Source organism: Nocardioides daphniae (assembly GCF_004777465.1).
Taxonomy (GTDB): Bacteria; Actinomycetota; Actinomycetes; order Propionibacteriales; family Nocardioidaceae; genus Nocardioides; species Nocardioides daphniae.
The window spans coordinates 499,850-555,558 of record NZ_CP038462.1; the positions used below are offsets into that span (position 1 = coordinate 499,850).

At 70.9% G+C, this 55,709-nt stretch carries 54 protein-coding genes, 1 tRNA gene and 2 pseudogenes (2 of these 57 running past the window's edge); 33 read left to right on the forward strand and 24 right to left on the reverse strand.

Going from position 1 to position 55,709, the window contains the following annotated elements:
• Positions 1-1,085: the 3' portion of an NAD(P)/FAD-dependent oxidoreductase gene (locus E2C04_RS02425; RefSeq protein ID WP_135831396.1), read on the forward strand. Its footprint begins 385 nt before the window's first position; only the last 1,085 of its 1,470 coding nucleotides appear in the window; its start codon lies beyond the left edge, outside the window; the stop codon is at positions 1,083-1,085.
• A gap of 51 nt (positions 1,086-1,136) precedes the next feature.
• Complete coding sequence (locus tag E2C04_RS02430) at positions 1,137-1,484, forward strand: cupin domain-containing protein (protein ID WP_135831397.1); 348 nt, start codon at positions 1,137-1,139, stop codon at positions 1,482-1,484.
• A 15-nt stretch (positions 1,485-1,499) separates the two neighbouring features.
• Here the strand turns inward: E2C04_RS02430 and E2C04_RS02435 are convergent, their stop codons facing one another.
• Positions 1,500-2,144, reverse strand: a complete 645-nt coding sequence (locus tag E2C04_RS02435) for a PaaI family thioesterase (protein WP_135831398.1) — start codon at positions 2,142-2,144, stop codon at positions 1,500-1,502.
• A 154-nt stretch (positions 2,145-2,298) separates the two neighbouring features.
• Between E2C04_RS02435 and E2C04_RS02440 the strand changes: the two genes are divergently transcribed.
• From E2C04_RS02440 to ppnP, 4 genes are all read left to right on the forward strand, one after another.
• Positions 2,299-2,826, forward strand: coding sequence for a GNAT family N-acetyltransferase (locus E2C04_RS02440; RefSeq protein ID WP_170213480.1), 528 nt, complete (start codon positions 2,299-2,301; stop codon positions 2,824-2,826).
• Positions 2,827-2,910: 84 nt separating this feature from the next.
• Positions 2,911-5,736 (forward strand): FAD/NAD(P)-binding protein, encoded by a 2,826-nt coding sequence (locus E2C04_RS02445; RefSeq protein WP_202977863.1) that lies wholly within the window; start codon positions 2,911-2,913, stop codon positions 5,734-5,736.
• A gap of 139 nt (positions 5,737-5,875) precedes the next feature.
• Positions 5,876-6,418, forward strand: a complete 543-nt coding sequence (locus tag E2C04_RS02450) for a hypothetical protein (protein ID WP_135831399.1) — start codon at positions 5,876-5,878, stop codon at positions 6,416-6,418.
• Positions 6,419-6,432: 14 nt separating this feature from the next.
• A complete protein-coding gene (gene ppnP, locus E2C04_RS02455) occupies positions 6,433-6,741 on the forward strand; it encodes a pyrimidine/purine nucleoside phosphorylase (RefSeq protein WP_135831400.1) in 309 nt (102 codons plus the stop codon).
• Positions 6,742-6,810: 69 nt separating this feature from the next.
• Here ppnP and E2C04_RS02460 read toward each other — a convergent pair.
• Positions 6,811-6,883: transfer RNA gene (locus tag E2C04_RS02460), tRNA-Lys, on the reverse strand.
• 219 nt (positions 6,884-7,102) lie between these two features.
• Between E2C04_RS02460 and E2C04_RS02465 the strand changes: the two genes are divergently transcribed.
• Positions 7,103-7,978, forward strand: coding sequence for a PDDEXK family nuclease (locus E2C04_RS02465; protein WP_202977864.1), 876 nt, complete (start codon positions 7,103-7,105; stop codon positions 7,976-7,978).
• Between the two features lie 300 nt (positions 7,979-8,278).
• Here the strand turns inward: E2C04_RS02465 and E2C04_RS02470 are convergent, their stop codons facing one another.
• The 9 genes and pseudogenes from E2C04_RS02470 to E2C04_RS02500 all read right to left on the reverse strand — a co-directional run bounded on the left by E2C04_RS02470 (position 8,279) and on the right by E2C04_RS02500 (position 15,253).
• Entirely contained in the window at positions 8,279-8,599 is a 321-nt protein-coding gene (locus E2C04_RS02470) for a hypothetical protein (protein WP_135831401.1), read from the reverse strand.
• A 166-nt stretch (positions 8,600-8,765) separates the two neighbouring features.
• The gene (locus E2C04_RS02475; RefSeq protein ID WP_135831402.1) at positions 8,766-9,548 is read right to left on the reverse strand and encodes a DUF7669 domain-containing protein; all 783 of its coding nucleotides are present in this window, start codon (positions 9,546-9,548) and stop codon (positions 8,766-8,768) included.
• A gap of 176 nt (positions 9,549-9,724) precedes the next feature.
• The gene (locus E2C04_RS02480) at positions 9,725-10,699 is read right to left on the reverse strand and encodes an EcsC family protein (protein WP_135831403.1); all 975 of its coding nucleotides are present in this window, start codon (positions 10,697-10,699) and stop codon (positions 9,725-9,727) included.
• 132 nt (positions 10,700-10,831) lie between these two features.
• Positions 10,832-11,467, reverse strand: coding sequence for a gamma-glutamyltransferase (locus E2C04_RS20640; RefSeq protein WP_170213481.1), 636 nt, complete (start codon positions 11,465-11,467; stop codon positions 10,832-10,834).
• The gene (locus E2C04_RS20645; RefSeq protein WP_170213482.1) at positions 11,401-12,165 is read right to left on the reverse strand and encodes a gamma-glutamyltransferase; all 765 of its coding nucleotides are present in this window, start codon (positions 12,163-12,165) and stop codon (positions 11,401-11,403) included. Before E2C04_RS20645 ends, E2C04_RS20640 begins: the two co-directional genes overlap by 67 nt.
• A gap of 100 nt (positions 12,166-12,265) precedes the next feature.
• A pseudogene (locus E2C04_RS20650) lies at positions 12,266-12,688 on the reverse strand (gamma-glutamyltransferase); the annotation flags it as partial.
• Between the two features lie 107 nt (positions 12,689-12,795).
• Positions 12,796-13,869: a hypothetical protein gene (locus E2C04_RS02490; protein WP_135831404.1), complete on the reverse strand. Its 1,074-nt coding sequence runs from the start codon at positions 13,867-13,869 to the stop codon at positions 12,796-12,798.
• On the reverse strand, positions 13,866-14,957 hold the full coding sequence (locus tag E2C04_RS02495; protein ID WP_135831405.1) for a WXG100 family type VII secretion target: 1,092 nt from the start codon (positions 14,955-14,957) through the stop codon (positions 13,866-13,868). The genes E2C04_RS02490 and E2C04_RS02495 overlap by 4 nt, the downstream gene beginning before the upstream one ends.
• A 5-nt stretch (positions 14,958-14,962) precedes the next feature.
• A complete protein-coding gene (locus E2C04_RS02500; RefSeq protein WP_135831406.1) occupies positions 14,963-15,253 on the reverse strand; it encodes a hypothetical protein in 291 nt (96 codons plus the stop codon).
• Between the two features lie 170 nt (positions 15,254-15,423).
• On the opposite strand from E2C04_RS02500, the gene E2C04_RS02505 reads away from it, so the two are divergent.
• Positions 15,424-16,347, forward strand: a complete 924-nt coding sequence (locus tag E2C04_RS02505) for an SPFH domain-containing protein (RefSeq protein ID WP_158630564.1) — start codon at positions 15,424-15,426, stop codon at positions 16,345-16,347.
• 108 nt (positions 16,348-16,455) lie between these two features.
• Here E2C04_RS02505 and E2C04_RS17575 read toward each other — a convergent pair whose 3' ends face one another.
• The gene (locus tag E2C04_RS17575) at positions 16,456-18,717 is read right to left on the reverse strand and encodes a hypothetical protein (RefSeq protein ID WP_158630565.1); all 2,262 of its coding nucleotides are present in this window, start codon (positions 18,715-18,717) and stop codon (positions 16,456-16,458) included.
• Between the two features lie 400 nt (positions 18,718-19,117).
• On the opposite strand from E2C04_RS17575, the pseudogene E2C04_RS19145 reads away from it, so the two are divergent.
• The 14 genes and pseudogenes from E2C04_RS19145 to pstB all read left to right on the forward strand — a co-directional run bounded on the left by E2C04_RS19145 (position 19,118) and on the right by pstB (position 30,517).
• Positions 19,118-19,320, forward strand: a pseudogene (locus E2C04_RS19145) (cold-shock protein).
• Positions 19,321-19,613: 293 nt separating this feature from the next.
• Entirely contained in the window at positions 19,614-19,775 is a 162-nt protein-coding gene (locus E2C04_RS19150; protein ID WP_188420702.1) for a hypothetical protein, read from the forward strand.
• Between the two features lie 109 nt (positions 19,776-19,884).
• Positions 19,885-20,166 (forward strand): metal-sensitive transcriptional regulator, encoded by a 282-nt coding sequence (locus E2C04_RS02520; protein WP_135831409.1) that lies wholly within the window; start codon positions 19,885-19,887, stop codon positions 20,164-20,166.
• 80 nt (positions 20,167-20,246) lie between these two features.
• Complete coding sequence (locus E2C04_RS02525; protein WP_135831410.1) at positions 20,247-20,450, forward strand: heavy-metal-associated domain-containing protein; 204 nt, start codon at positions 20,247-20,249, stop codon at positions 20,448-20,450.
• A gap of 14 nt (positions 20,451-20,464) precedes the next feature.
• On the forward strand, positions 20,465-20,644 hold the full coding sequence (locus E2C04_RS02530) for a hypothetical protein (protein ID WP_135831411.1): 180 nt from the start codon (positions 20,465-20,467) through the stop codon (positions 20,642-20,644).
• Positions 20,634-22,853, forward strand: a complete 2,220-nt coding sequence (locus E2C04_RS02535) for a heavy metal translocating P-type ATPase (protein WP_135831412.1) — start codon at positions 20,634-20,636, stop codon at positions 22,851-22,853. The genes E2C04_RS02530 and E2C04_RS02535 overlap by 11 nt, the downstream gene beginning before the upstream one ends.
• 60 nt (positions 22,854-22,913) lie before the next feature.
• Positions 22,914-23,201, forward strand: a complete 288-nt coding sequence (locus E2C04_RS21775) for an ATP-binding cassette domain-containing protein (RefSeq protein WP_420873090.1) — start codon at positions 22,914-22,916, stop codon at positions 23,199-23,201.
• Complete coding sequence (locus tag E2C04_RS02540) at positions 23,198-23,806, forward strand: ATP-binding protein DrrA1-3 family domain-containing protein (RefSeq protein WP_420873091.1); 609 nt, start codon at positions 23,198-23,200, stop codon at positions 23,804-23,806. The genes E2C04_RS21775 and E2C04_RS02540 overlap by 4 nt, the downstream gene beginning before the upstream one ends.
• Entirely contained in the window at positions 23,803-25,416 is a 1,614-nt protein-coding gene (locus E2C04_RS02545) for an ABC transporter permease (protein WP_135831413.1), read from the forward strand. Before E2C04_RS02540 ends, E2C04_RS02545 begins: the two co-directional genes overlap by 4 nt.
• A 13-nt stretch (positions 25,417-25,429) precedes the next feature.
• Positions 25,430-26,344 (forward strand): NUDIX hydrolase, encoded by a 915-nt coding sequence (locus tag E2C04_RS02550; RefSeq protein WP_229721344.1) that lies wholly within the window; start codon positions 25,430-25,432, stop codon positions 26,342-26,344.
• Positions 26,345-26,461: 117 nt separating this feature from the next.
• Positions 26,462-27,553 (forward strand): phosphate ABC transporter substrate-binding protein PstS, encoded by a 1,092-nt coding sequence (pstS, locus tag E2C04_RS02555; protein WP_135831414.1) that lies wholly within the window; start codon positions 26,462-26,464, stop codon positions 27,551-27,553.
• A 97-nt stretch (positions 27,554-27,650) separates the two neighbouring features.
• Positions 27,651-28,601 (forward strand): phosphate ABC transporter permease subunit PstC, encoded by a 951-nt coding sequence (pstC, locus tag E2C04_RS02560; protein WP_229721343.1) that lies wholly within the window; start codon positions 27,651-27,653, stop codon positions 28,599-28,601.
• A gap of 1 nt (position 28,602) precedes the next feature.
• Positions 28,603-29,715: a phosphate ABC transporter permease PstA gene (gene pstA / locus E2C04_RS02565; RefSeq protein ID WP_135831415.1), complete on the forward strand. Its 1,113-nt coding sequence runs from the start codon at positions 28,603-28,605 to the stop codon at positions 29,713-29,715.
• Between the two features lie 22 nt (positions 29,716-29,737).
• Positions 29,738-30,517 (forward strand): phosphate ABC transporter ATP-binding protein PstB, encoded by a 780-nt coding sequence (pstB, locus tag E2C04_RS02570; RefSeq protein ID WP_135831416.1) that lies wholly within the window; start codon positions 29,738-29,740, stop codon positions 30,515-30,517.
• Positions 30,518-30,609: 92 nt separating this feature from the next.
• Here pstB and E2C04_RS02575 read toward each other — a convergent pair whose 3' ends face one another.
• The 5 genes from E2C04_RS02575 to dtd all read right to left on the reverse strand — a co-directional run bounded on the left by E2C04_RS02575 (position 30,610) and on the right by dtd (position 40,322).
• A complete protein-coding gene (locus E2C04_RS02575) occupies positions 30,610-35,757 on the reverse strand; it encodes an Ig-like domain repeat protein (RefSeq protein ID WP_135831417.1) in 5,148 nt (1,715 codons plus the stop codon).
• 207 nt (positions 35,758-35,964) lie between these two features.
• Positions 35,965-36,960 carry an inorganic phosphate transporter gene (locus E2C04_RS02580; RefSeq protein WP_135831418.1) on the reverse strand — a complete coding sequence of 332 codons (996 nt, stop codon included), beginning with the start codon at positions 36,958-36,960 and terminating at the stop codon, positions 35,965-35,967.
• A 4-nt stretch (positions 36,961-36,964) separates the two neighbouring features.
• Complete coding sequence (locus tag E2C04_RS02585; protein WP_135831419.1) at positions 36,965-37,582, reverse strand: DUF47 domain-containing protein; 618 nt, start codon at positions 37,580-37,582, stop codon at positions 36,965-36,967.
• Between the two features lie 76 nt (positions 37,583-37,658).
• Entirely contained in the window at positions 37,659-39,764 is a 2,106-nt protein-coding gene (locus tag E2C04_RS02590; protein WP_202977954.1) for an RNA degradosome polyphosphate kinase, read from the reverse strand.
• Positions 39,765-39,896: 132 nt separating this feature from the next.
• Complete coding sequence (gene dtd / locus E2C04_RS02595; RefSeq protein ID WP_135831421.1) at positions 39,897-40,322, reverse strand: D-aminoacyl-tRNA deacylase; 426 nt, start codon at positions 40,320-40,322, stop codon at positions 39,897-39,899.
• Positions 40,323-40,400: 78 nt separating this feature from the next.
• Between dtd and E2C04_RS02600 the strand changes: the two genes are divergently transcribed.
• Positions 40,401-41,231, forward strand: a complete 831-nt coding sequence (locus E2C04_RS02600; RefSeq protein ID WP_135831422.1) for a beta-keto acid cleavage family enzyme — start codon at positions 40,401-40,403, stop codon at positions 41,229-41,231.
• 47 nt (positions 41,232-41,278) lie between these two features.
• On the forward strand, positions 41,279-42,151 hold the full coding sequence (locus E2C04_RS02605; RefSeq protein WP_135831423.1) for a glycosyltransferase family 87 protein: 873 nt from the start codon (positions 41,279-41,281) through the stop codon (positions 42,149-42,151).
• On the opposite strand, the gene E2C04_RS02610 is transcribed toward E2C04_RS02605, so the two are convergent.
• On the reverse strand, positions 42,145-42,507 hold the full coding sequence (locus E2C04_RS02610; protein WP_135831424.1) for a DsrE family protein: 363 nt from the start codon (positions 42,505-42,507) through the stop codon (positions 42,145-42,147). The two genes, E2C04_RS02605 and E2C04_RS02610, sit on opposite strands and share 7 nt — an antisense overlap.
• A 23-nt stretch (positions 42,508-42,530) precedes the next feature.
• On the opposite strand from E2C04_RS02610, the gene E2C04_RS02615 reads away from it, so the two are divergent.
• The 3 genes from E2C04_RS02615 to ygfZ are packed head-to-tail and all read left to right on the forward strand — an operon-like array spanning position 42,531 to position 44,477.
• A complete protein-coding gene (locus E2C04_RS02615) occupies positions 42,531-43,025 on the forward strand; it encodes a heme-binding beta-barrel domain-containing protein (RefSeq protein ID WP_135831425.1) in 495 nt (164 codons plus the stop codon).
• A gap of 11 nt (positions 43,026-43,036) precedes the next feature.
• Positions 43,037-43,492, forward strand: coding sequence for a Fur family transcriptional regulator (locus E2C04_RS02620; protein WP_229721342.1), 456 nt, complete (start codon positions 43,037-43,039; stop codon positions 43,490-43,492).
• Positions 43,493-43,523: 31 nt separating this feature from the next.
• A complete protein-coding gene (ygfZ, locus tag E2C04_RS02625) occupies positions 43,524-44,477 on the forward strand; it encodes a CAF17-like 4Fe-4S cluster assembly/insertion protein YgfZ (protein ID WP_135831426.1) in 954 nt (317 codons plus the stop codon).
• Positions 44,478-44,502: 25 nt separating this feature from the next.
• On the opposite strand, the gene mshD is transcribed toward ygfZ, so the two are convergent.
• Both mshD and E2C04_RS02635 read right to left on the reverse strand, forming a co-directional pair.
• The gene (gene mshD, locus E2C04_RS02630) at positions 44,503-45,327 is read right to left on the reverse strand and encodes a mycothiol synthase (protein WP_135831427.1); all 825 of its coding nucleotides are present in this window, start codon (positions 45,325-45,327) and stop codon (positions 44,503-44,505) included.
• A gap of 36 nt (positions 45,328-45,363) precedes the next feature.
• Positions 45,364-46,107, reverse strand: a complete 744-nt coding sequence (locus tag E2C04_RS02635) for a response regulator transcription factor (protein WP_135831428.1) — start codon at positions 46,105-46,107, stop codon at positions 45,364-45,366.
• An 87-nt stretch (positions 46,108-46,194) separates the two neighbouring features.
• Here E2C04_RS02635 and E2C04_RS02640 point away from each other — a divergent pair, with 87 nt between their 5' ends.
• On the forward strand, positions 46,195-46,464 hold the full coding sequence (locus tag E2C04_RS02640; protein WP_135831429.1) for a MoaD/ThiS family protein: 270 nt from the start codon (positions 46,195-46,197) through the stop codon (positions 46,462-46,464).
• Positions 46,465-46,516: 52 nt separating this feature from the next.
• Here the strand turns inward: E2C04_RS02640 and E2C04_RS02645 are convergent, their stop codons facing one another.
• Both E2C04_RS02645 and E2C04_RS02650 read right to left on the reverse strand, forming a co-directional pair.
• Positions 46,517-47,974, reverse strand: coding sequence for a signal peptidase I (locus E2C04_RS02645; protein ID WP_135831430.1), 1,458 nt, complete (start codon positions 47,972-47,974; stop codon positions 46,517-46,519).
• 111 nt (positions 47,975-48,085) lie between these two features.
• Positions 48,086-48,697 carry a hypothetical protein gene (locus tag E2C04_RS02650; RefSeq protein WP_135831431.1) on the reverse strand — a complete coding sequence of 204 codons (612 nt, stop codon included), beginning with the start codon at positions 48,695-48,697 and terminating at the stop codon, positions 48,086-48,088.
• Between the two features lie 253 nt (positions 48,698-48,950).
• Here E2C04_RS02650 and E2C04_RS02655 point away from each other — a divergent pair, with 253 nt between their 5' ends.
• The 4 genes from E2C04_RS02655 (at position 48,951) to E2C04_RS02670 (ending at position 51,424) form a co-directional block, all read left to right on the forward strand.
• Positions 48,951-49,463: a thioredoxin family protein gene (locus E2C04_RS02655; protein ID WP_135831432.1), complete on the forward strand. Its 513-nt coding sequence runs from the start codon at positions 48,951-48,953 to the stop codon at positions 49,461-49,463.
• A gap of 281 nt (positions 49,464-49,744) precedes the next feature.
• Positions 49,745-50,200, forward strand: a complete 456-nt coding sequence (locus E2C04_RS02660; protein ID WP_135831433.1) for a DUF4395 domain-containing protein — start codon at positions 49,745-49,747, stop codon at positions 50,198-50,200.
• A gap of 79 nt (positions 50,201-50,279) precedes the next feature.
• Positions 50,280-51,128, forward strand: coding sequence for a sulfurtransferase (locus tag E2C04_RS02665; RefSeq protein WP_135831434.1), 849 nt, complete (start codon positions 50,280-50,282; stop codon positions 51,126-51,128).
• Entirely contained in the window at positions 51,128-51,424 is a 297-nt protein-coding gene (locus tag E2C04_RS02670; RefSeq protein WP_135831435.1) for a DUF1416 domain-containing protein, read from the forward strand. Before E2C04_RS02665 ends, E2C04_RS02670 begins: the two co-directional genes overlap by 1 nt.
• Positions 51,425-51,504: 80 nt before the next feature.
• Here E2C04_RS02670 and E2C04_RS02675 read toward each other — a convergent pair whose 3' ends face one another.
• A complete protein-coding gene (locus E2C04_RS02675; protein ID WP_135831436.1) occupies positions 51,505-52,746 on the reverse strand; it encodes an HNH endonuclease signature motif containing protein in 1,242 nt (413 codons plus the stop codon).
• 371 nt (positions 52,747-53,117) lie between these two features.
• Between E2C04_RS02675 and E2C04_RS02680 the strand changes: the two genes are divergently transcribed.
• Positions 53,118-54,404 (forward strand): O-acetylhomoserine aminocarboxypropyltransferase/cysteine synthase family protein, encoded by a 1,287-nt coding sequence (locus tag E2C04_RS02680; RefSeq protein WP_135831437.1) that lies wholly within the window; start codon positions 53,118-53,120, stop codon positions 54,402-54,404.
• A 75-nt stretch (positions 54,405-54,479) separates the two neighbouring features.
• Here E2C04_RS02680 and E2C04_RS02685 read toward each other — a convergent pair whose 3' ends face one another.
• Positions 54,480-55,709: the 3' portion of a sensor histidine kinase gene (locus tag E2C04_RS02685; protein ID WP_135831438.1), read on the reverse strand. Its footprint extends 258 nt past the window's final position; only the last 1,230 of its 1,488 coding nucleotides appear in the window; its start codon lies off the right edge, out of view; its stop codon occupies positions 54,480-54,482.

Genomic DNA, 55,709 nt, shown 5'->3' on the forward strand with positions numbered 1-55,709 from the left:
CCACCCACGCCCCGGGCATGAAGAGCATCGACGACGCCCTCGAGCTGCGTGGCCGCATCTTCGGTGCCTTCGAGATGGCCGAGCTGGGTGCCAGCAAGGGCGACAACGTCGACCACCACCTGACCTTCGTCGTCGTGGGCGCCGGCCCGACCGGTGTGGAGATGGCCGGCCAGATCGCCGAGCTCGCGCACCGCACGCTCAAGCACGACTTCCGCGCGATCAACTCGCGCTCCGCCCGCGTCGTCCTCGTCGACGCCGCGGCGCAGGTGCTGCCGCCCTTCGGCGCCAAGCTCGGCGAGAAGACCAAGAAGGAGCTCGAGAACCTCGGCGTCGAGGTGATCCTCGGCGCCATGGTCACCGACGTCGACGAACGCGGCCTCACCATCGCCTTCAAGGACGGCCGCACCGAGCGCATCGACTCCGTGGCCAAGATCTGGGCCGCCGGCGTGCAGGCCTCCTCGCTCACCAAGACCCTCTCGGAGCAGACCGGCGCACCGCTCGACCGTGCCGGCCGCATCGCGGTCAACCCCGACCTCACGCTCCCGGGCCACCCCGAGGTCTTCGTGGTCGGCGACATGATCAGCCTCGACAACCTGCCCGGTGTCGCGCAGGTCGCGATCCAGGGCGCGAAGTATGCCGCCAAGGAGATCGACGGACGCCTGAAGGGCAAGGCGCCGCAGGGTCCCTTCAAGTACTTCGACAAGGGCTCAATGGCGATCATCAGCCGCTTCCGGGCGGTCGCGATGATCGGCAAGCTGCGTCTCAGCGGCCTCATCGCCTGGCTGATGTGGCTCTTCATCCACCTGCTCTACATCACCGGCTTCAAGGGCCGCATCACCGCGCTGCTGCACTGGGCGATCTCGTTCATCGGCCGGGGTCGCTCCGAGCGCACCACGACCGTGCAGCAGATCTTCGCGCGTCAGGCGTTGCAGCGGCTCGAGGGCGGCGCGGCCGACCTGGTCTCCGAACCGGGGGAGTACGACGCCAACCGGCTCGAGGAGGACCGTCGCGCCGAGCTCGAGCAGCAGGCGGCCGAAGAGGCCCGCCTCACCGACGCCAACGAGCGGGGCGCCAAGACCCGCTGAGCCGGCGAGGGTGCATGCTGGGGGCAGGACCGCACGATCCCAGGAGGCCTCATGAACGGCACGTCCCTGACCACGCTCGTCGACGAGCTCCTCGCCGCCGCGGGTGAGGCGAAGGCCGGCCGCAGCGCGCGGACCCTGCACGGGGGGCGCGAGCACGAGCTGCGCCAGACCGTCATCGCGCTGAGCGGCGGCAAGAGCCTCGGCGAGCACGACAGCCCGGGCGAGGCGACGCTGCAGGTGCTGCGCGGCCGCGTACGCCTGCACGCCGGCGGCGAGACCTGGGAGGGCGCGGCGGGCGACCACCTGGTGCTGCCGCTGGTCCGCCACGACCTGGAGGCCGTGGAGGACTCGGCGGTCCTGCTCACCGTCGCCGTGCTGGGGCACGCCGACGACGAGTGAGCAGGCCGACGTACGTCAGTCGTGCTGGTGCAGCTTGGCCGCCTCCTCGGGCGGCAGGTCGCGCACCCAGCGCGGCAGGATGAAGAGGCCCTCGGCCTCCGCGCAGACGCCCTGCTCGGAGGTGATGGTGCCGGCGGTCCAGGTCTTGACGCCCTCGGTGCGGTCGTACCAGGCCTCGATCCGCAGCGGCGTGTTGAGCTTGGTGGGCAGCTTGTAGTTGATGCTCAGGTTGGCGGTCAGGCCCGGGCGGCCGCTACGGACCGCGATCTCGCCGAGCGCCTGGTCGAGCAGCATCGCGATGACGCCGCCGTGCATGTGTCCGGGCGGCCCCTCGTAGAGCGCGCCGGGGGTGAAGTCGGCCCACAGCCGGTTGCCGTCGTCGGAGTAGGTGAAGTGCAGCGGCATCGCGGCGGCGTTGCGCAGTCCGACGACCGTGTTGCCCCAGCCGGCCACGCCCATGGGGCCGGTGCAGTGCTCGCCGTGGGTGCCGGGGATCTGGTCGGCGGCCAGGCGGGCGGTGATGGCCTCGATCTCTGCCTGCGCGGCGGCGATCGCCTCGGCTCCGGCGTTGGTGCGGAGCGTGGCGTCGGCCAGGTCCCGGACGCTCTGGGTGAAGGTGGTGTAGAGCTCGGGGGAGACGCTCTGGGGGGAGTCAGACATGGGCTCGATTCTAGGTCGCGGCACGCCTGGGCCCTGCCTCCGCGAGCTCCACTGCAAGCGAGATCACACGCGTACGCCGTTGCTGCACGCTCCTGTCACACCCGGGCCGGTATTCGGGTGGAGTCCTGTCGGTGGCCGGTGGTCTCATGAGGACATGGCTCCCGTTGAACTCGTCGCTCCCGACCCGCGTCTGCACCGTTCGTGGACGGAGGTGGTCGCGGAGTTCGGCGGCGTCGGCGCCACGATGCACGGGTCGGGCTGGCTCTTCGAGAGCTTCGAGGACGTCTCGCTCGCCCGGCTCGAGCGGCTCGTCGAGCAGCTGCGACGCGACGGGGAGGGCCTGCCGTGGACGGGCGGGGTGGTGAGGTGCGACTACCTGTGGATCGTCGAGGGCGACGAGCTGGTCGGCTTCCTGGCGCTGCGGCACTCGCTGACCGACGCGCTGCGTCGCGACGGCGGCCACATCGGCTACGCCGTACGTCCGTCCCGCCGCGGCGAGGGGATCGCGACCCGGGCGTTGGGGCTGGCGCTGGAGCGGTCCGCTGCCCTGGGGCTCGACCGGGTCCTGCTCACCTGCGACGACGACAACGAGGCGTCGTGGCGCACGATGCTCAGCCACGGCGCGGTGCTGGAGGACGTGGTCGACGGCAAGCGGCGCTACTGGATTGCGACCGGGCGGTGAGGGGGCGCGCGGCGCGGGGATTGTCGATCCATGAAGTCGAGTAATAAGATCGACTAAAAGTTTTCCGGTTCGAGGAGTGGATCTGTGACATCTCGTGACGTCGCGCACTGCAGTCGCCCCAAGATCGTCGTGGTCGGGGCCGGCGCGGCGGGCACGCTCGCTGCGATCCACCTGTTGCGCACCGCCGGTCGTCGCTCCACCGGGATCGACATCGTGCTGGTCGACCCGGCCGACCGCTGGGGTCGTGGGACCGCTTTCGGCACCCCCGACAGCGCCCATCTGCTCAACGTCGTCGCCGCCGGCATGAGTGCGCTCCCGGAGGACCCCGGCCACTTCGTCGCCTGGCTCGACCGGGAGCTGCCCGAGGCGGTCGACCCCCACTCGTTCCAGCCGCGCCGCAACCTTGCGCTCTACCTCGACGACACCCTCGCCGACGCGCGCGCCTCGGCCCCGCTGGCCGGGCTGCACCACGTCCGCGCCTCGGCCACCGAGGTGCGCCGCACCGCCTCCGGGGTCGCCGTGCGCACTGACGACGGCCGCGAGATCGAGGGCCAGGCCCTCGTCGTCGGCACCGGCCTGCCGACCGTCGGCCACGCCTGGGCGCCGCAGGCGCTGAAGGACAGCCCCTTCTTCGTGCCGGACCCGTGGGCGCCGGGCGCGCTCGACGTCGTACGCCGTGACCGCACCGGCCCCTCCGACGTCCTCATCGTCGGCACCGGCCTCACCATGGTCGACGTCGTGCTCAGCCTCACCGGCCCCGACGCCCGCCCCGACCGCGCGCTGCACGCCATCTCGCGCAGCGGCCGCCTGCCCAAGGCCCACCTGCAGGTGCCCAAGCTGGCCACCATCCCCGACATCTCCGACTGGGGCTCGTCGCTGGCCGAGATCCGCGCGGCTGCCCTGCGCCACGTCGAGGGCGTCCAGGCCTCCACCGGCGACTGGCGCCCGGCGATCGACGGCCTCCGCTTCCAGGTCGCCGCGCTGTGGGGCCGGATGAGCGAGGAGGACCGCCTCGAGTTCGTCCGCACCGACGCCGGCGCGTGGAACGTCGCCCGCCACAAGATGTCGCCGTCGAGCAACGCCCGTCTGCACGAGCTGTGGCGCGACGAGAAGCTGGTGACGACTGCGGCCGAGGTGCTCGAGGTCGAGCCGCTCTCCCGCGGTGGCCTTGCCGTCACTCTCTCCGACGGCCTGCGTCGCGAGGTCGGCTGGGTGGTCAACTGCACCGGTCCGCAGACCGACGTCCGGCTGCTGAAGAACCCCTTCCTCGACGACCTGCTGCGTCCGCGCGCGGGAGCGGCGCTGGCGACGATTGCGACCGCAGGCATGGGCGTACGCACCGACGAGGGCCGCCTGCTCGACGCCAACGGCTACTCCGACGCGCCGATCTGGACCCTCGGCGCCCTGCGCCGCGGCGAGCTCTGGGAGTCGACGGCCGTGCCGGAGATCCGGTCCCAGGCGCTGGCCGTGGCCACCCAGGTGCTCGACGCGGTGGCTCCGCTGCCCCGCAGGCTCGAGGACGGCCGCGTCGTCGGGGGCCACCACCCGGTGGCACGGCCCCGCGACCCGCTTGGCCTGCCGCTGTCGACGACGGCGGAGGCCGCGGCGTCGTACAACGCCGGGCTGGAGCGGCTGATGCTCCTCCAGGACGGTGCCGAGGACCTGATCCGCGAGGCCACCGAGCTCGACCCGACCTTTGCGCTCGCCCACGCGGCGCTGGCGATGCTGGGCCATGAGTCCGGGGCGCACACGGACGTGGCCGCCTCCCTGTCGGCCGCGCAGGAGGCCGTGCTCAAGCGCGGCGACGACCGCGAGGCCTCGCTGGTCGACGTGATCACCCGTCGCGTCTCTGACGTCCGCAACTCCGGCGCCCGGGCGCTGATGAGCCACGTCGCCAACTATCCGCGTGACGTGCTCGCGGTCTCCGCAGCGGTGCCGACGATCGCCTTCTCCGGCGTCGTCGACGTGCAGCGCGAGGCGTGGGACCTGGTCGAGGGGTTGGCGCCGGCCTACGGCGACCACTGGTGGTACATCTCGCTGCTCGCCTTCACCCGCCAGGACCAGGGCCGCTTCGACGAGGCCGGCCTGCTGGCGGAGTCGGCGCTCTCGTGCGAGCCGTCGTCGGGCCACGCGGTGCACGCCCAGACCCACGTGATGTACGAGACCGGTCAGCACGACGCCGGTCGCGTCTGGCTCGACCACTGGGTGCAGGCGAGCGGCCGCTCGGCGTCGCACCGCGCCCACTTCGCGTGGCACTCGGCGCTGCACGACCTCGCCCTCGGTGACACCGAGGCGCTGCGGGGTCGTTACTACTCGCAGCTCGCGCCGCCGACAGTGACGGGCGTCCGTTCGCTCATCGACTCCGCCTCCCTGCTGTGGCGCTGGCGGGTCGCCGTCTCCGACTGGGACACCGCCGCGTCGGGGCTGGCCGTGCCGCCGGCCTTCGTCGGCGAGACCCCGCCCCCGCCGATCGCGCCGGTGCTCGACGTGGTCGACGAGGCGTTGCTGCGGGCGCCGCAGACGCCGTTCGTGGCGCTGCACGCCGCCTTCGCGATCGCCGCGACGGGTGACGGTGACCGGCTGGAGGCGCTGCGCCACCACTGCGTCGGCTCCGGTGACCCGGTCATCGAGGGCATCGTGCTGGCCGTCGTCGAGGGGCTGCAGGCCTTCCTCCGCCAGGACTGGACGACGGCCGCCGCGCTCCTCGCCGACGTGCAGCCGATGCTGGTGCGCGCCGGGGGCTCGGCCGCGCAGCGCGAGATCGTCGAGGAGACGATGCTCCACGCGCTGGTGCGCGCCGGTCGCCAGCAGCAGGCGAGCGACCTGCTGCACTCCCGCCTGGACCGCCGCCCGTCGCCACTTGACCAGCGCCGTGCGGCCACGTTGACGCCGGGAGCGCTCAGCGTCTGACGTCGTACGCCGCCCCGTCAGGGACGAGGGGCGGGCGCGCTCAGGCGCCACACAGGTCGGCCGGTTAGGCTCCGTCGCGGCGACCCCGCCCCGAGACCTGTCGACTGACCAGCGTGGCTGGTCGTGAAGGAAGAATCCCGTGCTGCTCGTCCTCTTCGGAATCGCCGCCCTCGTGGTGGCCGGCCTCATCACCCTGCCGCTCGCGAAGAGCGCCGGCCCCGGCCGCGTCGCTGCCTTCGCCGTGCTCGCCCTCGTCGGCGTCACCGGCGTGCTCTTCCTCGACCACGAGGGCCTGCTGCCCGGTGCCGAGGACGCGGACGCGAAGGACCAGGCCGCGCTCGTCTCCGAGCACGGTGAGGAGACCCGCGACCGCATGGTGACCGAGCTGGAGAAGGCCGCCGGCGTCAAGGTCCTCCAGGCGCCCAGCGTCGACGCGCTCGCGGAGACCAGCAGCCCCACCATCTGGCGCCTCGAGCAGGGGCTGACCCTGCTCTGCGTCACCAGCGACTTCCCGACGATGGCCGAGATGGCCTGCTACGGCCCCGACGCGATGGTCGGCGAGGGCGTGACCGTCGTCGGCGCCGAGGGCGCTGAGCACGCCGACGAGGACCACGCCGAGGAGGACCACCTCGACGAGTCCGGCGAGGTCGACCCCGAGACCGAGTCCGGCGCAGCCGGCTGACCGAGAGGCACGCCATGACCTACGAGAACGTCACCCTCGACCCGACCGCCAACGTCTACTTCGACGGCGCCTGCGTCAGCCACACCTTCTTCCTCGCCGACGGCACCCGCAAGTCGGCCGGCGTCATCTTCCCGTCGACGCTGGAGTTCGGCACCGAGGCGCCCGAGGTCATGGAGCTGCACGGCGGCTCCTGCAAGGTGCAGCTGCCCGGCAGCGAGGAGTGGACGACGTACGCCGCGGGCGAGTCGTTCTCCGTGCCCGGCAACTCGTCCTTCGGCATCGAGGTCACCGAGACGCTGTCCTACGTCTGCCACTACGGCTGACGCCGCACGCACACGAACGGGGAGTGTTCGGGCCACCAGGTGGCTCGAACACTCCCCGTTCTGCGTCGGTAGGCCCCGTGGGACTCGAACCCACAACCAACGGATTAAAAGTCCGGAGCTCTGCCAATTGAGCTAGAGGCCCGAGGTTCCATTCTTTAATCGACGGAACGTAACTACCGTGAGGCGGAGCCTACCGGTGTGGGTTCGCCGGTGGGTTCGCTACTCCCACGGACCGACTCTGAACGTGCTGGGAGCCCAAGCGGGTCCGATTCGCAGACAATGTCACCCTCTACCTCGCGCGACACGAGGACACCGAGGTCAGTGACCCGCATTGTGCGGTGTCTGGTGGCAGGCTTCGTCCATGGCACTTGAGATGGGGCTGTGGCGGGCGGATGGAAACAAGTTGGATCGGATCAAGCCAACGGCCATCGGACTGGAGTCTCAACTTGAGGCGTACATCGAGTCGGATCCCGCGATCCTCGGTGTCAGCCTGCTCGTGGTGGGACGTCAGGTAGCCACGGCGCACGGCGGCTACATCGACCTCCTCGCTGTGGACGAGACCGGCACGGTGCACGTTCTTGAACTCAAGCGTGACAAGACTCCACGCGATGTCACGGCCCAAGCCCTCGACTACGGGTCGTGGGTGTCAGCGCTGTCGCACAGTGACATTGTGGCGATTTGGAACGCCTACAAGCCCCACCAGCCGTTCGAGGTGGCGTTCGCTGAGGCGTTCGGCGGCGCGCCTCCCGAGGACCTGAACGCCTCGCAGGTGTTCACCATCGTTGCAGCTTCCGTGGACGCGGCAACCGAACGGATCGTCCGGTTCCTAAACGAGGGCTACGGGATTCCCATCAACGTGGTCTTCTTCCGCCACTTCGAGGATGGCGGCAACCGATATCTCGCCAGGACGTGGTTGGTGGACCACGAGGTGCAGTCGACGAAGAGTGGCTCTGCGGGCAAGCAGGTCAAGTCCAAGGAACCATGGAACGGCCAGGACTGGTACTGCTCGTTCGGGGACGACGGGACCAGTCGCAACTGGGACGACGCCGTCGAATACGGCTTCGTGTCTGCCGGTGGCCAGTCGTGGTATTCCCGCACCCTGAAGAACCTGCCTGTGGGCGGCAGGGTGTTCGCCTGCATTCCCGGCAGCGGGTACGTCGGCGTGGGCACCGTGACCGGCGCCGCTGTCCGCTTCGATCAGTTGAATGTGGACACTGACAACGGACCCGTCCGTTGACTTCACTGCCGCTGCGTGGCGATTACTCCCGGCCTGGGGACGAGGATGACGACGTCGCAGAATGGGCGGTCCCCGTCGAGTGGGTCCACACTGTCCCAAGGCGGGCGCCGTGTGGCAGAAGGGGATGTTCGCGAACCAGAACTCCGTCGCCAAACTTCGTCAAGCCTTCACCATCGAGCGGGTCAGTACGGCGTTCGGTCTCGACGACGACTGATGTGGGAACCCAGCAGTTTCCGGGCGGGTGTACCCCTCGAGGCATCCCCCGGCTCGCCGTGCTGCCGTACTCGTGCGCCAAGACGGTCAGCGATGGCCGGGGTGCTTGGGCGGCAGCAGCGACCAGCCGTCGACGCTGGCAGTGCGCCCACGCCACAGGGGAACACGCTGGGCTGACTCTCCGGGCGACGAGATCTTGGCGTGGGCCAGGTGGAGCCAGCGCGCGCGTTGGACGGCGGGATCTCGGTCGAGCCAGTTCGTGTGGTCGATTGAGTGCTGAGACGGATCCGCCGTGCCCAAACCGTGTCGCAGGAATCCGGCGTGCGAGCCCATGTCGGTGTCGTAGGCAGCCAGTTGCTCGTCCAAGGTCTTCAGGTACTCGGCGACGGTGATGATCGTGCCGAGCACCTGTAGCCCGCCAACAGCAATGACACGCGCCAACCGGCCGCAGCCAGGGACTCCAAATGCCCGAGCAAGGGATCGCAATTGTCGTCGTCATGTCTGAACCACGCGGTCATCGGGTCGGTCACGACTCGATTGTGCTCGTTTCCAGCTCATGGCGCGCACGATCAAGTCATCCCGCTACGGAAACATCGCCTGCCTCGGTGACGAACCAGACCTCGATGGCCGCTGCACGAAGAGAGGAGGCGGTTTCCTCGTAGAGCCGCTGGTAGACCGGGAAGTCCGGGAAGCACATCACCGAACGGCTCTCGGGCTCCCGCGTGCGTAGTCGCATTGCTGGGACGAGTGCGTGGGAGTACCACTTCTTGGCCTGCTCGACCGGTGTCGTCGGCTTCACGAGTCCCTTCTTCGGGCCAGTGACGTAGAAAGGAGACGGGAAACCCTTGACCTCGACCCCGAGGCGCTCGTCGCCCCGTTCGGCGATGACATCGACGCCAGGCTCGCGAGTCCTGGTGTTGGCCGCCCGGACGATGTTCCAACCGTCGTTCTTGAGCCACTCGACGAGTAGGGACTGGGTGTGTTCCTCGGAGTGCCACTCGAACCCCGGTTCGTCCGGTCCGGGACCGGCTCCGCCGGTCTCTCCTGCGCTCCCCGCGCTCATTTGGCGAGCCGTTGGGGCCGTCTGGTCGACGCGCCACTTTTCGATCTCATCGTCTGTCGCTCGGCGAAAGACGCCACGTTCGACTCTGGCGAGGAACGGCTCTCGACCCGACGCCCATGAACGGTTGCCGACGTTCCAGGATGCGTTACGCATGTGCACGCGAAGAGTGTTGTCGTTCGTTCCTGGGTAGTGGCGAGCAAACCAACTGATGGCTTCCTGCGACGAGAAAGCATCCGTCTGTGTCGCAGCGTACTCCCTCAATCGTCCCCACACAGTTCCGGTCGCGTTGGTCATGAAGGCAGAGTGGCACGTCCGCGGGCCAGTCGGCTTTGTGTTTCACGACCACATGCCGCCGTCCAGTGGCTTCGCGCCGTCGGCACGGCAGACGCCTCGCGTTTCCCTCAGGGGTGACCGGCGTTCGAGTGCCTGCACAGCGGCGGCACGTGGCTACCGGCCGCCGTCGAATGCGGTCAGCTCGGCAGAGTCAGCGGACCCGAGCCCAGCCCGGGTGGCATCGGCAATCCGTACTTGCGGGACAGGTGGACCGTCTGGCCATATCGAACTGACGTCTTGGCCAAGGAGGCGAGAACGGTGCTGTTGATGCCTGCCGAGGTGACCACCCCGATGGCGGGCATCTTTGCCACGACCTTCTGGATCGGCACGTGCTGCCCGTTCCCCATCTGCTTGAGAAGCCGCTCGGTGGCCGCTGCAATGCGGTGGTCGTTGCGGAACTTCTCACTCCACCTGACACGACCCGCGCCAGCCTTGAAAGCGTCGTTGGCCCCCTTGACAGCACCAGTCTTGGGGGCTTGGGCAACCCATGCCTTCGTCAGCATTCGTTCGAGGTGATGCCGCTCCGATTCCTTGGTGGGATCAAGACCGTAGGCGTGCGACGCGCGGGTCGCGACCGCCGTGGACAGGGCGTGCATCACGACCAGGTCGGCCCCGATCGCAGCGACGGAACCGGCCACGGGGATGAAGGTGAGCGCCCCCATCGCGCCTCCCTCCACCGCTCCGATGGCACGAGCTTGGAGGGAGAACCTGCGGGTGAATCCGTCCAAGTGCTCAAGGTCGAGAGCTGCGAGGTCCGCCACGGATCCGACCTCGCGGCCGGACGCACGGTGGTAGTCGATCACCGTGGCCGGGTTGGTCAGCTCCTGGACGGTCTCGGTGACGAGCTCCAGTAGACCGAGAACTCCCTTCACAGTTGGCTCCAGCGCCGCGCCAACCACGAAGCCGCCGGCAGTCTTCACCACGTCGGGCGTGTGGTCGCTGATGTATCCGCCAGCCGTCGAGGCGACCTCCTTTGCCTTGGAGGAAGCTGCCCCCACTGCGTGGTCAACCTTCGGCGGAAGACCGCGTCGGCTCGTCTTGCGCTCCCAGAAGACGTGGAGGTCGCTCCATGCCTGGGTTTCGTAGGTAGACATGTCGCTGCGGTTGTCCATGGTCGGTACATAACCACACGGATGCAGGGGAGTTCTGGCAAACAGCTGTCCCAACGACTTGGCGACGGAGGACGACACCAACAGCCGCTCCCTGCGTGCTGGGCTGAACCGCCTTCCGCGAGCGGAGCCCCGTCACGGGAAGCGCCACACCACCCCCGCGGCGCCGCCCCCACGGCGTACGGGCTCGGCCACGGCGGTCGTGCGCCCGCGGCGGTCGAACTCGATCGCGGTGGCCGCCCCGATCTCGGGCGAGCTGGTGAGGCCGTCGCCGACCGGTACGAGGGTGTGGCCCAGCGCGGTCAGCGGGGCGCCGTAGCGGGCGATGAAGGCCGGCTCGGCGGCCACGTTGGCCGTGTTGCGCGGCGTCGCGCGCGGCGCCGCGATCGCCTCGGGGATGCTCATGCCCAGGTCGATCCGGTTGACCAGCATCTGCAGCACGGTCGTGATGATGGTCGAGCCGCCGGGCGAGCCCAGCGCCAGGAACGGCTTGCCGTGACGCAGCACGATCGTGGGCGACATCGACGAGCGCGGGCGCTTGCCGGGCTGGATCCGGTTGGGGTCAGCCGGGTCGTAGACGGTCGAGAAGTCGGTCAGCTCGTTGTTGAGGATGAAGCCGTGGCCGGGCACGACCTGCCCCGACCCACCGGTCTGCTCGATCGTCAGCGTGTAGGCCACGACGTTGCCCCACCGGTCGGAGACGGTCAGGTGCGTGGTCGAGATGTTCTCGGTGTCCGCGTCGAGCTCGCCCGCCCGGCCGCGGCGTCGCACTCACCGTCGTACGAGGTCACGTCGCCCGCCGGCACCGGCTTGGGCAGCGCGGCGTCGGGGTCGATCTCGCAGGCGCGCTCGTCGGCGAACCGCTGGCTCAGCAGGTCGCGGACGGGCACGTCGACGTACGCCGGGTCCCCGACGTACTTGCCGCGGTCGGCGAAGGCCAGCGCACCGGCCTCCAGGTAGTGGTGCAGCGCCTGGGTCTCGCCGAGCCCGCCGACGTCGAAGCCCTCGAGGATGTTGAGCGCCTCACCCACGGTCGTGCCGCCCGAGGAGCTCGGCGCCATCCCGTAGACGTCGTAGCCGCGGTAGCCCACCCGCGTGGGGCGCTGCTCGACCACGCGGTAGTCGCGCAGGTCCTGCGTCGACATGAAGCCGGGCGGCACCGGCAGTGCCGTCCCCGCACTCGTACGCGGCTCGCGCACCACGTCGACCATCAGCTCGGCCAGCGCACCCCGGTAGAAGGAGCGGACGCCCCGGGCGCCCAGCATGCGGTAGGTCCGCGCCAGGTCGGGGTTGCGCAGCGTGCTGCCGACCTGCGGGGCGTCACCGCCGGGCAGGAAGAGCTCGCTGGTGGCCGGGAACGCCTCGAAGCGCACCTTGTTGTCGAGCGTCTGCTGGCGGAAGGTCTGGTCGACGACGAAGCCGCGCTGGGCCACCTTCACCGCGGGGGCGAGCGCCTTGCGCAGGCTCATCGTGCCCCACTTGTCGAGGGCCCGCTGCCAGGTGGCCGGGTGCCGGGCACGCCGACCGAGACGCCGCTGGTGACCAGCTCCGGGTGAACCGGTAGGGCTGGCCGGTGGCGGGGTCGATGAAGGCGTCGTTGGGCATCGCCGCGGGCGCGGTCTCGCGACCGTCGATCGTGGAGACCCGCCTGGTGCGGGCGTCGTAGTGCACGAAGTAGCCGCCGCCACCGAGGCCGGCGCTGTAGGGCTCGGTGACGCCCAGGGTGGCGGCCGCGGCGACGGCGGCGTCGGTGGCGTTGCCGCCCTTGCGCAGCACGCCGAGGGCGGCGTTGGTCGCCTCCGGGTCGACCGTGGAGACGGCACCGCCGAAGCCGCGCGCGGTGGCGACCTTGGGTGGCTCCTGGCCGGGCGGGTGGTGCGGGCCGTGGCGCCCGTGGGCGTCGGCGGTGACCGGGCTGAGGAGCAGGCCTCCGAGGCCCAGCGCGCAAGTGGCGGCCAGTGCGGTGCTGCGGGTGCGGACGGACGTCGACATCGAACTACCTCCCGAGAAAGTGGCTCGTCCACCGTCCCTCAGCCGGGTCGACCTGTCCACCCCCTGAGGCGGCTTGCGCCGCTCCCACGTGGCGAGGGGGGGGGGGGTCAGTCGTCGTCCATGTTGCGCGCGGTGCGGATGTCGTCCATCAGCTCGTGGATCCGCTCCCACTCGGCCTTGTCGACGGGGTCGTTCGACAGGCGCAGGCTGGCCAGGTACTGCTCGATGGCGGAGTTGGGCTCCGAGGCGTTGACCCGGTGCGGGTTCTGGGCCATCCAGTCGGAGAAGCCCGGCGGCTCGCCGTGCTCGCCGACGTAGATCGTCCACGCGAGCATCTGGTGCTGGGCCTCCTTGCTCCAGCCCTTGCCCCAGTTCTCGTAGTTCTCGTTGGCCTTCTCGCCGGCCTCGATGAGCGCCTTCAGCACGCCGTAGATCTCGCTGCCGACCGGCACCTTCTCGATCGCCTTGCCGACCGCCGCGTCCATCACCGCGACGAACACCGGCCCGTAGTCGACCTCGGTGCCGTTGAGGTCGAGCACACCCAGCAGGTAGCCGACCTCGTTGGCGATGCCGCGGTCGCTGGTCTCGCCGCGCGACGCGATCAACTGCTTGATGACGTCGTTGACGTCGACCCGGTCGCCCAGCTGCTTGAAGATCCGGGCGACCTCCTCGTGGTCCACGGTCGAGTAGTTGCTCGCCAGCATCGAGATGAACTCGGGGTTAGTGAAGTGCGTGGCCATCCGGTCGAGCAGCTCGTCGTGCAGCGGGGTGTTGAGCCCCTCGTGCACGGAGTGGATGAGCGCGGCGGCGGCGTACGGGTGCTTCTGCTCGACAGCGGCGGCGAGGATGTCCTGCCAGACCTGCTCCTTGATCCGCCAGGTGTCCTGGTGGAAGGGCCCGTCGTCGTGGTTGGACCAGCCGTCGCTGATCAGCCCCTCGGCGATCCACTGGGCGGTCTCCGGGTCGATGGTGTTGAGGAAGGTGGCGAGCCGGTCGGGGTCGATGTCGCTCGACCAGGCCTTGGCCATCTCCTCGAAGCCGCCGTACCTGCTCTGCAGCAGCCGCTCGGCGGTGTCTGGCGTGGGGTTGTTGGCCTCGTACTTGCTGTTGTTCATCCGGTCGAGGAAGGCCAGGCCGATGACCTGGAGCCGCGAGTCGGCGTAGTCGGAGCCGAGGATCATGCCGAAGCGCGGCGCGGAGCCGTCCGGGGAGCGGCGAGGTCGGAGGCGAACTTCACCACGGTCGCGTCGTCGAACTGGGTCAGCCCCGCCGCGATCGCGTCGTTGAACTTCTCCAGCGACCTCGCCCAGTCCGCGGGGACGCCCTGACCGTCGAAGAGCGGGTTCATCGACTGGTCGATCTTGTCGTAGAGCTCGTTGAGGCCGTCGGGCCCCAGCGCCTCCACCAACGCCCTCGTGTAGTGCGGGTCGCCGTGCTTGCCGCCCATCCGCTCGAGCAGGGCGCGCACCGCGGCCGGGTCCTCGAGGTAGGGCTGGTCGCCGAGCAGCTCGTCGAGGGCGGCGAGGTCGTCGGCCGCCTCCTGGGCACCCTCCGCAGCATCCTGCGCCGCCAGCTCGGCTATCTCGGCCTTGCGCTTCTCGGTCGCGAGCAGCATGGCGTCCATGGCGCTGAAGTCGAGCGTACGAGGCATGGAGCCGGTGGAGCTGTAGTGCGCGACCTCCTCCGGCGTCACCTTGACGATGAGCGCCTCGTCGACGGCCTTGCCGGTCTGGCGGGTGGCGTGCGCCAGCCACTGCTTGGTGAGGCTGAACGACCGCGTCAGGTTGGTCTGGTCGACCCGGCGGGTCTCGGCGGCGGCGCTGATCGCCCCGGTACGGATCTGGTCGATCTCGTCGCGGATGCCCCGGTTGAGCGGGCTCCCGTCCTTGGGCTTCGCGCCCTCGAGGTTGCGGGTGCGGGCGCGGTCGGCGGCCCGGACGGCGTCGTCGTACGCGGTCTCGGTGTCGTCCCACTTGCGGTTCATCGAGGCGACCTGGTCGATCGCCTCCTCGTAGTCGGCGGCGAGGTCGCGCAGGGCCTGGGCGGCGGCGCGGAACTTCGGCGCGAACTTCTGGAGCTGGCCACCGAGCGCCGTCATCTCGCCCTTGATCGACGCCGCGGCGTCGCCGGTCCACGACTGGCCGATCTCGTCAGGGGTGGCGGAGAGGGTGGTGCCCTTGGCGGCGACAGTTTCGGCGGTGGCGTCCATCGTGCGCGCGGTCGCGCGCAGCTTCTCGGGGTGGACGTCGAGCTGGAAGTGGTCGGTCACGCCGCTCACCCGCTCGTGGCGTGGTCGCCGTCGAGCCGGTCGAGGTCGACCTCGAGCTGGTTGGTGTTGCCGGCGATGATGCGGGCCGAGTCGATGCACTGGTCGAGGAAGGCGCGCCACGACACCCGGAAGGCGTCGGCCCCCGGGTCGATGGCGCCGGAGAACTCTCCGGCCCCGGCCGTCATCTGCTGGCTCAGGCCGTTGATGGAGCCGCGTACGCCGGACAGCTCGTCCTCGGCCTTGTGGAAGCGCTTGACCACCTTGGCGGCCGCTTCCTTCGACATCGTGATCGCCACGGCGGGGAACATACCGCGCGCGAGGGCCGGTGAAACCTCCTCCGTGCCAGAGGTGGACGCACGCGTCGCGGCGCAATCGGCCCCGACGCCACGCCTCGCTAGGCTGCCGGAGGAAAAGTCTCATGAGCGCCGTTGCACCACAACGGCGGAACCCCCGGAAGGGAACCCTCTTGTTCACCACCGTCCTTGCCCTGGTGCTGCTGCTCGCGGCCGTCGCCATGTTCGCCGCCGGGAAGTCGAAGGGGAGCGGCCGCAAGCTCGCCGTCCTCCCGCTGGTCGCCGCCGTCGTCCTGCTGGGCCTCGCCTGCACCACGATCATCCAGGCCAAGAACGTCGGCGTGCTGACCACCTTCGGCAAGCCGACCCGGTCGCTCTCCTCCGGCCTGCACGTCAAGGCGCCGTGGCAGAAGGTCACCGAGCTCGACGGCACCAAGATCACCAACAAGTACACCGGCGACGAGCGCATCGAGGTGCGCATCGGCGACGGCACCACCGCCGCGGTGGAGACGGCGATCCGCTGGTCGATCGTGGCCGAGAAGGCCGACGAGATCTACGCCGACTACCGCAGCGACGACGTCAACGAGAACGTCCGCGAGGCGCTCGTCGAGACCGTCTTCAAGAACGCCATCAACGCGGTCTTCGGCCAGTACAACCCGACCGCCGAGCTGGTCACCGTCGACCCCAACTCCGACAAGCGGCTCAACTTCGTGCCCGACTACGTCGGCTTGGCCGCCGAGGTCACCGAGTCGATGAAGAAGCGCGTCGCCGACTCGGGTGGCTACGTGAAGATCGAGTTCGTCACGATCTCCGGCATCTCGCTCTCGCCCGAGACGCAGAAGAAGATCAACGAGTTCCAGGCCGAGGTCGCCCGCACCCAGGTCGCCCTGCAGGCCGAGCGCACCAACCGCGCCCAGGCCGCCGCCAACAAGGCGCTGTCGAACTCGGTCAGCGACAACCCCAACGTCCTCGTCTCGCGCTGCCTCGACACCCTGCAGATGATGGTCGAGAACTCCCAGCCCGTTCCGGCCGGCTTCAGCTGCTGGCCCGGCTCCGGCTCCAACCTGGTGCTGGGCAGCGGCAACGCCAAGAACTGAGCCGCCCACACCTGACGCGACACCCTGACGCGACACCGCCCCCGGACCGACTCGGTCCGGGGGCGGTGTTGCGTGGCGCTGGTGGAGCGCTGCCCCACCTGGTCTGCCTCAGATCTGCGGCTTCTCCGGCAGCTCGCGCTGGCGGATCTCCTTGACCGCTTCCTTGGCGGCCTCCCGCCATGCCTCGACGGCGCTGGCGACGGCTGCCACCTGCGACTCGCGGTTGGCGGCCAGCTGGGTCCAGCCGGGCGTCTCGACGAGCATGCAGCCCGGGGTGCAGGCGGCTGCGGCGTCGGCCGCCGCCCGCACGGTGGCGGCGTGGGTGGTCAGGGCGGAGACCAGTGCGGCGACCTCCTCCTCGACCTCGGGCGGCGTGCCCACGCCGGTGAGCTGGCCGGCCATCGACTCGCGTGCGCCGGCGGCGGCGCTGAGGGTGGCGTACGCCTCCCCGGCGGTGCCGGCGCTGTCGAACGGGCCGCCGGCCATGAAGTTCGCGAGGCTGGTGTCGAGGCCCTCGAGGTCGGTGGCCAACCCGTCGACGATCCCCTGGGCGGTCTTGACGGCCTCGATGTCGTCCTGCTTGGCGGTGCGGGCCGACTCGGTCTGGGTCTCCCAGGTGGTCCACGCCTCGGCAGCGGCGGTGACCATGGCGTCGGCCTTGGTCAGGGCCACCTTGAGGTCGGTGCCGCCGTCGGGCATCTCGTCGGCCTTGCGCTCGACCTGGGTGCTGATCGCCTCCCACTGGTTGAGCGTGGCGGGGCGCAGGCGCGTCATCTTGGCCAGCGCCTCCTGCACGGCGGCGTGCCGCGCGATCCCTGCGGTGTCGACGTCGGAGCCGTCGAGGCTATCCACGGCACCGCTCAGCGACGCGGTCCCGGTCCGGGCCCGCTGGCCGATGTTGCGCAGCTGGGCGATCCGGGTGGCGGCGGCGAGGTCGGCGGTGAGCCGCTTCGTACGCCGCTGGCCGCTCGCAGTGGCCGCGTCGCCGACGGTCGTGTCGATCTCCTCAACCAGCGCGGGGCCGGGCAGGCCCTCGGTGCTGCCGCCCGCGGTCCTGATGTCGGCCTCCACGCCGGAGAGCGCCTCGAGGCCCGACCTGAGGTCGCCGCGGGCCTCGCCCCAGGCGCCGTACTGCTCGTCGGCGATCCCGGTCAGCCCCTGGGCGGCGCGGGAGACCTCGAGCTGGGCGGCGACCGCGCGACGGACCGCGTCGCCGAGCTTGGTGCCGCGGCCGTTGGCGGTGGCGCGGGTGTCCTCGAGCAGCGTGGTGGCCTGCTCGAAGTCCTTGCCCGCCACGGCCAGGTCGTCGGTCGACTCGGCGGAGACCAGCTTGGTCGAGGCGTTCATGAAGGCGCCGTGGGAGGCCTCGAAGGCCTCGCGCACCGGCTCGTCCTGGCTGCTCTGCCACCAGAACCAGCCGCCGCCGAGCAGGGCGGCGACCAGGGCCAGGGTGAGCACGACGGCCAGGCCGCGGCGCGACCTGCGGGGCGCCTCCTCGGTGTCGTACGCCGTCGGCGTCACCGCGGTCTCGGTGGCCGTGGGCGCTGCCGCCGTCGCTGTCGACACCGACGACGCCGCGGGGACGAACGTGGTGGTCGGGGCCGGGACGGGGACGGAGGTCGTGGCGGGCTCGAGCGGCGCGGGGGCCGCAGGCGCGCTGGGCTCGGCCGTCGGCCAGGCGTGGCTGCTCGGGGTGGCGGCCAGGTCGAACTGGGTCGCGTCGGCATCGGCGGGCTCGTCGTCCGAGTCCGGCGCGTAGGCGGTGTCGGCGTCGGAGCCGTCGAGCTCGGCGATCGCCTCGTCGGTGAGGGCAGGACGCTCGTTGGTGTCGCCCAGGGCGCCGTCGGCGGGGTCCTCAGCGGGAACATCGGTGGGGTCCTCGGCGGCGTCGTCCACGGGGTCCTCGTCGAGCCACCAGGCCGCGGGGGCCTCGGCCTGCGGCTCCTCGGCCTGCGGCTCCTCGGCCTGCGGCTCCTCGGTCGGCGGCTCCTCGGTCTGCGGCTCCTCGGCGGCGGCCTCGGGCTCGGCCTCCGGCTCCTCGGCGCTCGACGACGTCATCAACCGGTCGGGCACGACGAAGGAGGAGTCGATGCCGGGCGCTGCCGGCGTCTTCTCGGCAGGCGTCTCGGTCGGCGTCAGGTCGTCGGGACGGGACAGCAGGGAGCCGGTCGCGAGCGGCGCGTCGGGCGTACCGGCGTCGGGGCCGCGGTTCCAGGCGGGCTTGAAGAGGCCGGTGTCCCACAGGCCCGGGGGGATCGCGATCGTCGCGGTGTCGTCGGCACGCGGGGCTGCCGGGCACGCGTGGTCGCCGCCCGCCGTCACTGCGCCGCAGTCCGGGCAGGTCTCAGTGCGGCTGTCCTTGTTGTCCATGGGTCCTTCCCCCGTACTTCCCAGCTGACTGGGGTGAAAAATACCCGCGCCCCGCTCCCGGCGGGGGACAAGTGCTCCAGATATTGCCAACTCGCCGCGGCTGCGGAGACCCGGTGGGCACCTCGCGTCGATGGGACGAGGGTGCCACTCCGTCACACAAAGTTCACCAAACGGCTGGGATTTCACGCTCAGGGGGACTGTTGCGGAGCGCCAAAGTTGGTACGCTCCTTCACGCAAAAGGTGCAAGTTCCAGCTGGTAGACGCCTGCGGAGTTTGTGATCCAACGGCGTTCCCTTCTTCGGGCCCGAAAGAGTCTGCAAGTCGGAGCGACGTGTCACCGCATCTGATGTGGGTCCGTCGAGGTGACGGACTCTCGCCCCGACTAAGGAGTACAAGAGCAATGGCTCAGGGCACCGTGAAGTGGTTCAACGCTGAGAAGGGCTTCGGCTTCATCGCGCAGGAGGACGGCGGCGACGACGTCTTCGTGCACTACTCGGCGATCCAGTCGCAGGGCTACAAGTCCCTCGACGAGAACCAGAAGGTCGAGTTCGACGTCACCCAGGGCCCCAGGGCCCCCAGGCGGAGAACGTCCGTCCCCTCTGATCCCGTAGGACGCACCTGTCCTCGATCAGTGCCGAGGCCTCGCCCGACAGGGCGGGGCCTCGGTCCATTTCGCCCCCGGCGACGGCCTCCGAAGGCCCACTTTCCTGAATCTGTCAAGGGTCACTGTGGGGGGTTCTCTCCACCCTCAGATGGGGGAGATTTCGGGGATTCGTCGTTTATGGGAGGCATGTCGGGGCAGGCTTGTGGCTGGAAGACGCGGTGGTCATCTGGAAGACTCGGTGACTCGTCAGCACGCGTACACACGGGTCAGAGAGCATGGAGGAGGTCCAAGGGTGATCGATCCCTTCGACGTCACGCTCGAGGACGGCGACCTCATGGGCGAGGTCGAGTTGACGACCAACCTCATCGTCGCCGCCAGTGAGTCCGACGGCCCGCTGAGTCGGGACGAGATCGACCGCTTGCTCGGAGTGGTCCCGATCCCGCGCCAACGCTGACGGCACCCCCACAGCACTGCAACCCCTGCCCGGTCTCCGGGCGGGGGTTGTCTGCTTTCCGCGGGTTGCCGCCCTTGAACTTGATACCCCCTGGGGGTATACAAGAGTCATGGCCCACGGATACCTCAGCGACAAGCGCGCCCACCTCGCCCGCCTGAAGCGGATCGAGGGTCAGGTGCGCGGCCTGCAGCGCATGGTCGAGGAGGAGCAGTACTGCATCGACATCCTCACCCAGGTCTCCGCGGTGACGAAGGCGCTGGAGTCGGTCAGCCTGGCCCTGCTCAACGAGCACATGAACCACTGCGTCGTCTCCGCCGCCCGAGCCGGTGACGAGGAGGCCGGCGCCAAGATCGACGAGGTCATGGCCGCGATCACCCGCCTCGTCAAGTGACGGCCCCACGCACGGAGTCCACGCCACCGAGCCCACCCCACCCACACCCCACTCACCAACCACCTCTTCAGGAGCACCCCATGAGCACCGCCACCTACACCGTCTCCGGCATGACCTGCGGCCACTGCGTCGCCTCCGTCAAGGAGGAGGTCGGCGAGGTCCCCGGCGTCACCGACGTCGAGGTGGTCCTCGAGACCGGACAGCTGACCGTGACCTCCGACGAGCCCGTCGACGCCGCAGCGGTCTCCGCCGCCGTGGCGGAGGCCGGCTACCAGCTGGTCTGAGGGGGGTGACGACGATGAGCACGCCGCTGCGCCTCGCCGCCTTCGCCGCCGCGCTCGTCGTCGTCTTCGGGCTGGCCTTCGGCGCAGGCGCCCTGGTCGACGACGGCAGCCCCGAGCCCGACCGGCCCACCCACACGCCCACCCAGGGCCCCACCCCGTCGATGCCTGAGGAGAGCCACGACCATGTCGACTGACACCTCCACCGAGCTCGAGATCTCCGGCATGACCTGCGCCTCGTGCGCCAACCGGATCGAGCGCAAGCTCAACAAGCTCGACGGGGTCGAGGCCACGGTCAACTACGCGACCGAGAAGGCCCGCGTACGCCACCCCGACGGCCTCGACCTCGACGTGCTGCTGGCGACGGTCGAGGCCGCCGGCTACAGCGCCGCGCTGCCGGCCCCGCCGGAGCCCGCGCCCGGCGAGGTGGTCGGGGGAGGGGCCAGCGTCGACCGCCGTGACCTCGAGCTGGAGCAGCTGCGCCAACGCCTGGTCGTCTCGGCGTTGCTCAGCGTGCCGGTGATCCTGATGGCGATGGTGCCTCCGCTGCAGTTCACCCACTGGCAGTGGGCCTCGCTGACCCTGGCCGCACCGGTCGTGGTCTGGGGCGCCTGGCCCTTCCACCGGGCGGCCTGGGCCAACCTGCGCCACGCCACCGCGACCATGGACACCCTGGTCTCCGTCGGCGTGCTGGCCGCCTTCGGGTGGTCGCTCTACGCGCTCTTCCTCGGCAGCGCCGGAGACCCCGGGATGACCCACCCCTTCGAGCTCACCATCGAGCGCGGCGACGCCACGATGAACATCTACCTCGAGGTCGCCGCCGGGGTCACCACCTTCCTGCTGGCCGGGCGCTGGTTCGAGAAGCGCGCCAAGCGCCAGTCCGGCGCAGCCCTGCGCGCCCTGCTGGAGCTGGGGGCCAAGGACGTACGCCTGCTGCGCGACGGCGTCGAGACGCTCGTGCCCGTGGGGGAGCTGCGGGTCGGCGACGAGTTCGTCGTACGCCCCGGCGAGAAGGTCGCCACCGACGGCGAGGTCGTCGACGGCATCTCCGCGATCGACACCTCCACCGTCACCGGGGAGTCGGTGCCCCGCGAGGTCGGCCCCGGCGACGCCGTGACCGGCGCCTGCGTCAACGCGCACGGCCGCCTCGTGGTGCGCGCCACCAGGGTCGGCGCCGACACGCAGCTGGCCCAGATGGCCCGCCTGGTCGAGGACGCGCAGTCGGGCAAGGCCGAGGTGCAGCGGCTCGCCGACCGGGTGTCGGGGATCTTCGTGCCGCTCGTGCTGCTGCTCGCCGCCGGCACCCTCGGCTGGTGGCTGGGCTCCGGCGCGGGCGCCACCGCTGCCTTCACGGCCGCCGTCGCGGTCCTGATCGTCGCCTGCCCCTGCGCGCTCGGCCTGGCCACCCCGACCGCGCTGCTGGTCGGCACCGGCCGCGGCGCCCAGATGGGCATCCTGATCAAGGGGCCCGAGACCCTGGAGTCGACCCGCCGTGTCGACACCGTCGTGCTCGACAAGACCGGCACCGTCACCACCGGCGTGATGTCGCTCGTCGACGTCGTCGCCGCGCCGGGGGAGGACGTCGTACGGCTGCAGCGCTGGGCCGCGGCCGTCGAGGCGGGCTCGGAGCACCCGATCGCCCGGGCCGTCGTCGAGGGCACGCCGGAGCCCGCGGCGGCCACCGCCGTCACCGGCCTCCCCGGCCTCGGAGCGCGGGGCGTGGTCGAGGGCGTCGAGGTCACCGTCGGACGTGCCTCGCTCTTCGCGACCGTGCCCACCGAGGTCGCCGAGGCCGTCGCCGCGGCGGAGGGCGACGGACGTACGCCCGTGGTCGCGGGCTGGGAGGGCGTCGCCCGCGGCGTGCTCGTCGTCTCCGACACCCTCAAGCCGGGAGCTGCCGAGGCGGTCCGCGCGCTGCGTGACCTGGGCCTGCGTCCGCTCCTGGTGACCGGCGACAACGAGGGGGCCGCCCGGGCGGTCGCTGCCGAGGTCGGCATCGACGAGGTGGTCGCCGGCGTCATGCCGAGCGAGAAGGTCGACGTGGTCGAGCGGCTCCGCGCCGAGGGCCGGGTCGTGGCGATGGTGGGCGACGGCGTCAACGACGCCCCCGCGCTGGCCTCCGCCGACCTGGGCCTGGCGATGGGTGCGGGCACCGACGTCGCGATCGAGGCGAGCGACCTGACGCTGGTCCGCGACGACCTGGCAGCGGCCGTCGACGCCGTCCGCCTGTCGCGCCGCACCCTGGCCACCATCAAGGGCAACCTCTTCTGGGCCTTCGCCTACAACGTCGCCGCCCTGCCGCTGGCCGCCGCCGGGCTGCTCAACCCGATGCTGGCCGGAGCGGCGATGGCCTTCTCGTCGGTCTTCGTGGTGACCAACTCGTTGAGGCTGCGCCGCTTCCGCTGACGGCCAGGTCGCCCCCCGGGTGTGCTGACATCCGGGGCCATGGGCTGTCACAGTGCTGCCATGGCGGCCATCGAGCTCTCCCAGATCGTCAAGACCTTCGGGCGGGTCCGCGCCCTCGACTCCTTCGACCTGCGGGTCGAGAGCGGCGAGGTGCACGGCTTCCTCGGCCCCAACGGCGCCGGCAAGTCCACCGCGATGCGGGTGCTGCTCGGCATGATCCGGGTCGACTCCGGCACCGCCCGCCTGCTCGGCGGCGACCCGTGGAGCCAGGCCGCCGAGCTGCACCGGCGGCTGGCGTACGTCCCGGGTGAGGTCGCGCTCTGGCCCAACCTCACCGGGGCGAGGTGATCGACCTGCTGGGGCGGATGCGGGGCGGGCTCGACGAGAGGCGCCGCGACGAGCTGATCGAGCGGTTCGAGCTCGACCCCACCCGCAAGGCGCGCGCCTACTCCAAGGGCAACCGGCAGAAGGTGGCCCTGGTCGCCGCCCTGGCGGCCCGCGTCGAGCTCTACCTCTTCGACGAGCCGACCGCCGGGCTCGACCCGATCAAGGAGGCCGAGTTCCAGTCGTGCGTGCACGAGATGCGCGCGGAGGGGGCCACCGTCCTGCTCTCCAGCCACATCCTGGCCGAGGTGGAGGCGCTGGCCGACAAAGTGACGATCATCCGCGAGGGCCGTGCCGTGCAGTCCGGCACCCTGGCGGCGCTGCGCAGCCACACGCGTACGACCGTGGTCGCCGAGACCACCCGACCCGCCGCCGAGCTCGCCTCGCTGCCGGGCGTGCACCACCTGCAGGCCGCCGACGGTCGGCTGCGGATGGAGGTCGACAGCGCCGAGCTCGACCGGGTGCTCCGCAGCCTCGCCGACCTGGGCGTGGTCGCGCTGCAGGCGCACCCGCCGACGCTGGAGGAGCTCTTCCTGAGGGAGTACGGCGACGAGGTCGCCTCGTCATGAGGGGCGCGGACACTGCCCCCGCGGTGGCCGGCCCGGTCGCGGGCACCTGGCCGCTGGTGCGGCTGCTGCTGCGCCGCGACCGGATCCGCCTGCCGGTCTGGCTGCTGGGGATCACCGCGGTCACGGGCGCCTCGGCCAACGCGGTCGTCGGCTTCTACGACACCCCGGCGAAGCGCGCCGGCTACGCCGCCACGGTGCAGGACAGTGCGGTCTCGCGCCTCTTCGGCGGGATCCCGCGTGACGCGGACACGATGGGCGGGATCATCTCGATCGAGGTGACCGCGGTGGCGGCGGTGGCGGCCGCCTTCATGGTGATCTTCCTGGTGGTGCGTCACACCCGCGGCGAGGAGGAGTCGGGGCGTGCGGAGCTGCTGCGCGCCACGGTCGTGGGCCGCCACGCCGCGTTGACGGCGACGCTGCTGGTCGCGGTCGGCGCCTCCGCGGTACTAGGGGCGCTGCTCGCCGCGATCCTGCTGACCGCAGGCGTGTCGGTCGACGCGGCGGTGCTGTTCGGCGCCGGCATGGTGGGCACCGGGCTGGTCTTCACGGCGGTGGCCGCGGTGGTGGCCCAGCTGGCGGGGCGGGCGCGCCGGGCACTCGGGCTGGCCTCGGGAGTGGTGCTGGTGGCCTTCCTGGTGCGTGGCTACGGCGCGATCGACGAGACCTGGTGGACCTGGGCCTCGCCGTTCGGCTGGCAGGACGAGCTGCGGCCCTTCGGCGACGAGGCGCGCTGGTGGCCGTTGGGCGTCTCGCTGCTCACGGCGGCCGTCGTGGGGGCGCTGGCGGCCTGGCTGGCGGCCCACCGTGACTTCGGGGCCGGGCTCCTCGCCGAGCGTCCCGGGTCGGCCCGGGGGTCGGCCTCGCTGGGCACCAGCGTCGGGTTGGCGTGGCGCCAGCAACGCGGCCTGTGGCTCAGCTGGGTCGTCGGGCTGGTGGTGCTGGGGGCGACCTTCGGCGGCATGAGCCGCGAGGTGCGCACGATGATCGCCTCCAACCCCGAGATCGCCGAGGTGGTACTGGGGGCGATCGACGACGTGGTGCTCGGCTACCTGGCCTACGTCGTCAACTTCACCGGCGTCGTGGTCGGGGCGTACGCCGTGGTCTCGGCGCTGCGGATGCGCCACGAGGAGGCCGGTGGCCAGACCGAGCTCGTGCTCGCCACCGGGGTCTCGCGACTGCGCTGGATGCTGGGGTGGGTCGTGGTGACGTGGGGTGCCACCGTGTCGGTGCTGGCCCTGGCCGGGCTCGCCACGGGCCTGACCTACGGGCTGGTGGACGACGACCTCGGCCAGGTCGACGACCTCTTCCGGGCGACGCTGGCCACGGCGCCGGCGGCGCTGCTGCTGGCCTCGGTGGTGGCCCTCCTGCACGGGTGGCTTCCCCGGTGGGCGGCGTGGGCGTGGCTCCCTGTGGTCTGGGCGGGCATCCAGGCCTACCTGGGTGACCTGCTGGACTTCCCGGAGTGGGTGCGCGGCCTGTCGCCCTACCACCACCTGGCCCTGCTGCCGGCCGAGGAGCTCGCCCTCACCCCTGCGCTGGTGCAGCTGGGGATCGCCGTCGTGCTGACGGCCGTCGGCGTGGTGGGACTGCTGCGCCGCGACCTCGGCTGACAGACTGGCCGCCATGGCCAGCTCGACGAACCAGAGCTCCGACATGCTGCCCGACGTCATCGCCGCCGGCGCCGTGGTCGTCCGCAAGGGCCCGGTCCGCAGCGACGGCACCCGGGAGCGGCAGGTGCTGCTCGTGCACCGCCCCCGCTACGACGACTGGTCCTTCCCCAAGGGCAAGCGCGACCCCGGTGAGCACGTCACCGCGTGCGCCGTGCGCGAGGTGCTCGAGGAGACCGGGCTGCGGGTCCGCCTCGGCGTGCCGCTGGCCGACCAGCGCTACCGGGTGGCCGGCGACCGGATGAAGACCGTGCACTACTGGATGGGCCGCGTCGTCGGCGACGACGACCTGTCGGGCTACGCCGCCAACCGCGAGATCGACGCCGTCGAGTGGGTCGACTGGTCGCAGGCCGAGCAGCGCATCTCCTACCGCCGCGACCGTGAGGTGCTCGCCGATGCCTGGCAGCACCGCCGCGCGACCACCCCGGTCGTGGTGCTGCGGCACGCGGTCGCCCTGGCCCGCAAGCAGTGGGACGGGGACGACCGCCTCCGTCCCCTGCTCCCCGAGGGCCACGGCCAGGCAGCCGAGCTGGTGCCGGTGCTGGCTGCGTACGGGGTGAAGGAGGTGGTGACCTCGTCGTCGACCCGCTGCCGCCAGACCGTCCAGCCGTACGCCGACGCGAGCGGCCGCAGGCTCCGCGCGGTCGACGTGCTCAGCGAGGAGGACGCGACGCCGCAGGGGGTCGCCGAGCTGCTCGACGAGGTCGTCCGGGCGCGACGCCCCGCGGTGGTCTGCACCCACCGACCGGTGCTCCCGAGCGTCTTCGAGGCGCTCGGCCTCCAGCCGGTCGCGTTGGAGAAGGGCGGCTTCGTGGTGCTCCACCACCGCCGCGGTGAGACCTGCGCCACGGAGATCTTCGCCTCCGGCTGAGGAGTTTCGCGAACGCCCGGCCTGCGTTCACCTCGCGTTCACCCACAGCCCCGCGACCGGTCACCTCGGCACTCCACGATCGTCTCGTCAACGTATGAGAGATCCAGGAGATCCGAAGTGAACCGCACTTCTCTGCGCCGTGGAATCGTCCCCGGCCTCGCCGTCATCACCCTCGCCCTCACCGGTTGTGCTGCCGGCAACGAGAGCGACGCCGCCTCCGAGGGTGACCTCGCCGGCACGCTCAACGGTGGTGGCGCCAGCTCGCAGGAGGCCGCCCAGAACGCCTGGCGCGCCGGCTTCCAGGAGCTGAACAGCGACGTCACCGTCAACTACGACCCCACCGGTTCGGGTGGCGGTCGTGAGGGCTTCACCTCGGGCGCCTTCGCCTTCGCCGGCTCCGACTCCTACCTCACCGACGACGAGGGTGAGCTGAGCGCCGCCAAGGAGCAGTGCGCCGCCGACCCGATCGAGATCCCGAACTACGTCTCGCCGATCGCGGTCATCTTCAACGTCGAGGGTGTCGACGAGCTCAACCTGACGCCGGCCGTCATCGCCGACATCTTCAACGACAAGATCAAGAAGTGGAACGACCCGGCGATCGCCGCGACCAACGAGGGCGTCGAGCTCCCGGACGCCAACATCACCGCCGTCCACCGCTCCGACGAGTCGGGCACCACCGGCAACTTCACTCACTACCTCTCGGTCGTGGCCGAGAAGAGCTGGACCCACGGCGAGGTCGAGACCTGGCCGATCAAGGCCGGCGAGGGCGCCAACGGCACCTCGGGCGTCGTCTCGGCGGTCACCAACGGCAAGAACTCCATCGGCTACGCCGACGCCTCGCAGGCCGGTGACCTCGGCACCGTCAACGTCCAGGTCGGTGACGACTTCGTCGGCCCGACCGCCGAGGCGGCGGCCAGGATCCTCGAGGTCTCCCCCCGCGTCGAGGGTCGCGCCGACTCGAGCCTCACCTTCGACCTCGACTACGAGACCGACGAGGCCGGGACCTACCCGATCGTGCTCACCTCGTACCTGATGGCCTGCCCCACCTACGAGGACGGCAAGACCGCCGACCTGGTCAAGGGCTACCTCAGCTACGTCCTGAGCGACGAGGGACAGAAGGCCGCCGCCGACACGGCCGGCTCCGCCCCGCTCTCGGCCGACTTGGCCGACGAGGCACGGACGCTGGTCGAGGGCATCAAGGCCCGCTGACCCACGTGGCACATCCCGAACGACCCGAGGGGATCCCGCACCGGCGACTGCCGGAAGCGGGGTCCCCACTGGGCCGCTCGGACCAGAAAGGAAACCAGTGACCATCCTCGCCCCCTCCGGAGCCACCCGTGGCGCCGCGTCCTCGGGCGCCCGCCGCAGGGGTGACGTCGTCTTCGCCTCCCTGGCGCGGGCCGCAGGCATCCTGATCGTCGTCGCGCTCGCCGGCGTCGCGCTCTTCCTGACGCTGGAGGGCGTCCCCGCGGTCACGGCCCCGGCGGAGCGGATCGGTGCCGACAACATCGTCGTCTACGTCTGGCCGCTTCTCTTCGGCACGCTGCTCGCCGCGACGCTCGCGATCCTCGTCGCCGCCCCCCTGAGCATCGCCCTGGCGCTGGTCATCTCCCACTACGCCCCGCGCCGCGTCGCGAAGCCGATCGGCTACCTGATCGACCTGCTCGCCGCGGTGCCCTCGGTCGTCTACGGCCTGTGGGGCATCGAGTTCTTCGGCCCGCGGCTCGCACCGGCGTACGAGTGGCTCGCCGAGCACCTCGCCTGGCTGCCGTTCTTCGCCGGCCCCGCCACCTCGACCGGCCGCACGATCCTGACCGCCGCGCTGGTGCTGGCGATCATGGCGCTCCCGATCATCACCGCGATCTGCCGCGAGATCTTCTCCCAGACCCCGACGCTGCACCAGGAGGCCGCGCTGGCCCTGGGCGCGACCCGCTGGGAGATGATCCGGATGACGGTCTTCCCCTACGGCCGCTCGGGCATCATCTCCGCGATCATGCTGGGCCTGGGTCGCGCGCTCGGCGAGACGATGGCGGTCGCCATGGTCCTGTCGGCCACCGGCGTCGTCACCTTCAACCTGATCTCGTCGGTCAACCCCTCCACGATCGCCGCCAACATCGCCCTGAGCTTCCCCGAGGCCTCCGGGGTGAAGGTCAACGTGCTGATCTTCTCCGGCCTGGTCCTCTTCCTGGTCACCTTCGTCGTCAACTTCCTCGGCCGCTGGATCGCGGCCCGGGGCAACGTGGAAGGAGGTCGCTGAGATGTCGACCCCCACCCAGAGCCCTGACCTGCGCGGCCTCGGCCCCGCGGACACCGACGTGGTGGGCGAGCAGCGTTCGTTCACCCCGCTGGCCCGACCGCAGCTGCCCCGGTGGGCACCACTGCTGGTCGCCGTCGGCGCCGTCGCGGTCGGCTCCCTGCTCACCGTCGTCCTCAGCTGGGGACCGCTCGCCGCCGCCCTGGTGGCCGCGCTCGTCTTCCACGTCGCGATGCCGGTGTGGTCCAACGTCGTCGAGGGTGGCCGCAGGGCCAAGGACCGCGTCGCCACCCACGTCATGTGGTCGGCCTTCGTGCTGGCCATGTTTCCGCTGGTCACCCTGCTGTGGCAGGTCGTCAGCAACGGCTTCCCGGTGCTGTCGGCGGAGTTCTTCACCTACTCGATGCGCAACGTCGTCGGTGAGGGCGGCGGCATCTACCACGCCATCATGGGCACGCTCATCATCACCGCGTGGGCGACCGCGATCTCGGTGCCGATCGGCGTCCTGGCCGCGATCTACCTGGTCGAGTACGGCGAGAGGTCGCGCCTGGCGCGCTGGATCACCTTCCTGGTCGACGTGATGACCGGCATCCCCTCGATCGTGGCCGGACTCTTCGCCTACGCCCTCTTCGTGCTCTTCTTCGGCCCCGGCGTCCGGATGGGCTTCGGTGGCGCCGTCGCGCTGGCGGTGCTGATGATCCCCGTCGTCGTGCGCTCGACCGAGGAGATGCTCAAGCTCGTGCCCAACGAGCTGCGGGAGGCGTCGTACGCCCTCGGCGTGCCGAAGTGGCGCACGATCACGAAGGTCGTCCTGCCCACGGCCATGGCCGGCATCGTCACCGGTGTGACGCTGGCGATCGCCCGGGTGGCCGGCGAGACCGCGCCGCTGCTCATCATCGCCGGCGACACCGACTCGACGAACCTCAACGCGTTCGCCGAGCGGATGGCCACCCTGCCGGTCTTCATCTACTACAGCTACATGCAGCCGGGCGTGCCGGCGCAGTTCGGCCAGGAGCGCGCCTGGGGCGCGGCCCTGGTGCTCATCGCGATCGTGATGGGCCTCAACCTCCTCGCCCGCGCCGTCGGCAAGTACTTCGCCCCCAAGACCGGTCGCTGACCGCAGAAAGAGACACCGCACCATGGCTTCCAGCATCGACGTCAGTGACCTGAACATCTACTACGGCGACTTCCTCGCGGTCGAGGGCGTCAACATGTCCATCCGCGCCAAGTCGGTGACCGCCTTCATCGGCCCCTCCGGCTGCGGCAAGTCGACCATGCTCCGCACCCTCAACCGGATGCACGAGGTGCTGCCCGGCGCCCGCGTCGAGGGCAAGGTGGCCGTCGACGGCCAGGACCTCTACGACCCGTCGGTCGACCCGGTGCAGGTGCGCCGCCAGATCGGCATGGTCTTCCAGCGGCCCAACCCGTTCCCGACGATGTCGATCTACGAGAACGTGCTCGCCGGCAACCGCCTCAACGCCAAGCGGATGAAGAAGTCCGAGGCCGACGACATCGTCGAGAAGTCGCTGCGCGGCGCCAACCTCTGGAAGGAGGTCAAGGACCGCCTGAACAAGCCCGGCATGGGTCTCTCGGGTGGTCAGCAGCAGCGTCTCTGCATCGCCCGCGCGATCGCCGTGGAGCCGCAGGTGCTGCTGATGGACGAGCCGTGCTCGGCGCTCGACCCGATCTCGACCGCCGCGATCGAGGACCTCATCCTCCAGCTCAAGGAGGACTACACGATCGTGATCGTCACCCACAACATGCAGCAGGCAGCCCGCGTCTCCGACGAGACCGGCTTCTTCAACCTCAAGGCGGCCGGCGAGCCCGGCCACCTGGTCGAGTTCAACTCGACCCAGCGGATGTTCGCCAACCCCGACGACCCGTCGACCGAGGCCTACATCTCCGGCCGCTTCGGCTGAGCCACACCCCCCGACGCAACTGTGGAGCTGATGGGCCGACCCGTCGGGCGGGGGCTCATCAGCTCCACAGTTCTGCGTGGGGCGACGCTGCGTCAGCGCTTGACGATCCGGATCTTCTTCGTCACCTTCGACGCCTTCACCGTCGTCGACCCGCCGTAGGTCACCGTCAGCGTGTGGCGTCCTCGCGCCAACGCCTTCAGCTTGAGCACGACCTTGCCGGACTTCAGCGTGGCCCTGCCGACGACCTTCTTGCCGACCTTCACCGTGACGGTCCCGGTGGGGGTCGTGCCGGTCGCGGTGACCTTGATCGTCACCTTGACCCGGGTCTTCGCCGTCCTGCTGCGGACCTTGGCCGGCGCGGTGACCGTGGTGCGCGAGGCCACCGGCGTCGGCTTCGGCGGCGGCGTGACCACCGGGGGAGCCGGCTTCGGCACGGTCACGGCAGCCGAGGTCACCGTGCCCGGCGTGTGGCCGGCGAGGGTCGCGGTGGTCACCACCGACAGCGAGCGTCCGGCGTCGTCGGCCGTGACGACGTACGTCGTGGCGGTGGCGCCGGTGATCGGCTGTCCGTCGCGCAGCCACTGACGGCTCTGCGTGACCCCGGCGAGGCTCCAGGTGACCTCGGGCGCGGTGAGCGTGCCGCCGACCTCGGCGGTGCCGGTCGGCGCGGCGGCGCGCTCGGCCGTCGGCGCGTCACCGAGCAGCACCGTCAGGCCCGGGCTGGCCGCGGTGGCGTCCCGGTGTCCGCGCAGCGCGCCGGTGAAGCGGACCGATATCCGCGCCCCCAGGTCGTCGGCGACGAGCTCGTACGTCGTGCCCTCGGCGCCGGCGATCGGCCTGCCGTCGCGCAGCCACTCCCAGGTGGTGGTCACGTCGGTGCGGCTCCACGCCGGGGCGGTGAGGGTCAGGGTCTCGCCGACCTTGGGCGTGCCGCGCAGCACGGCCGCCGTGCGGACCGTCGCCGGGTCGCCGAGCACGACCGTCATGCCGACCGACTGCGTGGTGCCGGGCGTGTGGCCCGGGCGTACGGCGGTGACCTGCGAGGAGATCGAGCGTCCGAGGTCGTCGGCGCCCACGGCGTACGTCGTCGCGGTGGCGCCGGTGATCGGCTCACCGTCGCGCAGCCACTGCACCGAGGTGCTGACGCCGGTCAGCGACCAGCCGGGGACCGAGGTGGTGAGCTCGGTGCCGACCTTGCCGGTGCCGGAGAGCACGGGCAGCGAGCGAGCCGTCGGGGCGTCGCCGGGCTGCACCACGACCGGGGACGAGACGACCACGGACGTGTGGTGGCCGGCCCGGTCGCCGGTCACCCGGACGGAGAGCTCGCGACCGAGGTCGTCGGCGACCGGGGCGTACGTCGTCGCGGTGGCCCCGGCGATCGGCTCACCGTCACGCAGCCACTCCCGCCTGGTGCTGACGCCGGTCAGGTCCCAGGTCGGGGGGGTCATGCCCACGCTCTGGCCGACCTTGGGCGTGCCGGTGACGGTGGGCGGGGTGGTCGCCTGCGGGGCGACGCCGCGCACGACGGTGACGGCGTTGCTCGCCGTGACGGTGGGCTGGCGACCGACGGCGGTGCCGGTGACCCGCAGCGTGAGGGCCTTGTCGAGATCGGCCGCCACGACCGGGTAGGTCTCGCCGGTGGCCCCACTGATCACGGTGCCGTCACGCAGCCACTGGTAGGTGGCGGTGACGTCGTCGCGGTCCCAGGTGGCGGGGGTCGAGGCCAGCGTGGTGCCGACCGCGCCCGTGCCGGAGACGACCGGGGCGGTGACGACCTCCGGGCCCTGCCCGGGCAGGCCGACGACCGGCAGGCTGGTCGTGGTGCCGACACCGAACTCGGCCGAGGTCCCGGTGACGCGCACGCTCAGCGGGCGGTCGACGTCGTCGGTGGTCACCTCGTACGTCGTGCCGGTCGCCCCCGGGATCGCGACGCCGGAGCGCAGCCACTGGTAGGCGTCGTCGACGTCGACGCGGTCCCACGTCGGTGCGGTCACGCGCAGCTCGGTGCCGAGGACGCCGGCGCCCTCGACCTTCGGGGCCACGGTCGCGGACGGCGGGCCGCCCACGGTGAAGGAGCGCCAGCCGCTGTCGCCGAGCACCTTGTTGGCGGTGTCGAGCGTCTCGACGCGCCAGTCGTAGGTGGCGCCGACGACCAGGCCGGTCGGGGCGAAGGCACGGGCGTACGTCGACGCGACGGTGGTCGAGGTGCTGCCGGCGCGGCGGTAGGAGACCCGGTAGCGCGCGGCGCCGGGGGTGGTCTGCCAGCGCAGGGTGAGGGCGCGCGGGCCGACGACGGCGTCGACGCCGGGGGAGACCAGGTCGGGGTTCTGCGGCAGGACCCGGAAGGAGCCGGGCTCGCTCCAGCGGGTGTAGTTGCCCGACGGGTCCTTCAGGCGCACGCGCCACCGGTAGGGGCTGGTCGACGGCGCCAGCGCGGGGAAGCCGCGGCCGGTCGTCCAGGCCGGGCGCTTGCTGCCCTGCGTCTTCTCGACGAGGTTGCCGGGGGAGAAGTTGGCGTCGTCGTTGGCGGCGACCTGCAGCTCGTACGAGCTCGCGAAGGGCTGGGCGCGCCAGGTGAAGGGCACGCTGCGGGTCACCTCGGCCCCCCGCACCGGGCTGAGCAGCGGCACGGTCGGGCTGAGCTTGGTGAAGCTGCGCGTCTGCGACCAGCCGAGCCGGTTGAGGTGGTCGTCGATCGCCTGGACGCGCCAGTAGATCGGTCCCTCGGGGTAGATCTTCCCGGTGGAGGTGTAGGTCGTCTGGTCGACGGTGGCCTCGTCGATGAGGGTGGTGAAGGTTGGCTCGGTCGCGACCTGCAGGCTGTAGCTGCGCGCCGACTGGGTGCTGGTCTCGCCGGTCTCGCCGTAGACGGTGGCGCGGTTGGTCTCCAGGTAGTCGGTCCAGGTGAAGGTGACCTCGGTGGTGGTGACCTCCTCGCCGACCTGCGGCGCCTCGAGCTCGACCTTGGGCGAGGCCTTGCGGAAGGCGTGGCTGGCCGGGTTGATCGTCGAGCGCGGGTCCGGGCCGCAGCGGCCGTCGGCCTTGCAGGGCTGGATGAACCAGTAGTACGCGGTGCTGGCCTGGCTGTCGGGGAAGGCCTTCGCCTTCTTGTACCGGGTGTCGGGGGTCCAGCGGGTGTTGCTGGTCGGGACGGGGTCGTCGAGCGTGCCGGTGGTGAAGTCACCGTCGCGGGAGACGTGGACGCGGTAGTCCGAGGCGTACGGGACGTCGGACCAGTCGAGGACGGGCGTCGTCGGCACGCTGTCGCACCAGTTGGTGGGGCTGGTGGTCAGCGACTTCGCGCAGACGTCGCCGTCGTCGAGGCCGGAGCCGGTGAGCGCCAGCCGCTGCCCGCGCACGGGCGGCAGGGCGAGGACCTCGGAGGTGGCGGTGGGGCCGGTGCCGAGGAGGAGGCCCTCCTTGTCGTAGGCCCTGACCCGCCAGGTGTAGCTGCCCTCGGCGAGGAACCTGGTCGACATGTCCGTCGCCGCCGGGAAGGTCCAGTCGGTGGTCACCACGGGGGCGGTGGTCGTGGCACCCATCTCGACCCGGTAGTGGTGGGCGCCGGGCAGGGGCGCCCAGCTGAAGTGCGGGGCGTCGAAGGTGGGCGGGTTGACGACCGGGGTCAGGGGAGCGGGGCCGGGCTCGGGCTCCGTGGGTGGCGGCAGGAGCCGGAACGAGGTGCTGGTCGCCATCGCGGCGCCCTTGAGGGAGTCGACCGCCGTGACGCGGACCCGGAAGAGGGTGCTCTTGTCCACCTCCAGGGTGGCCGGGGTGTACGACGTCGAGTAGGTGGTCTCGGTCTCGACGGCCTCGCCGGTCTCGTCGAAGAACTCGACGCGGTAGAAGCTGGTGGTCTCCACGGGGTCCCAGGAGACCGTGGGCACGGTGACCTCGGCCCCGGTCCTCGGGCTCAGGATCTGCATGCCGCCGTTCGGGCCGCCGTAGCGGAAGGGCTGCGCCTCGGAGAAGATGCCCTCCACGCCACCGGCGTACGGGGTGTCGAAGGCGCGGACCTTCCAGTAGTAGAGCGCGCCGACGGTCGTCGGCATGCAGTCGCCGCCGGTCGGGGTGTAGGTGGTGCCGAGGGTGGTGCACTGCACGGTCTCGCGCGAGGTGAAGGTGAAGTTGGGGTCGGTGCTCAGCCACACCTCGTAGTGCGAGGCGTTCCGCACCGGCGTCCACTCGTAGTAGAAGTCGCCGGTGACGGTGACCTCGGCGCGGGCGGCCGCGGAGGGGTGGACCGGCTTCGGGGTGTCGCGCCAGACCCGGTCGAACTCGTAGTGGTCGCCGTCGGAGAGGTCGGCCCACGGGGAGGGGTTGTTGTCGGCGTCGACCGCGCGCACCCGCCAGTAGTACTGGTCGTTGCCGAAGGTCGTCGGCGGGGAGAAGCGGGTGCCGAGGACCTGCGCCGGCACCTTCTCGGGGCTGGAGAAGTCGTGGTCGTCGTCGACCTGCAGCTCGTAGTGCTTGGCACCGGGCACCGGCTCCCAGTCGAGCACGACGTCGGTGACGTCCTCGTCGTTGGCGGGGCTGGTGATCTGCGGCGCGGGCAGCGCGTGGACCGTGTAGCTCCGGGTCGCGGAGACGTTGGTGAGGATGTTGGCGGCCAGCGTCGCGCGCACCCGCCAGTGGTAGGTGACCTCGGGGCTCTGGTTGTCGGGGACGACCAGCGAGGTGGAGGTGGTCGTGTACGACGTCGCGCCCACGAAGTCGCGCTCGTCGTCGACCTCGACGGTGTAGCTCTTCGCGCCGGGCACCGGCTCCCAGGTGAGGAGCGGCGGCTCGTCGGGCTGGGCCAGGTGTGCCTCGTCGACGGGGGAGGACAGGGTCGGGCCGGCGACGGTGCCGACGGCGAAGGAGGAGCGGGACCACTCGCTCCAGCCGGTGGCGTCCTTGGCGCGGACCCGGACGTGCTTCTCGCCGGCCGTCAACGGCTCCAGCGGGATCCAGACCGTGTTGGTGGTCGCCGTGCTCGCGTCGGGGGAGCTGAAGTCGGCCGCGTCGTCGACCTGCACCTCGTAGCCGGTCGCGCCGGGCGAGCCGGTCCAGGTCAGCTCGGGCGACTCGTTGCTGGTGCCGGTCGGCCCGATGATCGTCGGCGCGGCAGGTGCGGCGAGGGCGGGTGCCGCGCCCAGCGCGACCGAGGCGACCGCGAGCGAGAGGGCGGCCAGCCCCACGCTGCGTACGGACCGTGCGGGCGGGCGGGTGCGCCTGGGCGCGGTGACGGACGTGGACATGGACGAGCCCCCTGGACGTGCTGTGACGAGACGTGCTGTGACGAGACCCGCCCACGCTAGGTCTCGCCGGTGCGGCATGACCCGGGAATGCGCCTCGTGTGGCCCGAACGGGCCATGCCCCGTGTCCGTCAGGGCGGGGTCGGCGGGCTTGACGACGACGAAGGCCCCCGGCAGGAGCCGGGGGCCTTCGTGGAGGTCGTACGCAGGTCAGGGCAGGAAGAAGTGCAGCACCCAGTAGGAGATGGCGGCGACCGAGGCAGCCATCGGGAAGGTGAGCACCCACGCCCAGACGATCGTCTTGGCGACGCCCCAGCGCACCGCGGAGAGGCGCTTGGTGGCGCCCACGCCCATGACGGCCGAGGTGATCGTGTGGGTGGTCGAGATCGGCGCCTCCCACACGTATGCGGTGGTGTAGAGCACCGACGCGGCGACGGCCTCGGAGGCGAAGCCGCGGGCCGGGTCGAGGTGGATGATGCGGCGTCCGAGGGTGCGCATGATCCGCCAGCCGCCGGCCCAGGTGCCCAGCGAGATCGCCGCGGCGGCCGCGAAGATGACCCAGAGCGGGAGGTCGGAGTCGGGCGAGACGAACGAGCCGGCGACCAGCGCCAGGAAGATGACACCCATCGTCTTCTGGGCGTCCTGGAGGCCGTGGCCCAGGGCCATGGCCGCGGCCGAGACGGTCTGCGCGATCTTGAAGTTGCGCTGTGCCTTGTGCGGGTTGGCCCGGCGGAAGATCCACATGATCGCGAGCATCACCGCGAAGCCCAGCGAGAAGGCGACCAGCGGCGAGACCAGCATCGGGATGACGACCTTCTCCAGCACCGTCTTCCAGTTGACGAAGACGCTGGCGGCCAGCGCGGAGCCGACGAGGCCACCGATCAGGGCGTGCGACGACGACGACGGGAGGCCGAAGTACCAGGTGATCATGTTCCACGCGTTGGCGCCCAGCAGGCCGCACATCACGATGGTGAGCGCGTGCGCGCCCGTGCCCGGGTCGATCGTGTCGGCCACGGTCGTGGCGACCTTCTGTCCGAGGAACGCGCCGACGAAGTTCATGACCGCCGCCATGCCGAGCGCCACGCGCGGGGTGAGTGCGCGCGTCGACACCGAGGTGGCGATCGCGTTGGCGGCGTCGTGGAAGCCGTTGGTGTAGTCGAAGATCAGGGCGACGACGACGACCGCGATGACAATCGCGAGTTCCATCCGGTCAGGACTCCTTGACCGCGATCTGCTCCACCGTGTTGGCGATCTTCTCGAAGCAGTCGATCGCACCCTCGAGCGAGGTCACGATGTCCTTGAGCTTGAGCACGTCCATCGGCTGGTACTTGCCCGAGAAGAGGCTGGCCAGGATGCGGCGGAAGCTCTTGTCGCCCTGGTTCTCGAGACGGTTGATCTCGATCCAGTACTCCGACAGGTCGGACATCGACTTGAGCCGCGGCATGGCCTCGGCGGTCAGCTCGGCGCAGCGCTGGATGACCTCGACCTGGTTGGAGAGCTCGCTCGGCAGGACCGAGGGCTCGTACAGCAGGATCAGGTCGACCGCCTCGTCCATCATGTCCATGATGTCGTCGAGGCCGGAGGCGAGGGCGTAGATGTCCTCCCGGTCGAACGGCGTCACGAAGGTCTGGTTGACCTGCTTGATGATGGCGTGCGTGGTCTCGTCGGCGGCGTGCTCGGCGTCCCGCATGCGGGAAGCGACGGCCTCGCGGTCGGCGCCGTCGGCGAGCATCTCGGCCAGGAGGCCGGCGCCGACGACGATGTGACGGGCGGACTGTGCGAACAGCTCGTAGAACGAGCTGTCAACGGGACGGAACTTCAAACCCACGGAGTACTCCTGGTGAGGAGGAAGAGAACGTCCGTCATGCTACGGGCAACGAGAGCCGCCGACGCAACTCGGGCGCTCACCTCCGTCGGCGCTGGCGCTCCACCAACCGCTCCTGGAGGTGGATCGTCCCCTGGTGCCGCGTCCAGGTGCCGTCGGGCGCGAGGTGCCACGCGTCGGCGTCGGGGGCGAAGGCCATGTCGAGCACGTCGTCGACCCGCTCCAGGTGGGCGCCGTCGGGCAGGCGTACGAGCACCTCGACGCGGCGGTCGAGGTTGCGGTGCATGACGTCGGCCGACCCGATCCAGACCCGGCGCTCCCCGCCGTTCTCGAAGGAGTAGACCCGGCTGTGCTCCAGGAAACGGCCGAGCACCGAGCGCACCTCGATGGTCTCCGACAGCCCCGCGACGCCGGGGCGCAGCGCGCAGATGCCGCGGACCAGCAGCTGCACGCGTACGCCGGCCTGCGAGGCCAGGTAGAGCGCGTCGATGACCGCCTCGTCGACCACCGAGTTGGCCTTGAGCCGGATGCCGGCCGGCCGCCCGGCGCGGTGGTGGTCGATCTCGGCGTGGATCTGCTCGACCAGCCCCGAGCGCACCGTGCCCGGCGCGACCAGCAGCTGCTCGTAGCTGGCGTTGCGGGAGATGCCGGAGAGGTTGTTGAAGAGGTGGGCGACGTCCTCGCCGATCGCCTCGTCGCTGGTCAGCAGCCCGAGGTCCTCGTAGAGGCGGGCCGTCTTGGGGTTGTAGTTGCCGGTCCCGATGTGGGTGTAGCGCCGGATCCCGTCCGGCTCCTCGCGCACCACCATCGACAGCTTGCAGTGGGTCTTCAGCCCGACGACCCCGTAGACCACGTGGCAGCCGGCCTGCTCGAGCTTGCGGGCCCAGCGGATGTTGGCCTGCTCGTCGAAGCGCGCCTTGATCTCGACGATCACCAGCACCTGCTTGCCGGCCTCGGCCGCGTCGATGAGGGCGTCGATGATCGGGGAGTCGCCGGAGGTGCGGTAGAGCGTCTGCTTGATCGCCAGCACGTGCGGGTCGGCGGCGGCCTGCTCGATGAAGCGCTGCACCGAGGTCGCGAACGAGTCGTAGGGGTGGTGCAGCAGGACGTTGCCGTGCTTGCGCACCGCGTCGAAGATGTCGACGGGGGAGGAGGACTCGACCTCGGCCAGCTGCGGGTGCGTGGTCGGTACGAAGGTCGGGTACTGCAGGTCGTCACGCGGCAGGTCGGCGATCGCGTGCAGGCCGCGCAGGTCGAGCGGGGCCGGCAGCCGGTAGACCTCCGCCTGGGAGACGCCGAGCTCGGAGACCAGCAGGTCGAGCATCCGGGAGTCCATCGTCTCCTCGACCTCGAGCCGCACCGCCGGGCCGAAGCGACGCCGCAGCAGCTCCTTCTCCAGCGCCTTGAGGAGGTTCTCGGCGTCGTCCTCCTCGACCTCGAGGTCCTCGTTGCGGGTCACCCGGAAGGTGTGGGTGGCGACGATCTCCATGCCGGGGAAGAGGCGCTTGAGGTGCTCGCCGATCACGTCCTCCAGCGGCACGAACCGCTGGTTGCCGACGGAGACGAACCGGGTGAACGTCTGGGGCACCTTCACCCGCGCGAAGTGCTCCGTGCCGTTCTTGGGGTGGCGCACGATGACGGCCAGGTTGAGCGAGAGCCCCGAGATGTAGGGGAAGGGGTGGGCCGGGTCGACGGCCAGCGGCGTCAGCACCGGGAAGACGCGCTCCTTGAAGAACTTCTTGCAGAACTTCTGCTCCTCCTTGTCGAGCTGGTCCCAGCGCACCAGCTCGATGCCCTCGCCCTGCAGGGCGGGGATCAGGTCGGCGAAGACCTCGCACTGCCGGCGCATCAGCTGCCCGGCCTCGTTGAGGATCGCGTCCAGCACCTCGCGGGGCCGGAGCCCGGAGGCCGCCCGCACGGCCACGCCGGCGGCGATCCGGCGCTTGAGGCCGGCGACCCGGACCATGAAGAACTCGTCGAGGTTGGAGGTGAAGATGGCCAGGAAGCGAGCGCGCTCCAGCATCGGGAGGGCAGGGTCCTCGGCGAGCTCGAGGACGCGCTGGTTGAAGCGCAGCCAGCTCAGCTCGCGGTCGAGGAAGCGCTCCTCGAAGGCCTCGACCGCGGCCAGCTCGGAGTGGTTGGGCACGTAGGGCGGGTCGACGTCGAAGGTCTCCGACGGGTGCATGAGGGCATCGGACTCGACCGGCCCGTCGTCGAGGGACTCACTGGCCTGCGGGATCGAGAGCGACATGCGCTCCAGTGTGGCACCGCTCGGTGAACGGAGGGTGTCCGTTCGTCCTGCTGTCTCACGGAGCCGTCATCGCTCCAGCAGGAGCGTCACCGGACCGTCGTTGACGCTGGTCACCTGCATGTCGGCGCCGAAGACGCCGCGCTCGACGCGGGCCCCGAGCCGCTCGAGCTCGGCGCAGACCGCGTCGTACGCCGGCTCGCTCACCGGCCCGGGGGCAGCCGCCGTCCAGGTGGGGCGGCGCCCCTTCACCGCGTCGCCGTAGAGGGTGAACTGGCTGACCACCAGGACCGGCGCGCCGAGGTCGGAGGCCGACCTCTCGTCGCGCATGATGCGCAGGTCCCGGATCTTGCGGGCGGTCCAGGCGATCTCGTCGGGGCCGTCGGTGTGGGTCACGCCGAGGAGGACCAGCAGTCCGGGCTCGTCGATGGCGCCCACGGTCGTCCCGTCAACTACGACCGATGCGGAAAGAACACGCTGCACGACGGCTCGCAACTGAAGAATCTCCTGTCTGATGTGCGATTGACGGGCGGTTGCCCTTGGTTGGACCTGCTCACTCTGCCACGATGAGGCATGCCCTCACCGCTCCTGGTCACCGTGGCGCCCACCGGCGCCGAGACGTCGAAGTCCGACTGCCCCGCGCTGCCCACCACCCTGGAGGAGCTGGTCGCCACCGCCCAGGAGTGCGAGGCGGCGGGCGCGGCGATGGTGCACGTGCACATCCGCGACGACGACCACGCGCCCACGCTCGACCTGGTCCGGCTCAAGGAGACGGTGGCGGCGCTGCGCAGCGAGACCGACCTGGTCGTCCAGCTCTCCACCGGCGGCTCGGTGCACGACCCGCTGGAGGACCGGCTGCGCGTGCTCGACGCCGAGCCCGACTCCTGCAGCCTGACGATGGGCACCACCAACTTCGGCGACGACGTCTTCATGAACCCGTGGCCCTTCGTCGTCGAGCTCTACCGCCTCGCCCAGGAGCGCGAGGTCGTGCCGGAGTTCGAGCTCTTCGACCTCGGCCAGGTGCACGCGCTGCGGCGGCTGCTCGACACCCACGGGCTCCCAGCCGGCGGCAAGGTGCACGTCGACCTGGTGATGGGGGTCCCCGGTGGCATGGACGGCACCGCCTCAGCCCTCGTCGCCGCGGTCCGCGACCTGCCCGCCCAGGTCACCTCCTGGTCGGCGACCGGCATCGGCCGCTCCACGCTGCCGGTGATGCTCGCCTCGCTCTCGGCCGGCGGCCACCTGCGCGTCGGCATGGAGGACGTGCTGACGATCAGCCGCGGCGTGCCGGTCGAGTCCAACGCCCAGCTCGTACGCCGCGCGGTCGCCGCGGGCGAGCTGGCGCAGCGTACGCCGATGACACCCGCGCAGGCGCGCGACGCGTTGGGCGTGCGACCCCGCTGAGTGCGTTCGCCTGACGACCCCGGCGCCGGGAGCCTAGGGTTCGACGTGTGACGGGCGGGCGCGGCTGGATGGTGCGGCAGGGGCTGCTGCTCACCGTGATGATGCTCGCGGCGCTCTACTCGGTGGCGCACTCGGTGGCGATGGTCAGCGAGTGGGGGCTCGGCTGGGACGCCCACGCCTACTACGTGATGTGGGAGCACGGCCCCTACGACGCCCCGCCCGGCTTCCTCGACGCCTTCAACTACAGCCCGGCCTTCGCCCAGTTGCTCTGGCCGCTGACCCACCTGCCGTGGCCCCTCTTCCTGGGGCTGGTGATGGCCGGCTCGGTGGTGGCGCTGTGGTGGCTGACCCGCCCGATGCCGGTCGTGCTGCGGGTGCTCATGCTCGCCATCTGCTCGGTGCAGGTGACCTCGGGCAACATCGACTGGGTGATCGCGCTGGGTGCGGTCGTCGGCCTGCAGCACGGCGGCGCGTGGGTCTTCGCGGCGCTCACCAAGGTCGTCCCGACGCTGGGGCCGCTGTGGTTCGTGGCGCGCGGCGAGTGGCGGCGCCTCGGGGTCTTCATGGCCACGCTGGCGGTGGTCGTCGCCCTCTCGTACGCCCTCTCGCCGGGCCTGTGGCACGACTGGATCGACTTCCTCGGCGACCACGCCGACCGGCGGCCCGGGATGGCGACCGACCTGCTGCCGCCGCTGTGGGCGCGGGTCGTCCTCGCGGTCGCGATCACCGTGCTGGCAGCCCGCCGGTCGTCACCGTGGCTGCTGCCGGTCGCGATGGTCGTGGCCGCCCCCGTCCCGGGGACCGGGTCGTGGGCGCTGCTCGCGGCAATCCCGCGGCTGCGCCGCTGGACGGCCGAGCCGGTCGCGGCTGACGTCCCGGCCACGCCCGAGCCGATCCCGGCCCGGACGACGGATCAGTAGACGAGCGCCTGCACGCCGTCGCCGAGGACCTCCTCGGCGAAGCCCGCCGCACCCGCGATGCGTACGCCGTCGAGCAGGTCCGCCTCGACGATCCCGCGCCGCGCCGCGCACTGCGAGCAGACGGTGAGGCGGCCACCGCCGATCACCGCGTCGCGCAGCTGGGCCAGGGGAGTGGCGAGGTCGAGGGCGAACTCCTCGGCCTTGCCGGGCAGGCCCAGCCAGGCCGCCTCCCCGGTGAGCCAGAGGGAGACGTCGGCGCCGGAGGCGACGGCCGCGGTGGCGACCGTGAATGCCTGGTTGAGGCGCTCGGCGTCCTCGGTGCCGCAGGTGACCTTGATGACGAGTGGGCGAACCATGGCCCCAGACTAGGATGGCGCCCATGGTGTTCCAGCTCCCCGACAACCTCCACCCGAACTGCGGACCGATCGCGTGGCTCCTCGGCACGTGGCGCGGCAACGGCCACGGTGACTACCCGACGATCGAGAAGTTCCAGTACGGCCAGGAGCTGATCTTCACCCACGACGGTCGCCCGTTCTTCCACTACATGGCGCGCTCCTGGATCACCGACGACGAGGGCAACAAGGTCCGCGAGGCGGCGATCGAGACCGGCTTCCTGCGCTGCCCCGAGCAGGGCAAGATCGAGCTCCTGCTCGTGCACAACACCGGCATCTCCGAGATCTGGCACGGCGAGGCCGCCGACGGGAAGATGGAGCTCACCACCGACGCGGTCATCTCCACGCAGACCGCCAAGGCCGTCACCGCCGGCAAGCGCCTCTACGGCAACGTCAACTCCGAGCTGATGTACGCCTACGACATGGCCGCCCAGGGCCAGGCGCTCCAGCCCCACCTGTGGGCGCGGCTTCAGCGCGCCTGAGGGAGTACGCCGTGGCCGACGAGCTCGCCAGCAAGCTGCGCACCAGCGGCTACCGGATGACCCCGCAGCGCCAGCTGGTGCTGGCGGCGGTCGAGGAGCTGGGTCACGCGACCCCCGACGAGGTGCACGAGCACCTCGGCGGCGCGGTCAACCAGTCGACGGTCTACCGCAACCTCGAGGTGCTCGAGGAGCTCGGGCTGGTGCGCCACACGCACCTCTCCGACCGGGCGCCGACCTACCACTCGGCGCGCGCCGCGGAGCACTTCCACCTGATCTGCCGGAATTGCCAGCAGGTCACGTCGGTTCCACTGGAGCGGGCCCAGGGCTTTGCCCGGCAGCTGCGCGACGAGTTCGGCTTCGTCGCCGACGTCGGCCACACGGCCGTCTTCGGCCAGTGCGAGGACTGCACCCAGTCAGCAGCACAGTCAGCAGCACACGCCGCGCACGACCACCCGCACTCCCACTGAGCACCACGACCGAGCCACTGAAGGTGACCCGATGACCAGCCCCAGCCCGTTCCTCGACCTCCCCGGTGCCGTCGCCGCCGACGGCGTGGACGCTGCCGTCGCCGGCCACTACGGCTCCTTCAACGTCGAGCAGCGTCGCCTGGTCTCCGGCGACGGCTTCGTCGACCTCTCCCACCGTGACGTCCTGCGCGTCACCGGCCCCGACCGACTCACCTGGCTGCACTCCCTGACCTCGCAGTTCTTCGAGGGGCTCGCCCCGAAGGTCTGGACCCAGGCGCTGGTGCTCAGCCCGCAGGGCCACGTCGAGCACCACTTCGTCGGCGTCGACGACGGCGAGTCCTTCACCGCGCACACCGAGCCCGGCCGCGGCGCCGAGCTCGTGCAGTGGCTCGACCGGATGCGCTTCATGATGCGCGTCGAGGTCACCCTGGTCGACGACCTCGCGGTCTGCTGGCGTCCCGGCGCGAGCGAGGAGCACGCGGGGACGTACGACCTCGTGCCCCGCGACCGCCTCGCCGCCTACGCCGAGGCAGCCGGCCCGGCAGCCGGGCTGATGGCGTACGACGCGCTCCGCATCGCCCGCGGCGAGCCGCGCCTGGGCGTCGACACCGACCACCGCACGATCCCCAACGAGGTGGGCTGGATCCCGTCGGCCGTCCACCTGGAGAAGGGCTGCTACCGCGGCCAGGAGACGGTCGCGCGCGTGCACACGCTGGGCCGTCCGCCGCGGCGCCTGACGATGCTCCACCTCGACGGCTCGGAGAACAGGCTGCCGGCCCCCGGCAGCGACGTGCTCCTGGGCGACAAGGTGGTCGGCTTCGTCGGCTCTTCGGCCCGCCACCACGAGCTGGGTCCGATCGCGCTGGCGATGCTCAAGCGCAACGTCGCGACCGACGTCGAGCTGCGGGTCGACTCGATCGCCGCCTCGCAGGAGGTCGTGGTCGACCCCGAGGTCGGCCTGCACGTCCGCCCCAAGCTGCGCTGATCCCGCTCGGCCCGCGCCCCGGCGCTCAGTCGCGCGTGTACATCACGTGCGTGTCGACGTCGGCGTGCGTGAAGCCGAGCTTCGAGTACGTCCGCACCGCCGCCGTGTTGTCGGCCTCCACGTAGAGGATCACCTCGGTGACGCCGGAGTCGGCGAGGTGGTGCAGCCCGGCCAACGTGACCAGCCGACCGATGCCGCGTCCCTGCGCCTCGGGGGCGACCCCGACGACGTACACCTCACCGAGCGTCGCGGAGTGCTTCTTGGTCCAGTGGAAGCCGAGGGTGCCGCGGCCCGTGGTCGGCGCGGCGATGATCAGCCCTGCCGGGTCGAACCACGGCTCGGCCATCCGTCGCGCCATGTCGACCAGGTCCATCGACCCCTGCTCGGGGTGGTCGGCGAAGGCGTGGTGGTTGACCCGCAGCACCTCGTAGGAGTCGCCGCTGCGCTCGCCGAAGGCGTGCAGCTTGACGTCGTCGGGCACCTCGAGCGGCGGCAGCGGCTCGGCGTCCTCGCCGACGGGGCGGCGCATCACCCAGAGGTCACGCGTACGACGCCACCCGACGTGGGTGGCCAGCGCCTGGGCGCCGGGGTGGTTGCCGTGGCTCCACGCCCGGTCGAGCTGGGGGTGCGCCTCGAGCGCGTCGGTGAGCAGCGAGAGGCCCAGTCCGTGACGGCGGGCCGGCGGGTCGACGACCAGGGTGAGCTCGGTGCCGCGGACGAGGTAGAACGCCCCGTCGCGCTTGACCGCGCGCAGCTGGTTGTCGCGCAGGGCCATCGTGGTGGCCTCGTCGAGGGGGGAGGCGCCGTCGGCGGCGGCGGCGCGCTCGGCGATGGCCTCGATGCTGGGCATGCCGAGCAGCCTATTGCCTGGGGCGGCCACGGTGGCTCAGGCGGACTCCGACGCGGCGGCCTCGGCGGCGTCGGCGTCGGTGTCGGGCTCCTGGCCGCGGTCCTTCTGCAGGACGAAGCGGTAGCCGACGTTGCGCACCGTGCCGATCAGCGTCTCGTGCTCGGGGCCGAGCTTGGCGCGCAGGCGTCGGACGTGGACGTCGACCGTCCGCGTACCCCCGAAATAGTCGTAACCCCAGACCTCCTGCAGCAGCTGTTGGCGGCTGAAGACACGTCCGGGGTGTTGGGCCAGGAACTTCAGGAGCTCGAACTCCTTGAAGGTGAGGTCGAGCGTGCGACCTCCCAGGCGGGCTGTGTAGGTCGCGTCGTCCACGACCACCTCGCCGCTCCGGATCACGTGCGCGTCCGGGTCCGCGGCCTCCCGCTGGGCCGACAGGCGCCCGATCGCGAGACGGATGCGGGCCTCGAGCTCGGCCGGGCCGCAGGTGTGCAGGACCACGTCGTCCATGCCCCAGTCGTGGGCCACGACGGCGAGCCCGCCCTCGGTGACGATCAGGAGCACCGGCACGTCCGACCCGGTGGTGCGGATCAGCCGGCAGAGGTCACGCGCGTGGGCGAGCTCCTGGCGGCCGTCGACCAGGACCAGGTCGGAGTCGGGAGCCTCCAGCAGGGCGCTGCCCTCGGCCGGGAGGATCTTTACGTGGTGGCCCAGGAGGGCCAGCCCGGGCAGCACGTCCGACGACGGCTGGAGGGCGCTGGTGAGTAGCAGCAGAGTGCTCACGGCTGCCTCCTCACTTGTGGACTGTGGGTGAGAATACTTGTCATGGAGACCTCGCGTGGCCACTCGGACCCATCTGAAGGGGTCGGCATGGGACAGATCACACTGCGCTACTGGGCCGCTGCCAAGGCCGCTGCAGGCGTGGAGAGCGACGTCCTGAGCGTCGACGGGCCGCTCACGGTGGCCGCCGCACGCGAGCGCGCACTGGTTCTGCATGACCACGATGCGGACCTCGCCCGGGTCCTGGCGGTCTGCTCGGTGCTCGTCGACGACCGCCCGGTCGGTACGAAGGACCCCGGCGCGGTGAGCGTGCCGGTGGGCAGCAGCGTGGAGTTCCTGCCGCCGTTCGCGGGGGGCTGAGCGCGCCCGGTTGCTTGCTCGGGGCTCCCCTGGTCGGGCCCACCCGGTCGGCTCAGCGCGCCGCCCAGTGCTGCGCGACGTCGGCGGCGGTCAGCACCTTGTCGTGGATCGAGACCGCGTCGATGCTCCCGCGGAACGAGACCGCGCTGCCGTAGCCGAAGAGGTTGGTGTCCACGGTGCCGCTGCCGATCCGCCAGTGGCCGGAGCTGATCAGGATCGTGCCGCCGGCCGTGCCGGAGCCCGAGGTGACCGGCACCCCGTCGACGTAGATCGTGAAGGCCTGCCGCCAGCCCGAGCGGGGCGCCGCGGTGACCACGACCTGGTGCCACTGGCCGTCGTTGTAGGCGCGCGGGGTGGTGAGGGTGGCGCGGGAGAGGCCGGTCCACTCGCCGACCAGGAGCTGGCCCTGCTGGTTCATGAGCAGCGTCCGGTCGGCGGCCGACGAGGTCGGGCCCGTGCTGCTCTCGAAGCCCACCAGGTAGCCGCCGGTGGTCGAGGTGGTGCGGAACCACAGCTCCACCGAGTAGGCGTTGGGCACGCCGATCGGGTTCTGGTTGAGGATGGCGCGGCCCCCGTTGAAGGTGGCCGACGTGCCGGGGTTGTTGGGCAGGGCGCCGGCAGTGCCCATCTGGACGGTGCCGGCGGTCGCGCCACCGGCGTACGTGTCGGAGCGGTCGTCGAGGTTGTTGCCCGTCGCCTCGTCGAGCAGCCAGAAGCCGCGCGGCGAGTCGCTCATGACCGCCTGGACGTAGGGGAGCATCCACTGCCCGGCCGACCAGGTGTTGCCGGAGTTGCGGGTGCGCGCGGAGAAGGCGGCGTTGGCCGTGCCGAGCACCGTGGTGCCCAGCACGCAGAGGGCCATGGTCCCGGCCAGCGCGCGCACGCTGCGGGAGACGAGCTCGGGCTGCTTCGTGCTGCTGCCGTCGCCGCTGGCGGCCGCGGGCGTACGCCGCCACTCGCGCACGAGCCGGAGCAGCGTCCACCGCGGTGGCTCGCCGTCGACCTTGCGGCCGGCGAGCAGGAAGGCAGCCGTGGTCAGCAGCAGCCAGAGCCCCAGCAGCACCCAGCGGCCGGTCTCCAGCCACAGCAGCGGGAGGCCGACGTAGGGGACGAGCAGGATCGCCCGGGCCTCGAGGTGCTGACGGCCGATCGGGGTGAAGTCGGTGGTCTCGTTGGCGTCGCCGGCGGTGGTCCAGCCGCCGTCGTCACGCTTCTCGACGACGCGGTGGACGAGGATCCGCTCGGTGTCGGTGCTGGGGTCGTCGAACATGTAGACGCGCCCGACGGCGACCTTCTCGCCGTCGACGAAGGGGCGTCCCAGCGCGACGTCGCCCATCGAGATCGTCGGCAGCATGGAGCCGGACTTGATGACGTAGGGCTGCCAGCCGATCAGGGCGGGGGCAATGGCGATGGTGACCAGGGTCAGCAGCATCGCGCGATAGACGCGAGAGGCGATGACGACGGTGAAGAAGGCCCACTCACGGGACGTCCGGGCAGAGGGCCGAGCCATCTCTCACCCTTTCGGTGACGGGTCTGTCGGTGACGGAGGTGGTGCAGGGGAGTGCAGGGGAGTGCAGGACGGGCGGATGTGGGCGGCGGCGGACCGCCGCCCACCCCCCGATCAGTTGTTGTTGCGCATCTCCCACTGGATGTCGATACCGGTGGACTTGCCCTGGAGCTGGTCGACCTGCGCCTGGGTCATGCCCGCGGTGTCGAAGCGCCAGCTGATCCGGTAGGTCTTGGTGTGCACGCCGGCGGGGACGGCCCAGCCGCCCAGGGCGTTCTCGAAGCTGTTGACCGCCGCGAGCTGGGTGAGGGTGACCTCGGGGACGACCGGCTGGCCGCTGGGCAGCTCCTCGGGCTCGAAGCCGGTGCAGTTGGCGAAGGTGCCACCGGTGCCACCCTCGACCTTCACCTTGACCCTGTTCTCGAGGTCGGAGCCGCTGGAGAGCGGGTTGATCGTGTAGCCCTTGACGGTCGACGGGACGCTGGCGTCGGCGGTGAGCTTGATGCAGGCAGCTCCGCTGTCACCGGGCTTCATGGCCGTGACCTGGAAGCGAGAGGTTCCGTTGTCGTCGTCGGTCAGCTTGATGGAGCCCGTCGCCCAGTTGTTGCCGGAGTTGCGGGTCTGGCCGGTGAACGCCGCGTACGAGGCCTGGTAGACCAGCGCGCCGGCCGCGAGGACGGCGACGGGGGTGGCCAGCGCGGCCATGACCTTGCGGGACTTCTGCATGGGACTTCCTTCGAGGGGTTGGGTGATGGACGCTGCGCACGGCGCAGCGTCTGGTGAACCCCCGCCCATTTCTGAGGCGATATCCTCAGGGCCTCGCCGAAGCGGCCGACGGGCGATCAGGGATTCGTCTTTACTCTTCGAGGGTAGGACCCTCCTGCGCAGGGCGTGGAAGAACGAAAAATTTCCTGCAACAAAGTGAATCCGGTCCTTCAGTTTGCGTCCGGAGGAATGCATTCGACTCGAGGAGAGTGCGTTGACGACGGGACAGTGGGTCCTCCTTGCGAGCGTTGTGCTCGCGGTCGTCTTTGGCCTGTGGCGCGCGGCCACCGACGGCCGGTTCCGGGGGACGCACCAGGTGCGTGGGGTCCAGCAGGTCGATGTCGCCGGCTCCGCCGACGCGACCGTCGACGCGACCTCCGGGGCGACCGCCGACGCGCCGAGCCCGGGCACGGCCGCCGACTCCGTGGTCGCCGGCACCCCCTACGCCGACCGGCTGGGGGAGAAGGGGACGCTGCTCCAGTTCTCCAGCGCCTTCTGCGCGCCGTGCCGGGTGACCCGCCGCACTCTCGAGGAGGTCGCGGCCGTGGTCCCGGGCGTCGCGCACGTCGAGGTGGACGCCGAGTCGCACCTCGACCTCGTACGCCGTGTCAACGTCATGCGGACGCCCACGACCCTGGTGCTCGACGCAGCCGGTCGTGAGGTCACGCGAGCGGCCGGAGCCCCGACGAAGCAACAGGTGCTGAGCGCCCTCGCGCTCCTCGACTGAGGCGCGAATCTCGCATTTTGGGCCGCTTGTCCACGATCTGAGACCTCGATTCGCTCGGTCCGATCCCGTTCCCTAGTCTCGTCCCCATGAGCTCGACCTGGTTGACGAAGCGACGCGCAGTGGATCACTGCCGCGTGCGCTCGTCCCTCTGTCGAATGTCCTGAGGCTGACGCCACCCCTTTTGTCGATCAATTAACTCGACTAAGGTTCCGGGTGTCGGCCCTCCGCCGGTGTGACTGCTGTCGCGCCCTGCAGGAATCCCTTCACCAGGAACAGGACCAATGAGCTCTCACGACACCACTGTGCCCCGGGTCGATCCCCGTGGCCCCCAGTTCGGCGCCGTCATCACCACCGTCGTCCTCGGAGTCGTCCTCGCGACCGCGCCCAGCACGTTCGCGGTCGCCCTGCTCGCCGTCCAGGCGGCACTCTTCGCGAGCGGCGCACTGCTCGGCGTCAACCGCACGCCGTACGCCTGGCTCTTCCGCACCGTCGTACGCCCCCGCCTGGGCGCCCCGACGGAGTGGGAGGACCCGGCTCCGCCGCGCTTCGCCCAGACCGTGGGCCTCGGGTTCGCCCTCGTCGGCCTGGCCGGCTTCCTCCTGGGGGCCGACCTGGTCGGCCTCGTCGCCACCGGCTTCGCCTTGGTGGCCGCCCTGCTCAACGCAGCCTTCGGCTTCTGCCTGGGTTGCGAGATGTACCTCCTGCTGCGCCGGGCCGCGTCGCCCCGCACGGCCTGAGCGCACGCTCCACCGCAGCACCCACGCACACCATCCCTGGTCACCGCACCACCCATCCCGAAAGAGAGAAGCACCAGCCATGAGCCGCGAAGACTCCCTCGTTTCCGTCCAGTGGGTCGAGGACAACCTCGGCGCCGACGGCATCGTCCTGATCGAGGTCGACGAGGACACCGCCGCCTACGACAAGGGCCACATCCCGACCGCCATCAAGCTGGACTGGACGAAGGACCTGCAGGACCAGGTCCGTCGCGACTTCGTCAACAAGGAGGGCTTCGAGAAGCTCCTCTCCGAGCGCGGCGTCAGCAACGACGACACCGTGATCCTCTACGGCGGCAACAACAACTGGTTCGCTGCCTACGCCTACTGGTACTTCAAGCTCTACGGCCACAAGAACGTCAAGCTCATGGACGGTGGCCGCAAGAAGTGGGAGCTCGACGCCCGCGAGCTGACCAAGGACGTCCCGACCCGTCCCGCGACCTCGTACGTCGCCCAGGAGCAGGACCGCTCGATCCGCGCCTTCCGTGACGACGCCGTCGCCGCGATCGGTGTGCAGAACCTGATCGACGTGCGCAGCCCCGACGAGTTCGCCGGCCGCCTGATGGCTCCGGCCCACCTCCCGCAGGAGCAGGCGCAGCGCGCCGGTCACATCCCGACCTCGCTCAACGTGCCGTGGAGCAAGAACGCCAACGACGACGGCACCTTCAAGTCCGACGACGAGCTGCGCAAGCTCTACGACGAGGTCGGCATCGACGACTCCAAGGACACCATCGCCCTGTGCCGCATCGGTGAGCGCTCGTCGCTGACCTGGTTCGTGCTGCAGGAGCTGCTGGGCTTCAAGAACGTCAAGAACTACGACGGCTCGTGGACCGAGTACGGCTCCCTCGTCGGCGTTCCGGTCGTTCTCGGCGACGAGCCGGGTGTCGCCTGATGTGCGGCGCGGTTGAGGGCGGCCTGTCGCTCGACGGCGTCAACGTCGCCAAGGAGGCCGTGATCCAGGGCCAGGTCACCCGTGACGGCGAGCCCGTGGCCACCGGCTACGTGCGCCTGCTCGACAAGACCGGCGAGTTCACCGCTGAGGTCCCCCTCTCGGCCACCGGCCACTTCCGGTTCTTCGCCGGTGAGGGCGTCTGGACGCTCCGCGCCCTCGCCCCAAAGGCCGAGCCGGTCGACCGCAAGGTCCACGCCCAGGTGGGCTCCGTGGCCGAGGTCGCGATCGCGGTCTGACCCACCCGCCAGCTCCATCCAGGACCCCGTCCCGCCTCGAGCGGGGCGGGGTCCTGTGCATGCATCGTCCTTCTATCGGCCTACCTCCTCCGGTGGAAGCGCAGGTCGCCGTTGGCCATCCGACTCATGTCGTAGCCGGGATCGTGCGCGAGGTGGTGATGGTGGGAGCAGAGGAGGGCGGCGTTGTCGAGGTCGGACGCGCCGCCCTCGCCCCACGGCACCAGGTGGTGCGCCTCGGCCCACGTCCCGGGGATGTCGCATCCCTCGGCGCGGCAGGTCGTGTCGCGCAGCAGGAGTGCGCGACGTTGGGCCTTCGAGAAGAGGCGTGAGGCCCGGCCCAGGTCGAGGACCTCGGAGTCGGTGCCCAGCACGGCCGGGATGATCCGGGCGTTGCAGGCCAGCCGACGTGCCTGGGCGGCGGTGATCGTGTCGTACCCGTCGCCGGGTACGCCGCTGCCGAGCGTCGCCACCCCGAGCCCCGTACGCAGCGCCTCGAACGAGATCGTCACCGTCAGGTTCGTGGCGTCGCCGCCATGGATCGGCAGCCGCCTGGGGTCCAGCGTCTCGAGCAGCTGCCCGAAGGCTTCTGCCAGCCGCCGCGGGTGGCTCACGGCCCGGCGGCCCGACGTGCGGTCCTCGCTGTCGGTGAGCCGCGGGTTGGTGAACGCGTGCAGGTAGGTCGCCAGGCGTGCCGCCACCGCGTCGGGGAGCAGGGCGGAGAGCCGCGTCGTACCGTCGCCGACGGCGCGCAGCCGCAGGCGCTGACGCTCGACGGCGTACCGCTCTGCCTGCTCGAGGCGCCGGCGCTCTGCCTGCTCGAAGCGGTCCGGGTCGACCAGCTCGAGGATGCGACGGCCGAGCGCGACCAGGTCCCTCGGGTCGTGCTCCTGCGAGAGTCGCACCAGCTCGGCCTCGGCCTGCGCGACGACGGCCTGCTCGATGCCGTCGGGAAGCTCTGCCATCGCGTGCGCGATCACCCGTGCCTGCGGCAGGTTGGTGCGGCCCTCACGCAGCGCGCCCGCCAGCGCCGGCAGGTCGCGGTCGAGCGCCTCGGCCAGTCGCAGGTCGGCGGCGGCGTCGCCACGGCGTACGTGCCCGTGGTGCGCCAGCCAGGTCTCGATCGAGCGGAAGCCCTCGCCCTGGGCCACGTCGCCGGCCGCGGCCATGACCCGCAGCCGCAGCTCGGCCGCGCGCGACTCCACCTCCAGCAGGGTCAGCAGCGCGCTGGCCTTCTCGTCGGTGCTCATGAAGGTCGGGTTGACGTCGGCCACCGACTTCAACGACGAGCTGATCGACGCCGCGACAGCGCTCACCGGATGCACGGACTCCACCTCCACTCCACAACGACGGTGCGCCACGCTCGCGGCGCCTGCTGGTCGTTGCTCCTGGAGGCCCGGACCTGCCGGACGATCACGTCACCCTCGCAACTGGCCCCGCCGTCTCCGGATGCCACCGCCGAAGCGGTGACCCGGTGTCATGGGCGAGGACCTGCCACGACACTATTCGAACACCGGTTCGAATGACCATCTCCCAAATCGGGGATTCGCCGGGCGTCGTCGTCACCGGCATCGAGACTGTCTCGCGTGCCGGACTGACTGCCCGCACTTCGGGACGAATGACCGCGTTGAAGTCTAGTCTCCTAGTTGTCTTTCAGACGTGACGCTGATCGTCACCTCGCAGCCCAGGAGTCCGCATGAACTACCGTCCCGAGACCCTCGCCGTCCACGCCGGCCAGGAGGTCGCCGACCCGGCCACCAACAGCCGCGCGGTCCCGATCTACCAGACCACGTCGTACGTCTTCAACGACACCGAGCACGCCGCGAACCTCTTCGCGCTCGCCGAGCCCGGCAACATCTACACGCGCATCATGAACCCGACCCAGTCGGTCTTCGAGGACCGCGTCAACCAGCTCGAGGGCGGTGTCGGTGCGCTGGCCGTCGCCTCGGGCTCCGCGGCGATCACCTACTCGGTGCTCAACCTGACCTACGCCGGCGACAACATCGTGGCGCTCTCCACCTTGTACGGCGGCACCTACGCCCTCTTCGCCCACACGCTGCCGCAGTTCGGCATCGAGGTCCGCTTCGTCGACCCGACCAAGCCGGAGGAGCTGGCCAAGCACGTCGACGAGAAGACCAAGCTGGTCTTCGGCGAGACCGTCGGCAACCCGAAGATCAACGTCGCCGACCTCGACGCCTGGTCGGAGGCTGCGCACGCGCAGGGCCTGCCCTTCATCGTCGACGCGACCGCCTCGACCCCCTACCTGGTGCGCCCCTTCGAGCACGGCGTCGACGTCGTGGTCCACTCCGCCACCAAGTACATCGGCGGCCACGGCACCTCCATCGGCGGCATCATCGTCGACTCCGGCAACTTCGACTGGGCTGCGCACGCCGAGCGCTTCCCCGGCCTCACCGGGCCCGACCAGGCCTACCACGGCGTCGTGTGGACCGAGGCCGTCGGCAACCTCGCCTTCATCATCCGCGCCCGCACCGTGCTGCTGCGCAACACCGGCGCCGCGATCACCCCGCACAACTCGTGGCTCTTCCTCCAGGGCCTGGAGACCCTGCACCTGCGCATGGAGCGCCACTCCTCCAACGCGCTGGCCGTCGCCCAGTGGCTCGAGGCCCACGACCTGGTCGCCTGGGTCTCCTACCCGGGCCTGGAGTCCAGCGCCGACAAGGAGGTCTACGACCGCATCTCGACCGGCAAGGGCTACGGCGGCCTGCTCTCCTTCGGCCTCAAGTCGGGCCGCGAGGGCGGCAAGAAGTTCATCGAGGCGCTCAACCTCTTCAGCCACCTGGTCAACATCGGTGACGCGAAGTCGCTGGCCGTGCACAACGCCACCACCACGCACTCGCAGCTGACCCCCGCGGAGCTCGAGGCGGCCGGCGTGCCGGAGGACCTCGTACGCCTCTCCATCGGCATCGAGAACGTCGACGACCTGATCGCCGACCTCGAGCAGGCGCTCATCGCCAGCAAGTGACCTGACCCGCGGCGCCCGCGCGCCACGGCGTACGACGGCCCCTCCTGCCTCCTCGGCGGGCGGGGCCGTCCGTGCTCAGCCTGCGTCCGGCTCCGCGTCGGGCTCCGTGTCAGGGCCCTCGACGGGCATCGTCACCTCGAAGCGGGTGCCGGTGCCGGGACTGCTGGCGAGGTCGATCTGCCCGCCGTGCGCCTCGACGATCGCCTTGACCACCGAGAGGCCGACGCCGATGCCCTGCACGGCCTGGTCGGTGGCGCTCGCCGTGCGGTAGAAGCGCTCGAAGACGTGGCTCTGCTCGTTGGCGCTGAGCCCGGGACCGGTGTCGACGACCTCCAGCACGACCATGTCGGCGCGCTGGTGCAGGCGTACGGTCACGGTGCCGGGGGCGGGGGTGTACTTCACCGCGTTGCCCACGAGGTTGTCGACGACCTGCGTGAAGCAGTCGGGGTCGAGCGTCGCCTTGATCCCCGGCTGCACGTCGACCTCCAGGTCGAGCCCAGCGGTCTCGGCGGCGGTGCGCAGCGGGGTGAGCGCCGCCTCCATCAGGTCGACGAGGTCGACGGTGCGGGTCTTGAGCTCGACGGCCTCGCTGGAGCCGGAGGCCTGCAGCAGCTGCCCCACCCGGCTCAGCAGGACGTGGGCGTTGCGCTGGGCGACGCGCAGCATCTTGAGCACGGTGACGTCGGCCGGGTCGATCTCGTCCTCGATGAGCTCGTGGTAGCCGATGATCGACGTCAACGGCGTACGCAGCTCGTGCGACACCGTGGTCAGGAACTCCTCGCGGGCACGCACGGAGTCCAGGACGTCGGTGACGGGGATCCCGACGATCACGTAGCCGAAGCGGTCGTGCTGGGTGCGGTGGATCTGGCGCGAGGAGAGCAGGTAGGCGACCTGGTCCTCGGGCGGGCCGAACCACGCGAGCTGCGCGTCGAACTCCTCTCCACGGTGCGCCCGGGCGAGCACGAACTCCTCGGGCGGGACCGGGGTGACCCGGTCGGGGGCGTAGTAGTGGACGACCGGCTCGATCGTGCCGTCGGTCTGGATCCCGGCCAGGTCGCCCAGCCGCCGGGCGTCGGGGTTGTCCCAGATCCGCTCGCCGGCGTCGTCGTAGGCCACGATCGTGACGTCGATGATGTCGAGCAGGGTCTGCGTCAGCAGCAGCTGGTCCTCGTTGGCGTCGAGGGTGGCCCGCAGGCGGTTGGCCTGGGCGGTGAGCCGGTCCTCGCGGCGGTCGCGCTCGAGGGCGAGCTGGCGCCCGCCGAGCAGCAGCCCGAGACCCAGCAGCGCCAGCGGCAGGTACTGCAC

Excerpts from the sequence above, each read along its gene's own strand:
- ygfZ (WP_135831426.1), top strand. The coding sequence starts at position 43,524 with ATGACCAGCCCCAGCCCGTTCCTCGACCTCCCCGGTGCCGTCGCCGCC.
- ppnP (WP_135831400.1), top strand. The coding sequence starts at position 6,433 with ATGACCTACGAGAACGTCACCCTCGACCCGACCGCCAACGTCTACTTC.
- E2C04_RS02665 (WP_135831434.1), top strand. The coding sequence starts at position 50,280 with ATGAGCCGCGAAGACTCCCTCGTTTCCGTCCAGTGGGTCGAGGACAAC.
- mshD (WP_135831427.1), bottom strand. The coding sequence starts at position 45,327 with ATGCCCAGCATCGAGGCCATCGCCGAGCGCGCCGCCGCCGCCGACGGC.
- E2C04_RS02475 (WP_135831402.1), bottom strand. The coding sequence starts at position 9,548 with ATGACCAACGCGACCGGAACTGTGTGGGGACGATTGAGGGAGTACGCT.
- E2C04_RS02490 (WP_135831404.1), bottom strand. The coding sequence starts at position 13,869 with ATGATCCTCGGCTCCGACTACGCCGACTCGCGGCTCCAGGTCATCGGC.
- E2C04_RS02590 (WP_202977954.1), bottom strand. The coding sequence starts at position 39,764 with ATGCACCCGTCGGAGACCTTCGACGTCGACCCGCCCTACGTGCCCAAC.
- E2C04_RS02435 (WP_135831398.1), bottom strand. The coding sequence starts at position 2,144 with ATGTCTGACTCCCCCCAGAGCGTCTCCCCCGAGCTCTACACCACCTTC.
- E2C04_RS02575 (WP_135831417.1), bottom strand. The coding sequence starts at position 35,757 with ATGTCCACGTCCGTCACCGCGCCCAGGCGCACCCGCCCGCCCGCACGG.
- E2C04_RS02545 (WP_135831413.1), top strand. The coding sequence starts at position 23,803 with ATGAGGGGCGCGGACACTGCCCCCGCGGTGGCCGGCCCGGTCGCGGGC.
- E2C04_RS02465 (WP_202977864.1), top strand. The coding sequence starts at position 7,103 with ATGGCACTTGAGATGGGGCTGTGGCGGGCGGATGGAAACAAGTTGGAT.
- E2C04_RS17575 (WP_158630565.1), bottom strand. The coding sequence starts at position 18,717 with ATGGACAACAAGGACAGCCGCACTGAGACCTGCCCGGACTGCGGCGCA.
- E2C04_RS02640 (WP_135831429.1), top strand. The coding sequence starts at position 46,195 with ATGGGACAGATCACACTGCGCTACTGGGCCGCTGCCAAGGCCGCTGCA.
- E2C04_RS02670 (WP_135831435.1), top strand. The coding sequence starts at position 51,128 with ATGTGCGGCGCGGTTGAGGGCGGCCTGTCGCTCGACGGCGTCAACGTC.
- E2C04_RS02480 (WP_135831403.1), bottom strand. The coding sequence starts at position 10,699 with ATGGACAACCGCAGCGACATGTCTACCTACGAAACCCAGGCATGGAGC.
- E2C04_RS02430 (WP_135831397.1), top strand. The coding sequence starts at position 1,137 with ATGAACGGCACGTCCCTGACCACGCTCGTCGACGAGCTCCTCGCCGCC.
- pstB (WP_135831416.1), top strand. The coding sequence starts at position 29,738 with ATGGCTTCCAGCATCGACGTCAGTGACCTGAACATCTACTACGGCGAC.
- E2C04_RS02520 (WP_135831409.1), top strand. The coding sequence starts at position 19,885 with ATGGCCCACGGATACCTCAGCGACAAGCGCGCCCACCTCGCCCGCCTG.
- E2C04_RS02610 (WP_135831424.1), bottom strand. The coding sequence starts at position 42,507 with ATGGTTCGCCCACTCGTCATCAAGGTCACCTGCGGCACCGAGGACGCC.
- E2C04_RS02650 (WP_135831431.1), bottom strand. The coding sequence starts at position 48,697 with ATGCAGAAGTCCCGCAAGGTCATGGCCGCGCTGGCCACCCCCGTCGCC.
- E2C04_RS02660 (WP_135831433.1), top strand. The coding sequence starts at position 49,745 with ATGAGCTCTCACGACACCACTGTGCCCCGGGTCGATCCCCGTGGCCCC.
- E2C04_RS21775 (WP_420873090.1), top strand. The coding sequence starts at position 22,914 with ATGGCGGCCATCGAGCTCTCCCAGATCGTCAAGACCTTCGGGCGGGTC.
- E2C04_RS02530 (WP_135831411.1), top strand. The coding sequence starts at position 20,465 with ATGAGCACGCCGCTGCGCCTCGCCGCCTTCGCCGCCGCGCTCGTCGTC.
- pstA (WP_135831415.1), top strand. The coding sequence starts at position 28,603 with ATGTCGACCCCCACCCAGAGCCCTGACCTGCGCGGCCTCGGCCCCGCG.
- E2C04_RS20645 (WP_170213482.1), bottom strand. The coding sequence starts at position 12,165 with ATGAGCCTGCGCAAGGCGCTCGCCCCCGCGGTGAAGGTGGCCCAGCGC.
- E2C04_RS02645 (WP_135831430.1), bottom strand. The coding sequence starts at position 47,974 with ATGGCTCGGCCCTCTGCCCGGACGTCCCGTGAGTGGGCCTTCTTCACC.
- E2C04_RS02615 (WP_135831425.1), top strand. The coding sequence starts at position 42,531 with ATGGTGTTCCAGCTCCCCGACAACCTCCACCCGAACTGCGGACCGATC.
- E2C04_RS02550 (WP_229721344.1), top strand. The coding sequence starts at position 25,430 with ATGGCCAGCTCGACGAACCAGAGCTCCGACATGCTGCCCGACGTCATC.
- E2C04_RS02580 (WP_135831418.1), bottom strand. The coding sequence starts at position 36,960 with ATGGAACTCGCGATTGTCATCGCGGTCGTCGTCGTCGCCCTGATCTTC.
- E2C04_RS02440 (WP_170213480.1), top strand. The coding sequence starts at position 2,299 with ATGGCTCCCGTTGAACTCGTCGCTCCCGACCCGCGTCTGCACCGTTCG.
- E2C04_RS02600 (WP_135831422.1), top strand. The coding sequence starts at position 40,401 with ATGCCCTCACCGCTCCTGGTCACCGTGGCGCCCACCGGCGCCGAGACG.
- E2C04_RS02525 (WP_135831410.1), top strand. The coding sequence starts at position 20,247 with ATGAGCACCGCCACCTACACCGTCTCCGGCATGACCTGCGGCCACTGC.
- E2C04_RS02535 (WP_135831412.1), top strand. The coding sequence starts at position 20,634 with ATGTCGACTGACACCTCCACCGAGCTCGAGATCTCCGGCATGACCTGC.
- E2C04_RS02680 (WP_135831437.1), top strand. The coding sequence starts at position 53,118 with ATGAACTACCGTCCCGAGACCCTCGCCGTCCACGCCGGCCAGGAGGTC.